The 57,671-nt window shown below is 43.5% G+C and carries 43 protein-coding genes (2 of these 43 running past the window's edge); 16 read left to right on the top strand and 27 right to left on the bottom strand.

Annotated features, from left to right (window positions below; translation table 11 throughout):
- The 3 genes from L2740_RS14080 to L2740_RS14090 all read left to right on the top strand — a co-directional run.
- On the top strand, positions 1 to 1,686 hold the 3' portion of the coding sequence (locus tag L2740_RS14080) for a 6-hydroxymethylpterin diphosphokinase MptE-like protein (RefSeq protein ID WP_248950777.1). Its footprint begins 786 nt before the window's first position; 1,686 of the gene's 2,472 nt are visible here — the last part of the coding sequence; its start codon lies off the left edge, out of view; it ends in the stop codon at positions 1,684 to 1,686.
- Positions 1,687 to 1,810: 124 nt separating this feature from the next.
- Positions 1,811 to 2,290, top strand: coding sequence for a DUF2947 domain-containing protein (locus L2740_RS14085; RefSeq protein WP_248950778.1), 480 nt, complete (start codon positions 1,811 to 1,813; stop codon positions 2,288 to 2,290).
- 29 nt (positions 2,291 to 2,319) lie between these two features.
- The gene (locus L2740_RS14090) at positions 2,320 to 2,880 is read left to right on the top strand and encodes a chalcone isomerase family protein (RefSeq protein ID WP_248950779.1); all 561 of its coding nucleotides are present in this window, start codon (positions 2,320 to 2,322) and stop codon (positions 2,878 to 2,880) included.
- A gap of 19 nt (positions 2,881 to 2,899) precedes the next feature.
- Here the strand turns inward: L2740_RS14090 and L2740_RS14095 are convergent, their stop codons facing one another.
- Both L2740_RS14095 and L2740_RS14100 read right to left on the bottom strand, forming a co-directional pair.
- On the bottom strand, positions 2,900 to 3,793 hold the full coding sequence (locus L2740_RS14095) for a porin family protein (protein ID WP_248950780.1): 894 nt from the start codon (positions 3,791 to 3,793) through the stop codon (positions 2,900 to 2,902).
- 162 nt (positions 3,794 to 3,955) lie between these two features.
- The gene (locus tag L2740_RS14100; protein WP_248950781.1) at positions 3,956 to 4,570 is read right to left on the bottom strand and encodes a TetR/AcrR family transcriptional regulator; all 615 of its coding nucleotides are present in this window, start codon (positions 4,568 to 4,570) and stop codon (positions 3,956 to 3,958) included.
- Positions 4,571 to 4,760: 190 nt separating this feature from the next.
- On the opposite strand from L2740_RS14100, the gene L2740_RS14105 reads away from it, so the two are divergent.
- Both L2740_RS14105 and L2740_RS14110 read left to right on the top strand, forming a co-directional pair.
- On the top strand, positions 4,761 to 5,873 hold the full coding sequence (locus L2740_RS14105) for an efflux RND transporter periplasmic adaptor subunit (RefSeq protein ID WP_248950782.1): 1,113 nt from the start codon (positions 4,761 to 4,763) through the stop codon (positions 5,871 to 5,873).
- A gap of 3 nt (positions 5,874 to 5,876) precedes the next feature.
- A complete protein-coding gene (locus L2740_RS14110) occupies positions 5,877 to 8,969 on the top strand; it encodes an efflux RND transporter permease subunit (RefSeq protein WP_248950783.1) in 3,093 nt (1,030 codons plus the stop codon).
- On the opposite strand, the gene L2740_RS14115 is transcribed toward L2740_RS14110, so the two are convergent.
- On the bottom strand, positions 8,920 to 9,171 hold the full coding sequence (locus L2740_RS14115) for an HP1242/YdcH family protein (protein WP_248950784.1): 252 nt from the start codon (positions 9,169 to 9,171) through the stop codon (positions 8,920 to 8,922). The genes L2740_RS14110 and L2740_RS14115 overlap by 50 nt on opposite strands.
- Before the next feature lie 203 nt (positions 9,172 to 9,374).
- Here L2740_RS14115 and L2740_RS14120 point away from each other — a divergent pair, with 203 nt between their 5' ends.
- Positions 9,375 to 11,378, top strand: coding sequence for a methyl-accepting chemotaxis protein (locus L2740_RS14120; protein WP_248950785.1), 2,004 nt, complete (start codon positions 9,375 to 9,377; stop codon positions 11,376 to 11,378).
- A gap of 165 nt (positions 11,379 to 11,543) precedes the next feature.
- Positions 11,544 to 12,116 carry a hypothetical protein gene (locus tag L2740_RS14125; RefSeq protein ID WP_248950786.1) on the top strand — a complete coding sequence of 191 codons (573 nt, stop codon included), beginning with the start codon at positions 11,544 to 11,546 and terminating at the stop codon, positions 12,114 to 12,116.
- A gap of 74 nt (positions 12,117 to 12,190) precedes the next feature.
- Here the strand turns inward: L2740_RS14125 and L2740_RS14130 are convergent, their stop codons facing one another.
- The 5 genes from L2740_RS14130 to purL form a co-directional block, all read right to left on the bottom strand.
- Positions 12,191 to 13,444, bottom strand: coding sequence for a dicarboxylate/amino acid:cation symporter (locus tag L2740_RS14130; protein WP_248950787.1), 1,254 nt, complete (start codon positions 13,442 to 13,444; stop codon positions 12,191 to 12,193).
- A 272-nt stretch (positions 13,445 to 13,716) separates the two neighbouring features.
- Positions 13,717 to 13,833: a cytochrome bd-I oxidase subunit CydX gene (cydX, locus tag L2740_RS14135; protein WP_220781134.1), complete on the bottom strand. Its 117-nt coding sequence runs from the start codon at positions 13,831 to 13,833 to the stop codon at positions 13,717 to 13,719.
- 15 nt (positions 13,834 to 13,848) lie between these two features.
- Entirely contained in the window at positions 13,849 to 14,988 is a 1,140-nt protein-coding gene (cydB, locus tag L2740_RS14140) for a cytochrome d ubiquinol oxidase subunit II (RefSeq protein WP_248950788.1), read from the bottom strand.
- A 15-nt stretch (positions 14,989 to 15,003) separates the two neighbouring features.
- Positions 15,004 to 16,560 carry a cytochrome ubiquinol oxidase subunit I gene (locus tag L2740_RS14145; protein WP_248468671.1) on the bottom strand — a complete coding sequence of 519 codons (1,557 nt, stop codon included), beginning with the start codon at positions 16,558 to 16,560 and terminating at the stop codon, positions 15,004 to 15,006.
- A gap of 1,225 nt (positions 16,561 to 17,785) precedes the next feature.
- Positions 17,786 to 21,667 carry a phosphoribosylformylglycinamidine synthase gene (purL, locus tag L2740_RS14150; protein ID WP_248950837.1) on the bottom strand — a complete coding sequence of 1,294 codons (3,882 nt, stop codon included), beginning with the start codon at positions 21,665 to 21,667 and terminating at the stop codon, positions 17,786 to 17,788.
- A gap of 302 nt (positions 21,668 to 21,969) precedes the next feature.
- Between purL and mltF the strand changes: the two genes are divergently transcribed.
- Positions 21,970 to 23,424, top strand: a complete 1,455-nt coding sequence (gene mltF / locus L2740_RS14155; protein WP_248950789.1) for a membrane-bound lytic murein transglycosylase MltF — start codon at positions 21,970 to 21,972, stop codon at positions 23,422 to 23,424.
- A 224-nt stretch (positions 23,425 to 23,648) separates the two neighbouring features.
- Positions 23,649 to 23,786, top strand: a complete 138-nt coding sequence (locus L2740_RS14160; protein ID WP_248950790.1) for a hypothetical protein — start codon at positions 23,649 to 23,651, stop codon at positions 23,784 to 23,786.
- On the opposite strand, the gene tadA is transcribed toward L2740_RS14160, so the two are convergent.
- The 3 genes from tadA to guaB all read right to left on the bottom strand — a co-directional run bounded on the left by tadA (position 23,776) and on the right by guaB (position 27,587).
- The gene (gene tadA, locus L2740_RS14165) at positions 23,776 to 24,324 is read right to left on the bottom strand and encodes a tRNA adenosine(34) deaminase TadA (protein WP_275974257.1); all 549 of its coding nucleotides are present in this window, start codon (positions 24,322 to 24,324) and stop codon (positions 23,776 to 23,778) included. The two genes, L2740_RS14160 and tadA, sit on opposite strands and share 11 nt — an antisense overlap.
- A gap of 89 nt (positions 24,325 to 24,413) precedes the next feature.
- Positions 24,414 to 25,991: a glutamine-hydrolyzing GMP synthase gene (gene guaA / locus L2740_RS14170; protein ID WP_248950791.1), complete on the bottom strand. Its 1,578-nt coding sequence runs from the start codon at positions 25,989 to 25,991 to the stop codon at positions 24,414 to 24,416.
- Between the two features lie 123 nt (positions 25,992 to 26,114).
- A complete protein-coding gene (gene guaB, locus L2740_RS14175) occupies positions 26,115 to 27,587 on the bottom strand; it encodes an IMP dehydrogenase (RefSeq protein WP_248950792.1) in 1,473 nt (490 codons plus the stop codon).
- 120 nt (positions 27,588 to 27,707) lie between these two features.
- Here guaB and xseA point away from each other — a divergent pair, with 120 nt between their 5' ends.
- Both xseA and L2740_RS14185 read left to right on the top strand, forming a co-directional pair.
- A complete protein-coding gene (gene xseA / locus L2740_RS14180; protein WP_248950793.1) occupies positions 27,708 to 29,045 on the top strand; it encodes an exodeoxyribonuclease VII large subunit in 1,338 nt (445 codons plus the stop codon).
- A gap of 141 nt (positions 29,046 to 29,186) precedes the next feature.
- Positions 29,187 to 29,900: a hypothetical protein gene (locus tag L2740_RS14185; RefSeq protein WP_248950794.1), complete on the top strand. Its 714-nt coding sequence runs from the start codon at positions 29,187 to 29,189 to the stop codon at positions 29,898 to 29,900.
- A gap of 305 nt (positions 29,901 to 30,205) precedes the next feature.
- Here the strand turns inward: L2740_RS14185 and ushA are convergent, their stop codons facing one another.
- The 13 genes from ushA to rlmN all read right to left on the bottom strand — a co-directional run bounded on the left by ushA (position 30,206) and on the right by rlmN (position 50,284).
- Positions 30,206 to 31,939, bottom strand: coding sequence for a bifunctional UDP-sugar hydrolase/5'-nucleotidase UshA (ushA, locus tag L2740_RS14190; RefSeq protein ID WP_248950795.1), 1,734 nt, complete (start codon positions 31,937 to 31,939; stop codon positions 30,206 to 30,208).
- 167 nt (positions 31,940 to 32,106) lie between these two features.
- The gene (locus L2740_RS14195) at positions 32,107 to 34,746 is read right to left on the bottom strand and encodes an endonuclease (protein WP_248950796.1); all 2,640 of its coding nucleotides are present in this window, start codon (positions 34,744 to 34,746) and stop codon (positions 32,107 to 32,109) included.
- Positions 34,747 to 34,820: 74 nt separating this feature from the next.
- Positions 34,821 to 38,075, bottom strand: coding sequence for an ExeM/NucH family extracellular endonuclease (locus L2740_RS14200; RefSeq protein WP_248950797.1), 3,255 nt, complete (start codon positions 38,073 to 38,075; stop codon positions 34,821 to 34,823).
- Positions 38,076 to 38,106: 31 nt separating this feature from the next.
- Positions 38,107 to 39,159: a porin gene (locus L2740_RS14205; RefSeq protein ID WP_248950798.1), complete on the bottom strand. Its 1,053-nt coding sequence runs from the start codon at positions 39,157 to 39,159 to the stop codon at positions 38,107 to 38,109.
- Positions 39,160 to 40,053: 894 nt separating this feature from the next.
- Positions 40,054 to 41,258, bottom strand: a protein-coding gene (locus L2740_RS14210) for an IS3 family transposase (RefSeq protein ID WP_248950799.1) whose coding sequence is annotated in 2 segments (ribosomal slippage) — positions 40,054 to 40,907 and positions 40,907 to 41,258 — 1,206 coding nt in all. Because the reading frame shifts where the segments join, the coding sequence is not laid out codon by codon here.
- Positions 41,259 to 41,390: 132 nt separating this feature from the next.
- Positions 41,391 to 42,863, bottom strand: a complete 1,473-nt coding sequence (der, locus tag L2740_RS14215; protein ID WP_248468677.1) for a ribosome biogenesis GTPase Der — start codon at positions 42,861 to 42,863, stop codon at positions 41,391 to 41,393.
- 85 nt (positions 42,864 to 42,948) lie between these two features.
- A complete protein-coding gene (bamB, locus tag L2740_RS14220; protein WP_248468678.1) occupies positions 42,949 to 44,136 on the bottom strand; it encodes an outer membrane protein assembly factor BamB in 1,188 nt (395 codons plus the stop codon).
- A gap of 11 nt (positions 44,137 to 44,147) precedes the next feature.
- Positions 44,148 to 44,768, bottom strand: coding sequence for a tetratricopeptide repeat protein (locus L2740_RS14225; RefSeq protein ID WP_248468679.1), 621 nt, complete (start codon positions 44,766 to 44,768; stop codon positions 44,148 to 44,150).
- Positions 44,769 to 44,783: 15 nt separating this feature from the next.
- On the bottom strand, positions 44,784 to 46,058 hold the full coding sequence (gene hisS, locus L2740_RS14230) for a histidine--tRNA ligase (RefSeq protein ID WP_248468680.1): 1,275 nt from the start codon (positions 46,056 to 46,058) through the stop codon (positions 44,784 to 44,786).
- Positions 46,059 to 46,195: 137 nt separating this feature from the next.
- Entirely contained in the window at positions 46,196 to 47,311 is a 1,116-nt protein-coding gene (gene ispG, locus L2740_RS14235; protein WP_248468681.1) for a flavodoxin-dependent (E)-4-hydroxy-3-methylbut-2-enyl-diphosphate synthase, read from the bottom strand.
- 14 nt (positions 47,312 to 47,325) lie between these two features.
- Complete coding sequence (locus L2740_RS14240) at positions 47,326 to 48,342, bottom strand: RodZ domain-containing protein (protein WP_248950800.1); 1,017 nt, start codon at positions 48,340 to 48,342, stop codon at positions 47,326 to 47,328.
- Entirely contained in the window at positions 48,342 to 49,130 is a 789-nt protein-coding gene (pilW, locus tag L2740_RS14245) for a type IV pilus biogenesis/stability protein PilW (RefSeq protein ID WP_248950801.1), read from the bottom strand. Before pilW ends, L2740_RS14240 begins: the two co-directional genes overlap by 1 nt.
- Before the next feature lie 32 nt (positions 49,131 to 49,162).
- Complete coding sequence (gene rlmN, locus L2740_RS14250; RefSeq protein ID WP_248468684.1) at positions 49,163 to 50,284, bottom strand: dual-specificity RNA methyltransferase RlmN; 1,122 nt, start codon at positions 50,282 to 50,284, stop codon at positions 49,163 to 49,165.
- 160 nt (positions 50,285 to 50,444) lie between these two features.
- Between rlmN and L2740_RS14255 the strand changes: the two genes are divergently transcribed.
- Positions 50,445 to 51,515 carry a CNNM domain-containing protein gene (locus L2740_RS14255; RefSeq protein WP_248468685.1) on the top strand — a complete coding sequence of 357 codons (1,071 nt, stop codon included), beginning with the start codon at positions 50,445 to 50,447 and terminating at the stop codon, positions 51,513 to 51,515.
- A 183-nt stretch (positions 51,516 to 51,698) separates the two neighbouring features.
- The gene (locus tag L2740_RS14260; protein WP_248950802.1) at positions 51,699 to 53,465 is read left to right on the top strand and encodes a bifunctional metallophosphatase/5'-nucleotidase; all 1,767 of its coding nucleotides are present in this window, start codon (positions 51,699 to 51,701) and stop codon (positions 53,463 to 53,465) included.
- Positions 53,466 to 53,492: 27 nt separating this feature from the next.
- Here L2740_RS14260 and L2740_RS14265 read toward each other — a convergent pair whose 3' ends face one another.
- From L2740_RS14265 to L2740_RS14275, 3 genes are all read right to left on the bottom strand, one after another.
- Entirely contained in the window at positions 53,493 to 53,993 is a 501-nt protein-coding gene (locus tag L2740_RS14265) for a GNAT family N-acetyltransferase (protein ID WP_248950803.1), read from the bottom strand.
- A 291-nt stretch (positions 53,994 to 54,284) separates the two neighbouring features.
- Positions 54,285 to 54,587 (bottom strand): NrfJ, encoded by a 303-nt coding sequence (locus L2740_RS14270; protein ID WP_248468688.1) that lies wholly within the window; start codon positions 54,585 to 54,587, stop codon positions 54,285 to 54,287.
- 170 nt (positions 54,588 to 54,757) lie between these two features.
- Entirely contained in the window at positions 54,758 to 54,982 is a 225-nt protein-coding gene (locus L2740_RS14275) for a DUF3820 family protein (RefSeq protein ID WP_108944029.1), read from the bottom strand.
- A 560-nt stretch (positions 54,983 to 55,542) separates the two neighbouring features.
- On the opposite strand from L2740_RS14275, the gene L2740_RS14280 reads away from it, so the two are divergent.
- From L2740_RS14280 to L2740_RS14290, 3 genes are all read left to right on the top strand, one after another.
- Positions 55,543 to 56,286 (top strand): AAA family ATPase, encoded by a 744-nt coding sequence (locus tag L2740_RS14280; RefSeq protein ID WP_248950804.1) that lies wholly within the window; start codon positions 55,543 to 55,545, stop codon positions 56,284 to 56,286.
- The gene (locus tag L2740_RS14285; RefSeq protein WP_248950805.1) at positions 56,246 to 56,689 is read left to right on the top strand and encodes a CopG family transcriptional regulator; all 444 of its coding nucleotides are present in this window, start codon (positions 56,246 to 56,248) and stop codon (positions 56,687 to 56,689) included. The genes L2740_RS14280 and L2740_RS14285 overlap by 41 nt, the downstream gene beginning before the upstream one ends.
- A gap of 206 nt (positions 56,690 to 56,895) precedes the next feature.
- On the top strand, positions 56,896 to 57,671 hold the 5' portion of the coding sequence (locus L2740_RS14290) for a M90 family metallopeptidase (RefSeq protein WP_248950806.1). It continues 49 nt past the right edge of the window; 776 of the gene's 825 nt are visible here — the first part of the coding sequence; its start codon is at positions 56,896 to 56,898; the stop codon falls past the right edge of the window.

A 57,671-nucleotide genomic window follows, 5' to 3' on the forward strand; every position in this document is an offset into this window, starting at 1 on the left:
CTTACCCACGAAAGCCTATTTATTAACTCACACCATGTTAATCACAGATTAATCTCGCAGTGGTTAGGTAAATCCCTTTATTTAGGCAGTAAATTACCTTGGGCAGACGAAGACACAAATAATATCCCGACCGTAGGTCCTACCGTTACAAACAGTGCCGTTAGAGTCGCTATAGAATTAGGCTTTAAGGATATTTTACTCACAGGCGCAGACTTTTGTTATTCAAGTGATGGCGTCTCCCACGCTAACGGCGCAGTTGAAGCTAATGCAGGATCAAACAATAGCCGTATCGGTGAATGGGTGGAAACCTATGCAGGCAACATTGCCGAAACCATTGTGCAGCTAATATATGCAGGCCAAGCCCTAACCGAAGATGCATTAAACTATCCGCACGCAAATATAATCAACCTATCTGAAAATGCAGCTAAACTTGACGGCGTACATCATCAAAAAGTCGAGTCAATAAAACTACAATCCGCCGGTATATCCCCTAAACAATTATTAGAGTTAGTGCCCGATGGTGCGACCGAGAAATCAGTGCATCTAAACAAAATGATGACTGAAGTGAATCAAGCTATCCAAGACTTAGAGCAGATAAAAGCGTTAGCAAACAAAGCGATTGAGTTAAATGAACAAGCTCGAGGACTAGAGATTCAATCTAAAAAAAGTCAACTAGTCGTCAGTAAAATCGATAAGATTGAAAGTCAACTTAAAGATAAATACAGTGCACTATCTCAAGTCATTAAGTTCTATGGATATTATGAGTTTTCTAAATTCTTAACCACTCAAGAATCTGAAACTTGGTCAGTAGAACATATGCAAAATATGACTCATCGCTATTATGAAGCCTTTCATACCTTGGCAATTGAATTGCTTGGCTATCTCAATCAAGCTGCTAATAACTTAACTATGAGGCAATGGGAGCTTGCCGAAACTGCACCAATTACACAATTGGTCGACCATTGGCGCGCAAGCGATCAGCCAGGACGAGTGCACAACGTCAGCCAGTTAAGAAGTCAGCTTAACTTGGCTTTTAATACAGACGATGCTTGCCTGCAGCAAATAGCAAATGAATACCAAGTGCAACTAACCTCAATGGAACACCCGTATTTTTCGCTTAAAAAAACCAATATGTCACTGCACAATACCTTTGCAAAAATTATTGATTTATACAAAAGCAAAAATCACACAGGATTGAGTCAGCTAATAAACAGTGTTGAGCCTATGGTTGACGGCGATGGTTTGGCGCAGCGGCTTTACTATTTAGCTCAAAGCTATCTAGCTATTCTGAGTGATGATAATCACGCAGCCTTATCGCACTTACAACAAATCGCGCCAGAAAACCGAACTGAAGTCGAACTAAAACAAATTCTTATCTTAGCGCTTAAAGTGCATAACATTGAGTTGGCAGAGTCAACATTGGAGGCAATCATTCATTACAGCGATGAATACTTGCCGCAATATGCCCATGTACTCACACTGCAAGGTAAGAATCAGCAAGCGCTAAATACTTACTTAGACTACCTAGATAAATACCCAACAGATATTAGTGTACTGTTGAAAATGGGCGTTTTCTTAGCAGAGATGGGACAAATAGAAGGCGCACGTTCTAGCTTTAATCAAGTGCTCACCATTGACCCTGAGAATCTCACCGCAGCAAACTACCTGCTGCAACTGCAAGCCTAAGGCAGTCAAAAATACAGTTAAGCGGCGCGAAGTAAAAAAACTTATTGCGCCGCTGCTATTAAGCTTGCTTGCAGGGTATAATGCCCACGTTTTCCCTTATTAATATCCTTGCAAGAGAGGCGCTGTGGCACATACCTATATTCCATTTGAACAATACAAACGTAAGTGGATCTTTAATCATAAAGACCTTCCTGTGACTGATGAAGATAAAGCGCTGATCTTACCGCTTGATCAAAAATCATCGATGGAAGTTTGGAATAAATGGATTAGCAATAAAAGTAGCCGTACAGAGCAGTTCACTAAAGGTGACTGGGCAGCCAAAGACAGTGCTTGGGTGTTAACTGAACATTGGCAAAGTGCATGGGATAGCGAAGATCCAAAGCTACCAGAAGGTTTTAGCGAACATTTTGACTGGGCTGACGATACCCCGGTGTATTTTTGCTATGAAAAATACCAAGTCATTGAGACTCGTTGGGACGTGTTTGTGCGTAACTGGAAGTGCTTCCTGTTCTTTGACGACGGTCCACTATTGATTTCAGCTAAACAAAAACAAACCGCGCTATTTCACCAAAGCGGTCAGTTCCAATTAGGTACACGCGGCTAAAACTAGCCGCTTATTAAAACGAGATAATAATGAAATACCTTTCTACCCTTCTATTTGCTGGCAGTGTATTACTGTCATCTTCTCTACAAGCTAAAGAAGTGTCTGGCATACAACTTGATGACTCAATCACTGTTGAGGGTCAAACACTGGTCTTAAATGGCGCTGGCGTACGTAGCAAGTTCTTTATCGATTTATATGTTGGTAGTTTATATGTACCAGCTAATCTTAATACCGCTCAAGCAGCGCTTGAGTCACCAAGTGTTGCTGTGCGCTTAAATATCACTTCAGGCATGATCACTGCTGATAAAATGAAAGACGCCATTAATGAAGGCTTCGACGATGCAACTGATGGCAATACCACACAAATTGCTGCAAAAATCGAGCAATTTATGGGATTATTTAGTGCTGAAATCGTTGAAGGTGATCAATTTACACTGCTAGCTGATAAAACAACGGGCGTTACCGCTTATAAAAATGGTCAAGCTCAGGCAACTATTGCAGGCGAAGATTTCCGCCAAGCAGTATTGAAGATTTGGTTAGGCAATGAACCAGCCCAAGATAGCTTAAAAGAAGCTATGTTGGGCCAGTAATTTAATCTTTAGAATTTAGCTAAAATTTAAAGGTGACATCCAGGGCTGCTGCGCCCTGGTTGTCGATATCCTCAGTAGTATCTTGTGGATTAAGCTCCAACTCACCATTAAAGAAATATCCCGCATAAGCATTGACGCTAACCGCTTTAGAAATATCCCAACCTAACCTTACAAAGCTGACCCATTCATCAATCTCTGCGGTTTCTTTTTCATCGGCGATTAAAAACCGATTAGTTCGCTTTGATGTACCAAGGCCAATATTCCAATCAGGATCTAATTGATAACTTAGCTCTAAACCCGCAGGGCCACTAAAGCCTGCAGAAAACGGGTTACCTAGTTTTAAGTTCTCAGTAATTTGCCAGCTCACTGCAATAAAAGGCACAGTCCGAACTTCATCAATATCGTTTAGGTATGCCACACCTAAACCTAATACATTACCGGAATCAAAGCGGTACATACCTGATAACACGGTACCATAACTTTCAGCATTGCTTGCAGAGGCTGTATCGGCATAGGCGTATTGCAGCTTAGGCGCTAGCATAAACATCCAGTTTTTATTGGGCCGATATGACAGGGACAAACTCGCTCGATAACGCTCAATTTTATCCCAGGCTTGAGTGTTACCTTGCAAATTCGGTGAGCGCCAATCGTAATCCAAATTATCGTAACCAACGCCCGCCCCAATAAACCACTTATTACCTAATGGCATACTGGCTTTAAAATCAAACATCCATTGATCACGCTGTAACTCATTATTGCCAACATCGGCAGTGCCGGTAGTCATCCTAGTAGCACTTAAACTAAATGGACTTGGTCGGTATGAAGAGGATTGAGTTTGCTGCTCCGCTAATGCAGCTGGCGACGAAACTAACGTAGATAAGGCTAGCGTACTTATTGCTAGGGACTTTTTCATTTTGCTAACTCCATTAGCTAATTATTATTTCAAAAATGAATGATGTATTTGATATGACTGTACATTACGGCGAGGCGAGGCCAAAGGATCATTTTGTATCTGATTATTGTAGAACACTTTATCGGTTTTATGATTACAGGTTAATAATACCTAAAAATCGAATTAACTAACTTTATAAGCCTTTAAAAACATCTCTACAGTCTCTTTAATGTAGCTTTCGCGCTCAGGTAATAAATCATCAATATTTAAACCTAAATCTAAGCGCATTCTCACCTCACCAAACACCATTAAACACAACCTTACTGCGCAGTGATGTGGATGCTTAAACTGATAAACGCCTAGCTCTGTTACCTTAGCTAAATAATCTGCGAGTAAGCCTAGAATATGCTTTGGCCCTGCATTGTAAAATAGCTCTGAGATCTCAGGGTGAGTATCAGACTGAGATACACATGCCTTAAAAACAGTTACCGCTTCAGGGCTAGTTATCACTTCACCGAAATGTTTAGCAAATAAGCCTAAGCTGACTTCAGGGCTTGTGGGATCAGACAAAAGGTCTTGGTTAACCCCATGCACTAAACATTTAGATTCTATCGATGCGACAAACAAATCATCTTTACAACCAAAGTGCGAATAAACCGTTTGCTTAGACACACCAGCCAATTTTGCCACCTCATCCATACTGGTATTGGAGAACCCATGATCACAAAAAAGCTCTTTTGCAGCCTGTAAGATCTGCGCTCTTTTTTGTTCACTTCGATTCAATAAAGGTGCATTCATATCCAGCAAAACTCCAACCATTAGCCTTAATCACATTCAATTATCTATTTAAGCATAGACTAGACTGCCCAGTCCATTTATTAGTCAAATAGACTAGACAGTCTAGTTCTTAAACACTAGACTAGGCAGTCTAGTTTAACATTTAATCTACCTTATGCACCTCAGTGCATAACAAAATGGGTTGTATGCGATGATAGCGATAAGAGTTCTAACTCATCAAAAGTGGTTAATGGGTTTGGTTGCCGTTTCTTTTCTATCAGCTTGCCAAGACCCGGTGGTAGAGAATAAACCTCAGCCTAGCTACCAGTCGGTAAGCACTGACTCACTAGAATTGACTGATGAATATCAATTTAGTCAAACATTCTCAGGCACTATCCGCTCAGGTAATACCACCGCAATTGGTTTTGAACTGTCCGGAAAAATAAAAGAGCTTGCGGTAGATAGTGGTGACAATGTTAAACAAGGACAACTACTTGCCAAGCTCGACACCCGCTTACTGCTAGCGGAAAAAAATGAATTAAATGCAAGTTTGTCGCAAAATAAAGCCGACTTAGACTTAGCTAAAGCCACATTAGATAGAAGCTTAGGTTTACAGCAGCAAGGCTATGTCTCTGAGCAGCAATTAGATGAACAAAAAGGTCAGCTCAACAGCTTATTGGCCGCCAAAACTCGCCTTAATGCCTCCTTACTCGCTAACCAATTAAAAATCGACAAATCGAGTTTACTCGCACCATTTGATGGCGTGATCAGTAAACGAACTCATAACCTCGGTGAAGTGGTCAACCTCGGTAGCCCGGTTTACACCATCATTGAGCATAATAATATTCAAGCTTACATAGGCGTCCCCGTTACTATCGCTAACAAGTTAACCACGGGCCAAAGCGTAGATATCACCGTTAGAGATCAACAATTTCAAGGTAAAATTGCCGGTATTGGTGCAGAGCTTCACCCCGTCACTCGCACAGTGGATCTGCGCGTAACCTTACCGACCTCGGCCCAGGTCATAAATGGCGAGCTTAGCTATTTAAACTATCAGCAAACGATTGCTAGCCAAGGCTATTGGGTGCCGCTTAGTGCACTTACCGATGGTGTGCGAGGCTTGTGGAATATCTATACCTTAGGCCAAGCCGATGGCGATCTATTTAGCATTGAGCGCCGAGATGTTGAAATCATTTATACCGCGCAAGATAAAGCCTATATCAATGGAGCAATAAGCCCTAACGAGCAATACGTTTCTCAAGGGCTACATAAACTCGTTGCGGGTCAGCTCGTTACCCAACAAGCACAGCTAGCGACGAGGTAAAGTATGGTTAAGTCATTGGTTGAGAATGGCCGCTTAATTAGCTTGGTCATTGCGTTACTGATTGTTGCAGGGTTGGGGGCAATTTCTAGCTTGCCGCGAATGGAAGATCCTGAAATCACCAACCGTTTCGCATCTGTTATTACCCACTATCCCGGTGCCTCAGCTGAGCGAATTGAAGCACTCGTTACTGAAGAGCTTGAGAGCGAATTAAGGCGACTTGAGGAACTCAAGTTAGTGCAATCAACCTCACGTCCCGGGATCTCGGTTATTCAACTTGAGCTCAAAGATGACGTATTAGAAACGGCCCCTGTCTGGTCTAGAGCTCGTGACTTAATAGCCGACGCTAAGGGTAAACTGCCCACATCAGCGCAAAACTCAACTTTAGATGATCAGCTCGGTTACGCCAACACCGCTATTTTAGGCATAGCATGGCGAGGTGGCGGTGAAGTGCGCACAGATATGCTTAACCGTTACGCTAAAGAGCTACAAAGTCGATTACGACTATTAGGTGGCACTGATTTTGTTAACCTTTACGGCCAACCTAATGAAGAGATCTTAGTCCAGCTAGATGGCCACAAAGTCAATCAATTGGGTTTATCTCCAGCCGCTATTGCACAAATTCTACAAGATGCCGACACCAAAGTGTCTGCAGGTGAAATCAATAACCAACACTTTAAAGCTCTAGTTGAAGTCTCTGGTGAACTAGATTCTATCGCTCGCGTCGCCCAAGTGCCGTTAAAAGTCACCAACGATGGTCAAATTATTCGCTTAGCCGATATTGCGAGTATTAGCCGTCAGCCCAAAGAGCCCGCCAGCAGTATTGCGTTAATTGAACAGCAACAAGGGGTAATGGTCGCGGCAAGAATGCTAAGCAATACCCGCGTCGACTTATGGCTTGAACAAGTAAGAGCGGTAGTTAATGACTTACAAAGCAGTATTCCAGCCAATATTGAAATTGAATGGCTATTCGACCAAGAAGGTTACACCACAGAAAGGCTAAGCGATTTAATTGGCAGCCTGCTCCTCGGTTTTATCATTATCCTTGTGGTGTTGATGCTGACTTTAGGCCTGAGAAACGCCGTAATCGTGTCACTATCTTTGCCTCTTACCGCCCTCTTTACCTTAGCTTGCATGAAGTTTATTGGCCTACCGATTCATCAAATGTCGGTAACTGGCCTTGTGGTTGCCCTTGGTATTATGGTCGATAACGCCATTGTGATTGTCGATGCGATCTCTCAGCGCCGCCAACAAGGTATGGATAGACTCAATGCGGTTAAACAGACTTTACAGCACTTATGGTTGCCACTCGCAGGGTCTACAATTACCACCATGCTGGCATTTGCGCCAATTGTGCTGATGCCCGGCGCAGCAGGTGAGTTTGTTGGCGGCATTGCAATCTCAGTGATTTTTGCTCTGCTTGGTTCATTTATTATCTCTCACACTATTATTGCCGGTCTTGCCGGCCGCTTTGGTGTTGATGGCAAAGGCACCCATTGGTATCACCATGGCATAAACCTTCCGTTTATGAGCCTAGCGTTTCGCCAAATGTTAACCTTAGCGCTATCACGGCCGTTACTTGCGGCTATCATCATTGGTGTGCTGCCAGTTATGGGCTTTGTTGCCGCAGGAAAAATGACCGAGCAATTCTTCCCGCCATCAGATAGGGATATGTTTCAAATAGAGGTGTATTTAGCACCGCAAGCAAGCATTAGCCAAACTCGCAGCCAAATAGAAAAGATAGATCTCGACCTAAGACAAACTCAAGGCGTACAACGCATTGATTGGGTTGTGGGCGGTAATGCGCCCTCTTTCTATTACAACTTATTGCAGCGCCAACAAGGTGCAAGTAATTACGCGCAAGCTATGGTCAAGACCCAAGACTTTGCTACTGCTAATCGCTTAATTCCGGCGTTACAAAAGTCATTAGATAAAGCCTACCCACAAGCGCAAATTATTGTGCGTAAGCTTGAGCAAGGCCCACCTTTTAATGCGCCTGTTGAAGTAAGAATTTTTGGGCCGAATCTTGATCAATTGCAAACGCTGGGTGAGCAAGTGCGCAAAGTGTTGTCAGACACTGCAGATGTCATCCACACCCGCGCCACATTAAGCGCCGGCGCGCCAAAAGTGTGGCTACAGATCAATGAAGATGCCAGCTTAATGAGCGGCCTATCGTTAACCGATATTGCCAAACAAGTTGAAATGGCGACAACGGGGATCAATGGCGGCAGCATATTAGAACAAACCGAGTCGTTGCCAGTAAGAGTGCGCTTAACCGACAGTATGCGTGAGCAGCAAACTAAGTTGTCGTCTATTACCTTAGTCTCTGAAAGTGGTAACGGCATTCCTCTATCTGCAATATCAACCAGCAATATTGAAGTCAGTCGCGGAGCGATCCCAAGACGAGATGGTCAGCGGGTGAATACCGTTGAAGCTTATTTAACCTCAGGAGTATTGCCACAAACCGTGGTCGATAATGCCACTGCAGCGCTGGAGAGCATTGCACTGCCGAGTGGTTACCGTATCGAGCTAGGTGGTGAAAGTGCCAAGCGTAATGAAGCGGTAGGCAACTTAATGTCGAATCTAGTGCTAGTCGTCACTTTACTGCTCGCTACCGTAGTCTTGTCTTTTAACTCTTTTAGACTCACTGGCATCATTTTATTCAGCGCCATGCAATCAGCAGGTTTAGGTTTACTGGCGGTTTATACATTCGATTATCCCTTTGGCTTTACGGTAATTATTGGCTTGCTTGGCCTAATGGGACTTGCGATTAATGCAGCGATTGTGATTATTGCCGAACTTGAACAGCAAGCCGATACTCGAGCGGGGAATACCGGGTTAATTGTTGATTTAGTAACAAGTTGTGGGCGGCATATTGGCTCAACAACTATTACCACTATCGGTGGTTTCTTGCCATTAATTATTGCTGGCGGCGGGTTTTGGCCACCTTTTGCCATTGCGATTGCTGGCGGCACACTGTTAACTACCTTACTGTCATTAGTCTGGGTGCCGACTATGTATCACTTGATCATGGGGCCTAGAACAAAGGCTAACTCAGTTTTGAGTGAGCCACTAATAATCGGTAAAGCTGATCTTTAAGATTAGCTCGCTCAGCTTTAAGTTGATTAAAGTAAGCATCACTACTTGGGACTTGATTTTGTTCGAGGCCACGAATTTGATGATCGAGTTTATGATAACGCTTTGCTAGCAAGCAAAATGTCTTATTAGTGGATTTAAGCTCGATAATGGCAGATAGATACTCCGGAAACTCATGGGTCAATAAGTGATTTTCGCCCAACATATGCCTTCTCCTTTTTGCTTTAGGCCATTATCACCATTCTACCTTATCTCGACTAAAATTATGTCATCAATCACAGTTTAAAAGTTAAGCAATATACGGCGGTAAGGATTTCTTTAGAAAGCGAACACTTATAGACCTACATCAATTCTTTTATTCTGTAAATCAATTAGATTGGACTCACCGCAAAAAGAATTGAACTCGATATGAACTATAAAAATTGGCCGATTGCAAAGCAAATTGGCATGCTTGCCCTCCTCCTTACCGTACTCATTTTTGGCTTCCTAGGTTGTGTCTCTTATTTAACAGCATCAGATGTGCTGCGTGATAAAGGCATTAGCGCTATGCAGGCGCAAACTAGCGCTACTGCAGATTTAATTGAGTTACAGTACGAAAGCTTAGTCTCACTTGCAGAGCGCAACGCAGATGTATTTCGCTCTATGTATCCTGGTAATTTCTACAAGCCAGATAAAACAGTCAAAGTCATGGGGAAAACAACTCCAGCCCTAAGACATGAACGTGAACAAATCAACGCCTCTAAAAGTAAAGTAGACAGATATTCAAAACTGACTGGCGGTAACGCAACCGTATTCGTGCGCGATGGCGATGAATTCATCCGCATTTCAACATCATTAAAAAATGCCGATGGTAAACGCGCATTAGGCTCTTATCTAGATAAAGACCACCCCGCTTATAATGTCATGCTGCAAGGCAAAGATTTTGAAGGCTATGCCCAGCTTTTCGGCAAAGATTACATGACGATTTACCGCCCAATCAAAAACAGCAACGGTGAAGTCATTGGTATTTTATACACTGGTTTTGATATTAGTGGCTCCTTGGTGCAACTCAGAAAATCGATCAATAAGCTACAGCTAGAAGAATCAGGTTCTTATCTATTAGTCCGCCAATTAGACTCATCAATTGTTGCCCATCATCAACACGCCGTTGGCAGTAAACTCAGTGCAGACAACCTCGATGGACTAACAATTGAGCAAGCAATGACTCATCAAGGCTCTTGGGAATACACCAACAATCAGGGCGTAAAAGCCTATGCTTACACTATTGAGATCCCAGGTTGGAACTGGTCTTTAATTGGTCAAGTTGATGCTAAAGAGCTAAATGAAGAAAGTATCTCGTTATTGAAAATCAATATGGCAGTGTCGGTAATTGGTATGATTGTAATTACTATATTACTTTCGCAAGTGTTGGTAAGGGCATTAAAACCACTTGGCACACTACAAACACAATTAGAAAAGTTAGGTGCAGGTGATCTTTCGCAGCATTTTGCAGCCACCAGCACAAACAGCAAAAATGAAGTAGACCTAATAACTAACAGCACATCAAAAATGGCTACCAACCTGCGCGATCTTATATTAGCGCTACAGCAATCGGTTACAGCACTGCAAGCTCACTCGAATCAAACACAAGAAACCGCGCGTTTAAATGGTGAAGAAGCACAATCGTTAATGGCACAAACAGATCAAATTGCTACAGCGATAGAAGAGATGTCAGCCTCAGTGCGCGACGTGGCTAACCACGCCAATGAAGGTGCAAGCATGAGCCTGCGTGTAGATAATGCGGCTAAAGGCGGCCAAGCCAACTTAAGTAGCCTAGTTAGCGGCCTGCAAGATTTAAGCACTCAGTTGTCTGAAAGCCACAGCAGCGTTGAAGTGGTCAATCAAAATAGCCAAGCTATTAGTCAAGTTACTGAAGTGATTAATAGCATTGCCGAGCAAACAAATCTGTTAGCGCTTAATGCTGCCATTGAGGCCGCAAGAGCAGGTGAACAAGGTCGCGGTTTTGCTGTTGTAGCTGATGAAGTTCGCACCCTAGCCCAGCGCACTCAAACCTCTATTGCGGAGATCTCAGACACTATTACCCAGCTGCAATCTCAAGTTAAACTTACCGCCGGACAGATGAATCACAGCAATGAACTTGGCGACGCGTCAGCAGCCCAAGGCAATGAGGCTATTTCACAGTTAATGGAGATTAATAACAGCATTGCCGAGCTCGCCACCACGGCAAGTAGTATTGCTAGCGCCACCGAGCAACAAAGCGCTGTGGCTGAAGAGATCACCCGTAACCTGCATCAGATAACTGAACTTGCAAGAGATGGCGAGCAGCGCGCAGGTGAAAGCGTCGACTCAGCTGAGAGCTTAGCAACTATTGCAAAAGAGATTAACACTAAGATCAGTGTGTTTAAGGCATAATATTAAATAACTGCATGTGCAAAGCTGCTGGCTAAAATAAAAGGCTGAAGGCAAGGGCAAAGCAACAGTTCGCTGTTGCTTTTTTATTGTTGATTTTGAGCAGATTTGTCATTACCGTCCTGCCCTATTCCATTATTCGCTTTTTAAGTTCAAAGAGAGAAAAGTATGTTTGCTAAACTATTAATAGTGTCGTTTATGCTATTTATGGCTGGTTGTGCCACCCCACAAAATAACACGGTTGAAGGTAAGAAATTATTAATTATCGCAGGTGAAGGCTTAAACACCACCTATGAAAATAGCCCAGCCGCTAACAGCTTTCTATTTGAGGTTGGTAAAACGTTTGCCACAGATCTGGGCCTACAACTTGAAGAACTTGGCTTTGACTCTTTCCTGTTTGTCAGCAAAGACTCAGCAACCTATAAACAAGAATATCAGCGCGCTGTTAATCGTTTAATGGCTGATGAAACCATTGATGGCGTTGCAGAAATAAAAGTGCTGCACACTAAAAATGAAAGCACTAATGAAATTGCACTTTACGCTAGCTACTTTACAACTGATTTGATGGTTAAAGGCTGCGATCTACGCACCTCTAAGAACTGTTACAAAGTCAAAGAGCTAGATAAAATTGGTGATAAAACTTACCAAATTGTCGACCAAAAAACAGAGCAATTTAATACCACGCCAGTATCTGAAATGGTCATGGATACTGCGCTATTTATCTATCGCGCCGAGCTGTAACAGCAAATAGTTAAAGCTAACCGTTACCAATGAAGTAGCGGTTAGTTTAACTGGTGACTAACGCAGCTATCTAATTAACTACGCTGCCACTTATCGATAACCAATGCAGCAATAATATCTCCCTCAACATTTACTGCAGTGCGGAAGGTATCGAGCGGCCTTTCGATAATCAATAAGATCGCAATAGCCTCAAGCGGAATACCTGCTGCAAGTAGTACTAGCTGCATCCCAGACATTGAGCCAGATGGCATCCCCGGCGCACCGATTGAAGATACCATTGCCATCACGAAAATCATGATTAAGCCGGTTGTCGTTAAGTCCACACCAAATAGCTGCGCCAAGAAAATAGCCGCCACACCTTCAAATAACGCAGTACCGTCCATATTCATCACAGAACCAAGTGGCAATACCACACTACTGGTTGCAGGTGTAACACCTAGCTCTTCTGCGCTTTTCATCGATAACGGCAAGGTTGCAGCACTTGAAGAGGTCGCAAAAGCCATAGCGAGTGGTGCGCTAATCCCCTTAAACAAGGTGCGTATTTTTATACCTGTAAGTATTTTTGCCAAGCTCGGTAGTACTACCAAACCATGCAGCATGGTTAAACCAAACACTAATAGGGCAAACATCGCCAACTGACTAAATAGAGTTTCACTACCGCCAATCGAAAACTCGAGAATAATCGCGAAAATAGCCAACGGCGACAGACGAATAATGCCGCCAACTAAGGTGTTAATGCCTTTATTCATGCCGCGAATAACTTCAAATAACACATGCTCTTGTGGCAAGGCGATAAGCAAAGAAATACCTATCATGAATGAGAACACCACCACTGCTAGCAAGTTACCATTGGCTATTGCGGCCACAGGGTTTACCAGTGCCATCTGTAGCATTTTGGTCGCTATCGCGCCGCCACTTGCGGCTTCTGCTTCAATCAAGTTGGTGCCAGCTGCCAAAGGAACTGCTTGAGTCAGGGGCTGCCATGCAGGCATTAACAAAGACGCACCTAAACCAAGGCTTACCGCAATCGTAGTGGTGAACACATAAAAGCCCAGTGTGCGTCTACCGAGTGTTTTCAATTTGGTAATAGCGCCAATATTACTTATGCCCTCAACCAAAGAGAGCATCACCATAATGCCGACAACCATTTTCAGTAAACCGATATAAACCGTTTTACCTAGCATCAAGAATTGATACCAGCTTTGCTGACTTATGTTATTTACTTCACTCGGAGCACTAAACTCAGTGATCCCAGTTGCCAACAACCAAGCAGCGAACGCAGCCAATACCAACTGCAGCGGCAAAGAACCACGAATTTTATTCCACATAATCATGTCCCAAACAATCAGCAAAGCGGCTAAATAAGCTAGCACTCAGCTATAAATAGGTTAAGCAGTAATAACGGCTAGTAGCAGTTAGTAAAAACTGTGACTCACCAGCTTAAATTGATAAAGCCTCGAATTATAGCCGTAATTTGAGAGATGATAATTAGCGCTTGCTGCAATTAACTATTACCAGTAGGTAATAATTGTGAAAAGTCTATAAACAAAAAGCCCCGCTATTGCGGGGCTTTACTTAACCATTTAACGATTGCGGAAGATTAATCTTCGCTCTCAGCATCACGGTCCATGTTCTCAGTATTTTCAAGCCAAAGCGCGTTGATAATACCAAATGAACAGGCTAACAATACGCCTAAAATCCAAGCAAAATACCACATAATCTAGGCTCCTTATTAGTAAAGTGAGGTCTTGTTCTTTTCGATGAAGTCACGAGTTAAGCGACCAAACATCTTCAAGTAAGTCCAAACGGTATAGCTAAGTACAATCGGTACAAAGATGATTGCAGCCCAAGTCATTACAGTCAATGACATCTCACTTGCAGTCGAATCCCACATAGTCAAACTTACGTTTGGCTCTAGTGAAGATGGCATAACGAATGGGAACATAGCTGCACCACACGTTAAGATCACTGCCGCAATACCTAATGAGCTAAAGAAGAACGCAAAACCAGAACGGTTCATGCGGCTACATAGCAATACTAGGATAGGCATAAGTAAACCAATTACTGGGAATGCCATAGTCAATGGGTACTTATCGTAGTTCACCAACCAAGCACCAGCTTCAACAGAAACGGTTTTCAGCGTTGGGTCAGAAACACCGTATGTGTCGATAGCTGAAGTTACTACATAACCGTCAATACCGTTAACTAACCATACACCGGCTGCGCCAAAGAATACGAACAGCGCTACAGATAGCAACTGTGACATCTTAGCAGCACGAACACGTAGTTCGCCTTCTGTCTTCATTTGTAACCAAGTAGAACCTTGAAGCATAAACATGCTCACGCTCACTAGGCCAGCTAGAATACCAAAGCCATTAAGTAGACCGAAGAAACCGCCGTGGTAAGTAGCACGTAGGTATTCGTCAAAGTTAAACGGAACACCTTGTAGCAAGTTACCAAACGCAACACCGATAATTAGCGGCGGAACAAAACCACCAGCAAACAGTGCCCAGTCCCAAGACTTACGCCATCTTGGATCTTCAATCTTAGAGCGGTAGTCAAAACCGACTGGACGCATAAACAATGCAAACAACGTCAGCATCATTGCCACGTAGAAACCAGAGAAAGACACACCATAGACCATAGGCCAAGCGGCGAACAATGCACCACCAGCGGTGATTAACCAAACTTGGTTACCATCCCAGTGCGGTGCAATAGAGTTAATCATAATACGGCGGTCAGTGTCGTCTTTACCGATAATCGGTAATAAGGCACCAACACCCATATCAAAGCCATCTGTGACAGCGAATCCGATGAAAAGCACACCAATCAGTGCCCACCAGATGAATCTTAACATTTCATAATCAAACATAATCAGATCTCCAGTTTAGGCATCAAGCTTTTCAAAGTGATAGCGACCCGTCTTCAAACAGCTAGGACCGATACGCGCGAACTTAATCATTAGATAAAGCTCAATCACTAACAAGATGGTATAGAACAGCGTGATAGAAATAATACTGAACATCAGGTCGCCAACAGACAAGCTAGAGGCAGACATAAACGTTGGTAATACTTCAGAGATCGTCCATGGTTGACGGCCATATTCAGCCACAAACCAACCACACTCAATCGCAATCCACGGTAATGGTAAGCTATAAAGTGCAGCTTTAAGCACCCAAGGTTTCTCGTCGATTTGGTGACGTGTGCTTTGCCAGAATGCTGCAGCAAACACGAACAACATAATCACACCAAGGCCAACCATCACACGGAAAGACCAGAACATAGGTGCTACGTTTGGTATTGAGTCATCTGCTGCTGCTTTGATTTGCTCATCTGTCGCATCAACCACTTTATCAGTGTAACGCTTCAATAGCAGACCATAACCTAGGTCAACTTTAGCTTCTTCAAATGCTGCGCGGATTTCAGGCGTTTCTTCACCGTTACGTAGCTGCTCAAGTAAACCGTAAGCAACCATACCGTTGCGAATACGCACTTCGTGCTCTGCAATCAGATCTTTGATACCAGTAACTTGTTCATCAAGTGAACGAGTAGCAATGATACCCATCGCATAAGGAATTTTAACCGCGAAGTCTGTTTCTTGAGTTTCTTGATTAGGGAAACCAACAGCAGTAAATGCAGCTGGAGCAGGCTCAGTGTGCCATTCCGCTTCAATAGCTGCTAGCTTAACGCGTTGTACTTCACCGACCTTATAGCCTGATTCGTCACCAAGAACGATTACAGACAAGATAGACGCCATACCGAAACTTGCTGCAATCGCAAATGAACGACGTGCAAATGGTAAGTCACGCTTCTTAAGAATGTAGTAAGCACTAATCGCTAGAACGAACATCGCACCAGCAACGTAACCTGACGCCACAGTGTGAACAAACTTCACCTGTGCTACTGGGTTAAATAACACTTCACCCCAGCTAGTCATTTCCATACGCATGGTTTCGTAGTTGAATGTGCTACCTACAGGGTTTTGCATCCAACCGTTCGCCACAAGGATCCACAGCGCAGACATGTTCGAACCTAGGGCAACTAACCAAGTTACTGCTAAATGTTGACGTTTGCTGAAACGATCCCAACCAAAGAAGAACATACCCACAAGAGTAGATTCTAGGAAGAATGCCATTAGGCCTTCAATAGCAAGTGGTGCACCAAAGATGTCACCAACGTAATGCGAATAGTATGACCAGTTGGTTCCGAACTGGAACTCCATCGCCAAACCGGTTGCAACGCCAAGTGCAAAGTTGATACCGAATAACTTACCCCAGAACTTGGTCATATCTTTATAGATTTGCTTATTGGTCATCACATAAAGTGATTCCATAATGGCTAGCAAGAAAGCTAACCCCAAGGTCAAGGGAACAAATAGGAAGTGATACATGGCCGTCATCGCAAACTGGAAACGCGACAGGTCAACAACCTCTTCTAAAATCATTTGTGACTCCTTAGGTGGTGCGTCAAATCACTTTCGTTAGATCCCCATCAACGAGAGTGATTGCCTATATAGGAATATTAATGCAGTAAAACAGTCAGTTTTTATAACAAAAATCCAACTTCAACCGCGATTCGTTGTTTAATTCATAAATTTTGTATTTCAAAGCCAAAAACACTAGCAAACCCACGCTTGCGATCACATTTTCAATGGCTGTTGTGACTCCCTTCTCGAATACGCAAATAAAGATTAAACAAATTAGTTAATATCAGTCACTTGCAAGACGAAATAAGGTTATCCGCAGTGTTTTTATAACATTCAAAATTGATTCAAATCAATCAAAGCATTCGGTTTCAATGGGTTTTGAGGTGAAGCACACAGTTCCACCCTAGAGCCTGTTGACAACATAAAACACCCATGCTAGGAGTGCCTGAAAAATAAGCAAAACAATTATTTTCACCCAATAAACATTTTATTTAACGCTAAACAGACAAAACACCAATTATTAACAATTCCAGCAACAGTTATCGTATCCCTAAATAAAAATCTATCTAATTCACTTCCACCTAAAAACCTTTAAATACATACATATAAGATATAACAATAAAAAACACCATTACCAACCGACCAATTTCGGATAACAAAAACTAATAGCTAAATGAAGTTTTTCTCGTTTGATCAAATTTTATTCGTCACCTAAAATGAGCACCAAGTTAAGGAGACGGTCTAACCAACCCGGTGAAGTAGCCCGGTAAAGACTAACTCCGCTTAAATCATCAATCTATGTGGAGATACCCATTATGACAAAATTATTCGAGCGTCTAGTTGTTAGCTATCAGCGTGTTTTCGTTGAACTTTATAAAGCTAGAGAGCTGTAAGTAAGACTGTTTAATGCAAGATCAATCTTGAAGTTTTGTTAGCGCAAAGCGGCCCCCCTTAGTATTAAGGGGGGCTTTTTTATATCTGCTGATTACCGCAGCCGAAAAATATTTTATGAATAACGCATATTGAAGATTATGGATAACTTCAGCTTATCCAAAATCTTAGTGATAGCTCGCCAAAAAGCTTTTATTAGCAATCTATTTAGCAGGAAATACTCTGTAATCCATTGTTTAGTGGCACTTCTTTGGTTGAACAAACACCAATTAATTATTTCAAGTAAAAAAAAACCCCTATATTTAGGGGCTTTTTCATCGATAACTTTCAGTCTACATCAGCAATCAATACATTAGCCGACTGATTTTCTCACGTTACGGAACATTCTCATCCAAGGGCTATCTTCACCCCAAGACTCTGGGTGCCATGAGTTAGCAACGGTTCTAAATACACGCTCAGGATGCGGCATCATAATCGTCACTCGACCGTCAGTTGAGCTCAATGCGGTAATCGCATTTGGCGAACCATTCGGGTTTTGTGGGTACTGAGTGGCAATTTGACCATTACCATCAACATAACGCAGTGCTACCGTACCAGAGGCTTCTGCTGCGGCTAGCGCTTCAGGCGTTGCAAACTCAGCGCGACCTTCACCATGTGATACAGCAATCGGCATACGTGAACCTTCCATACCTTGGAAGAATAACGACGGACTCTTTTGCACTTCAACCAAACTAAAGCGCGCTTCAAAGCGCTCTGAACGGTTACGTACGAAGTGTGGCCATAACTCGGTGCCAGGAATAATGTCTTTAAGGTTAGACAACATCTGACAACCGTTACACACACCAAGCGAGAAGCTATCATTACGCTCGAAGAATTGGCTAAACTGCTCACGAGCACGCTCGTTAAACAGAATTGACTTCGCCCAGCCTTCACCAGCGCCCAGTACGTCACCGTAAGAGAAACCACCACATGCCACTAGGCCTTGGAACTCTTCTAGGCTAATACGGCCGCTTAGGATGTCACTCATGTGCACATCGGTAGACTCAAAGCCGGCTCTGTCAAATGCAGCAGCCATTTCGATGTGCGAGTTAACGCCTTGCTCACGTAAGATAGCCATCTTAGGTGCAGCACCTTTTAAGATAAATGGCGCGGCAACGTCTTCACTTGGGTCAAAGCTTAAATCAACGGTTAGACCTAAATCACTAGCGTCTTGCTTAAGCTCAAACTCTTCTTTAGCACACTCAGGGTTATCACGTAGCGCTTGCATGCGGTAGGTGGTTTCAGCCCAAATAGTACGTAGTGAAGTACGTGTTTCTGTTAAGACTTCGCGCGCACCATCAAAGATAGCAATGCAGTCAGTATCAGTCAGCTCGGCAACTTTGTGGCAAGGTACACCTGCTGCGGCAAACTTTTCAGTGATAATCGCTGCGTCTTGACGACGAACTTGAATGACTGCGCCTAGCTCTTCGTTAAACAGACGCTCAACGTCAGTACCACTTAGTGCACTCAAATCAACATTTAGACCTGTGTGACCAGCAAATGCCATTTCAACTAAAGTGGTGTAAAGGCCGCCATCACTTCTATCGTGATACGCAATAATCGACTTATCGGCAATCATAGGTTGAATGGTTTCAAAGAAGCCTTTCAACGTTGCTGAGTTATCAAGATCTGGTGCGATATCACCTAGCTCACTGTATACCTGAGCCAGACAAGAACCACCTAAGCGATTTTGACCAAGACCAAGATCCAGCAATAACAGATCTGTGTCGCCTTTATCAGTGCGTAGTTCTGGTGTAACAGTGTTGCGTACATCTTGCACCACACCAAACGCGGTGATCACCAATGACATTGGCGAGGTCACAGTCTTTTGAACGCCGTTTTCTTCCCAAGCGGTTTTCATTGACATTGAGTCTTTACCCACTGGAATTGTCAAAGACAAATCAGGGCATAACTCTTCGCCAATGGCTTTTACCGCTTCATACAAGCCCGCATCTTCACCTGGGTGGCCTGCTGGTGACATCCAGTTAGCAGAAAGCTTAATGTGTTTGAACGAGCCGATATCAGTACCCGCAATGTTCATAATTGATTCAGCCACCGCCATACGCGCCGATGCGCCAAAGTCCAATAGTGCAAGCGGCGTGCGCTCACCCATAGACATAGCTTCACCCGTGTACGAGTCGTAGCTTGATGCAGTAACCGCACAATCCGCCACTGGTACCTGCCATGGGCCAACCATTTGGTCACGATTAACCAGACCCGTTACCGTTCTATCACCAATAGTGATAAGGAAGGTCTTTTCTGCAATTGTTGGCAAGCGCAGTAGACGGTGCGCTGCTTCTTTAACTTCAATACTTGATTGATCAAGTGCTGCAGAATTCGCTTTAGCGCTTACTACATCGCGGCTCATCTTAGGCGCTTTGCCTAATAGCACTTCTAGTGGTAAATCGATTGGATGGTTTTCAAAGTGCTCGTCACTTAGGACTAACTCTTTCTCTTCCGTCGCTACACCCACAACCGCAAACGGAGCACGCTCACGTTGACAGATTTGGGTAAATAGCTCGATGTTCTCAGGTGCAATTGACATCACATAACGCTCTTGTGACTCGTTACACCAAATTTCTAATGGGCTCATACCTGGCTCATCAGACGGCACTTTACGTAGCTCAAACTTACCGCCACGCTCACCATCATTTACCAGCTCAGGGAAAGCATTTGATAATCCGCCCGCGCCCACATCGTGGATAAACTGAATTGGGTTAGCATCACCCATCTGCCAGCAACGATCGATAACCTCTTGGCAACGACGCTCCATTTCTGGGTTTTCACGTTGCACTGAAGCAAAATCTAAATCTTCGCTCGACTGACCTGATGTCATTGATGACGCCGCGCCGCCGCCCAAACCGATGTTCATCGCAGGGCCGCCAAGTACCACTAGCTTAGCGCCAACGGTAATTTCACCTTTTTGCACATGCTCTTCGCGGATATTACCTAAACCACCCGCCAGCATAATTGGCTTATGGTAACCACGCACTTCAACACCGTTGTGGCTGTTAACTTCTTGTTCGTAAGTACGGAAGTAACCTACCAATGCCGGACGACCAAACTCGTTATTAAATGCCGCGCCGCCTAATGGGCCTTCGGTCATAATATCAAGCGCGGTAACAATGCGATCTGGCTTACCGTAATCTGCTTCCCATGGTTGCACAAAACCTGGGATCTTAAGGTTTGATACGCTAAAGCCTGTTAGGCCCGCCTTTGGCTTAGAGCCACGGCCTGTAGCGCCCTCATCACGAATTTCACCACCGCTACCGGTTGCAGCACCTGGGTATGGGCTAATTGCAGTTGGGTGGTTATGAGTTTCAACCTTCATTAAGATGTGCATTGGCTCTGTGTGGTAACCATATACGCCATCTTGTTTCGGGAAGAAGCGACCGGCTGTAGAGCCTGTCATCACAGCGGCGTTATCTTTATAAGCAGATAGCACGTTGTCCGGCGTCTTCTCGAAAGTATTTTTGATCATTTTGAACAATGATTTTGGCTGAACTTCGCCATCAATTGTCCAATCTGCATTAAAGATCTTGTGACGACAATGCTCTGAGTTCGCTTGAGCAAACATCATCAACTCAATATCGTTCGGGTTACGGCCTAAGCGCGTAAAGTTCTCAACGAGATAATCAATTTCATCATCAGCTAATGCCAAACCAAGCTTTGTATTTGCTTGCTCTAGTGCTGCACGTCCTTGACTTAATACATCAACACTGTTGAATTTTGCTGGTTCTGTGCGTGCAAACAACACGTTTGCATCATCAAAACTTGGCAAAATTACTTCAACCATACGGTCGTGTAGTAATGCATTTAAGGTTTTAGTTTGCTCAGCGCTTAGCGCATCACTAACAACATAATAGGCAATACCGCGCTCAAGGCGCTTTACCTTATTGAGTCCACAGTTGTGGGCGATGTCTGTTGCTTTTGATGACCAAGGAGAGATGGTACCGGGACGGGGTGTAACGAAGTGGAGATGACCTTCTGGCGTATGCGCTTCGATAGCGGGGCCGTATGTAAGGATTTTTTCAAGCTGTAGATTTTCAGTGTCATTTAGGGATTCATTCAAATCGGCTAAATGGATAAACTCGGCATAGATTTGGCGCACTGGCAGTGCTGCCGATTCACAAGCTTGCATCAGCTTCTGTACTCTAAACGCCGAAAGTGCAGGGGCTCCGCGGATGATCTCCATCACGTCTTTTCACCTTATATTTATAATTGCAGGGTCAGATCTGGGCGCTATTATAGGGAAATGTTTGTCACAAATCATCAGTAGTCGCTGTACAAAACAGTGTTTCCTATTTAGCAAAAAGTATCATTATTTTTACAGCTCTCAAAAGCTAACTATTGTTGACAATTTTACGCAAAATTCAATTTAAGGCTCATAATAAAAGTAATATAGATCAAGGTAAAAAGCGTTTTTTTACCAAGACTTATAATGTGATATAATCGCTGGCTGTTTCTTTTAAACTTACGTGCTAATACGACTAAATCATGAAAAAAATCTTGCTAACTCTATGCTGTATCACTTTGCTGGCTGCTTGCCAGAAAGTTGTCGTGGAGCAAGCAAAACCCGTTGAGCCACCAAAGCAGACGGAATTAGTTGTCGGTACCTTATATGGTCCACAGATCTTCTTTACTTCAGGCCAAGGTGATTCAGGTTACGATTATGAGATGGCAGAGCGTTTTGCCAATTATCTCGGCCTCGAATTGAAAATGCAGCCGTTTGCCAATATCAGCGAGCTATACACAGCCATGAAAATTGGCGAAATTGACATCATAGCAGCAGGTCTTGGAGACACTCCTGCCAGACGCGAGCAATTTCGGGTGGGTCCACCGCTTTATCGCGTTAATCAAGTTTTAGTTTATCGCCAAGGTACCCCTGTACCTAAGAGCATAGATAAACTCAAAGGCGAAATAACAGTTATTACCGACTCCTCTTTTGTCGATACTTTAACTGAATTACAAAAATCCAATCCTGATTTAGTCTGGAATCAAGAAAAAGATAAAGATGCAGAAGAACTGCTTACAATGATTGCAGCTGGCGATATTCCTTACACTATTGCCGACTCAACCAGCTTAGATATCAACCGTCGTTTTATGCCCGAGCTACGTGAAGGCTTAGTACTAAAACAGAAGCAACCGGTAGTTTGGCTATTGCCGCCTAATAACAGCGACAAGCTAATGAGCCAGTTATTGGCTTTTTGGCATATCGAAAAACGCAGCGGCACATTGGCACATTTAAATGAGAAATACTTTGCTCACGTAAAGCGCTTTGATTACGTTGATACTCGCGCCTTCATTCGTGCCATTGACAATAAACTACCTAAGTATCAAGCCACCTTTGAAAAGTACGCCGGAGATATTGACTGGCGAAAACTAGCAGCAACGGCATATCAAGAATCACATTGGAACCCCAATGCTCGCTCGCCCACCGGTGTGCGCGGTTTAATGATGTTAACTTTACCTACGGCTAAGCAAGTTGGTATTAAAAATCGTCTCGACCCATACCAAAGCATTCAAGGCGGCGCGAAATATCTTAATAGCATGCTTGAGCGACTACCTGATTCAATCCCTGAAAGTCAGCGGATGTGGTTTGCCCTCGCCTCTTACAATATTGGTTTAGGCCATGTTGAAGATGCGCGTAAGTTGGCCGAAGCTCAAGGCTTAAACCCTAGCGCTTGGCGTGATGTAAAATCAGTATTGCCACTACTGCAAAAGCGTAAATACTACAAGAAAACCCGCTATGGCTATGCTCGTGGTAATGAAGCTGTGCACTATGTTGATAGCATTCGCCGTTACTACGACACCTTAGTGTGGATTGATAATCAGAATATGCTGCTTGAACTTAGAAATAAGCCACTGCAAACTGCGGAGATCCAAGAGCAAGTAGTTGACTTACAGCCACCTCAAGAGCCGTTACTTGATGCTTCCCCAGAAATTAACTAGCCGCCGGTAACTCCGCTAACCACTCGCTTTACCTAAACAGTGCTTGGCGGAGACTTAATGCCAATAATCTAACTGGAATGACTGCTGCATCACACAAGTCATTTATTCCCCAAATTCATCAAAGATTAATAACTCTCGCGTAGACTTTTGCTATTAAAGTTTGCTAAATAGTAATAATGCTAGTTAGTAAAGCAGCTAAAGTAACAATAATAGTGAGGCTAATTATGAGAAAAAAAGCAATCAACAATGTTGCAGCGCGCCGTCGTAGCCAGTTAAAAACACGCCATCAAAAAGTACTCGGGCGTCAAAAGCAATTCTTCGTTTTTATTAAGCCGTCTGAAGATAACTTTTTTAACCCTTAGGTCGGGTTGCAGTTTCATCTGCTACTAATGCTTGTTGTTTTGCCAGGGCTTTAGCCGCCTTAATCTCTTTTCTACGGCGTCTAAAGAACGCACTCAACTGCTCAGCGCACTCTTGCTCTAATACACCCGAATCCACTTCTACTAAATGATTAAAAGCACTGTGGCGCACAATATCGATTACGGTTCCCGCTGCACCTGTTTTTTGATCTTTAGCGCCAAATACTAAGCGGCTTACACGTGAATGCACAATTGCCCCGGCACACATAGCGCATGGTTCTAGAGTAACGTACAAGGTAGTATCTAATAGGCGATAGTTCTGCAAAATTTGCCCAGCTTGGCGCAGGCACTGCATTTCGGCGTGAGCACTTGGATCATGCAGGCCAATACTAAAATTAAACCCAGCGCTTACCACTTCACCGTCTTTAACCAACACAGCTCCAACAGGGACTTCGCCCTTCTCTTCAGCCTTAGTTGCCATCTCCATTGCCATTTTCATGAAATGAAGATCTTGTTGTTCTATTGATTCAAATTGTGGCAAACCAAGCTCCAAAGATAGTATTCATCACGTCAGTACAAATAAAAAAGGTGCCGAAGCACCTTTATTTAAGCGTAATTATAATCCGAAGATTATTCCCACTCAATCGTTGCAGGTGGCTTACCAGAAATATCGTAAACTACGCGCGAAATGCCATCAACTTCGTTGATGATACGGTTAGATACACGACCTAGGAAATCATAAGGTAGGTGTGCCCAATGCGCTGTCATAAAGTCGATAGTTTCTACTGCACGTAATGAAACAACCCAGTCGTACTTACGACCGTCGCCCATTACGCCCACAGAACGAACTGGTAGGAATACAGTAAATGCCTGGCTTACTTTATTGTAAAGGTCGGCTTTACGTAGCTCTTCGATAAAGATCGCATCAGCTAGACGTAGCAAGTCACAGTATTCTTTTTTCACTTCACCAAGTACACGCACACCAAGACCTGGTCCTGGGAACGGGTGACGGTAAAGCATGTCGTATGGAAGACCTAGCTCTAGACCAATCTTACGTACTTCATCTTTAAACAGTTCACGTAATGGCTCAACCAGACCCATTTCCATATCATCTGGCAAACCGCCAACGTTATGGTGTGACTTAATGCAGTGTGCTTTACCTGTTGCGCTACCTGCAGACTCAATAACGTCTGGGTAGATAGTGCCTTGAGCAAGCCATTTAGCATTAACGCATTTCTTAGATTCTTCGTCGAAGATTTCTACGAATACGCGGCCAATGATCTTACGCTTAGCTTCTGGTTCTGCTTCGCCCGCCATTGCGTCTAGGAAACGGTTTTCAGCATCAACATGAACAATGTTTAGACCAAAATGGTCACCAAACATTTCCATCACTTGCTGCGCTTCGTTTAGACGTAGTAAACCGTTGTCAACGAATACACAAGTTAGCTTGTCACCGATTGCGCGGTGTAAAAGCATAGCGACTACTGATGAATCAACACCACCAGATAGACCTAAAATAACTTCGTCTTCACCCACTTGCTCTTTAATACGAGCAACGGCATCTTCAATGATTGATGCTGGTTTCCAGTTTGCTTCACACGCACAAATGTCTAGTGCGAAATGCTCAAGCATACGCTTACCTTGACGAGTGTGAGTCACTTCTGGGTGGAACTGCACGCCGTAGAACTGCTTGTCTTCATTTGCCATAGCAGCAAATGGACAAGTTTCAGTCTTAGCAACAGCAACGAAACCTTCAGGGATTTCAGATACTTTGTCACCGTGGCTCATCCACACATCAAGTAGTGGCTTGCCAGTTTCGCTAACTGCGTCTTCAATTGCTTTAAATAGTGCCGATTCAGCTTGTAGTTCTACTTGCGCATAACCAAACTCGCCTTCACCCACACCTTGAATTACTTTACCACCAAGCTGCTCAGACATAGTTTGCATGCCGTAACAGATACCTAGTACAGGTACGCCAGCGTTAAACACATATTCTGGTGCGCGCGGTGAGTTCTCAGCGGTAACACTTTCAGGGCCACCGGCTAAGATAATGCCGTTTGGAGCAAATTCGCGAATTTGCTCTTCAGAAACATCCCAAGCCCAAAGTTCACAATACACGCCGATTTCACGAATACGACGGGCGATCAGTTGAGTGTATTGCGATCCAAAATCTAAAATGAGGATCTTATGCTCATGAATGTTGCTCATGGGGTACCTTATCTCTATTTTTCTTTATTGTTAACTAACTAAGCAGTGAGTAGTTTGTAAACTTTCTACTTAGCTTAATTTAAGGGCGACATTATATGTCGCCCTTAAGATTTAAGACACTAATTAAGAACGAGTGCTATAGTTAGGTGCTTCTTTACTAATCGTTACGTCGTGAACATGCGACTCGCCCATACCCGCAGCGGTGATTTTCACAAACTCAGCTTTCTCGTTTAGCTCTTTAATCGTTGCACAACCTGTTAGACCCATGCATGAACGTAAACCGCCCATGTGCTGGTGAATGATCTCTTTTAACTTACCTTTGTAAGCTACGCGACCTTCAATACCTTCAGGTACTAGCTTGTCTGCAGCGTTATCACTTTGGAAATAACGATCAGATGAGCCTTGTGTTTGCGTCATAGCGCCAAGAGAACCCATACCACGGTATGACTTGTATGCACGGCCGTTATATAGCTCAGTTTCACCAGGAGCTTCATCAGTACCAGCAAACATGGAACCAGCCATGATGCACGATGCACCCGCAGCTAATGCTTTAGCTAAATCACCAGAGAAGCGGATACCACCATCGGCAATAACTGGAATGTCTAAGTGCTTAACCGCTGCAGCTGCATCAGATACTGCTGTAATTTGCGGTACACCAACACCAGTAACAATACGTGTAGTACAAATTGAGCCAGGACCAATACCCACTTTAACTGCGTTAACGCCCGCTTCAACCAGTGCTAAAGCACCTTCAGCTGTTGCCACGTTACCGCCAACAATTTGTAAATCAGGGTATTTAGCGCGAGTATCACGAATACGCTGTAAAACGCCTTCTGAGTGTCCATGTGAAGAGTCAATTAGCAAAATATCAACGCCAGCTAATACTAGGGCATCAACACGCTCTTCGTTACCAGGACCTGCACCCACTGCAGCACCAACACGTAAACGACCTAACTCGTCTTTACATGCATTTGGCTTACGCTCAGCTTTTTGGAAGTCTTTAACTGTAATTAGACCTTTAAGCTTGAAGTTGTCATCAACAACTAATACTTTCTCAACACGGTGAGAATGCATAAGCTTTTGAACTTCATCTAGTTTAGTACCTTCAGGTACTGTTACTAAGCGCTCTTTTGGCGTCATCACTTTATCAACGGTACGCGACCAATCAGTGATAAAACGTACGTCACGACCAGTAATAATACCTACAAGCTCATTGGCTTCGTTTACAACAGGATAGCCTGCGAAACCATTTCTTTCGGTCAATGCCTTAAGATCTGCTAGCGTAGTTGTAGGAGTTACCGTTACTGGCTGCTGAACGATACCAGCTTCGTAAATTTTAACTTTACGAACTTCTTCAGCTTGCTGTTCAATCGTCATGTTTTTATGGATAAAACCAAGGCCACCTTCTTGCGCGATAGCAATAGCTAAACGAGCTTCAGTAACGGTATCCATAGCAGCAGACACGATTGGAGTATTCAACTCAATCTTATTCGTCAGGCGTGTTTTTAAAACAGCTGTATTTGGGAGGACGGTAGAGTGCGCTGGAACCAGCAACACATCATCAAAGGTTAGCGCTTCTTTTTTCAATCTTAACATGCAACATCTCCCCAAGAGAGTAGGAATTAGAGGTGAAATATTGCGGCGAGATTATACCTTGCATATCTGGGTTGGTAAATGGAAAATACACTCTAATTCGCATTTGTGTGTAAAAAAATTATGAAAACCCCAAAAAACGATGTTTATACCGTCTCTCGCCTTAATGGTGAAGTTAGACAACTTTTAGAGGGTCAGCTGGGCCGAATTTGGCTCAATGCTGAAATTTCAAACTTTGCTGCGCCAGGCTCAGGCCACTGGTATTTAACCCTCAAAGATAATTTTTCACAAATACGCTGCGCCATGTTCAAAGGCCGCAATCAAGCGGTGACCTTTCGCCCCACTAACGGTCAACAAGTGTTAGTTAAAGGCAACATTAGCGTGTATGAACCTCGTGGCGATTACCAACTCATTATTGAATCTATGCTACCAGCCGGTGACGGTTTACTCGCCCAGCAATATGAAGCATTAAAGATGAAACTGGCGGCAGAGGGTTTATTTGCCACTGACACCAAACGTCCACTTCCGGCGAATATTCAAAAAATTGGTGTCGTCACCTCGCCGACCGGCGCAGCTATCCGCGACATTTTACATGTACTCGCACGTCGCGACTCATCGATTGAAGTCATTATTTACCCCACTCCAGTACAAGGCACTGATGCCGCCAAAAGTATTTGCGATGCCATCAATCTTGCTAATACCCGTGCAGAAGTAGACGTTTTATTGGTAACTCGCGGCGGCGGTTCACTTGAGGATTTATGGAGTTTTAACGACGAAGGTCTGGCCCACACTATTTATAATAGTGGTATTCCAGTAGTGTCAGCCGTTGGCCATGAAGTGGATATGACCATCAGTGATTATGTTGCCGATCTTCGCGCGCCAACGCCATCAGCAGGTGCAGAGCTATTATCAAAAGATGCCGACAATAAAGCGCAAAAGCTGTTATCGCAGTTATCGCGCCTCAAACAAGCTTGGCAGCATTATCAGCTCAAGAAACAAAGCCAAGTGCAAACTGTTGAGCATCGCTTGCAAAAACAAGATCCGCAGCGTCGCCTGCAGATGTATGAGCAAACCTTTGATGAAATGCAACTACGTTTACAACAAGCCATGCAAACTAAGCTACATGCACATACTTTAAAACAGCAAAATTTAAGTAACCGCTTGGCTAATCAATCACCGCAGCATCGCCTTACTCTTGAAGCCCAGCGTTTGAATTATTTAAGCGCCAAACTTAATGACGCCATGGATGATAAATTAAAGATGAGTGAACAGCGCCTTGCTCACCGCGCACAACAATTAGAAACCGTCAGCCCGCTTGCTACATTAAGCCGTGGTTACAGCATTACGCTTTCAGCTGATGGCAAAGTGGTGCAGTCTCCGTCTGATACCTGCATTGGCGATACACTTACTACGCGCCTGCGTGATGGCAGTGTGACTTCTACCGTGGTTGAAGTGAGTTAACTCAGAGTTATTTGAAGCAAGCTACCAACTTGAGTGCGTGGGATTAACGCATTTTAGGCAAAATATTCGCATAATTGACGGCAACTCAATATTGTCGTCAGTTTTAATCAATTAAAAATAAACAACAAGCCCAATAATCATATGAAAATCAGCAACACGATAAACTTGTCAGCAGGCCTTATGCTGGCTGCACTAAGCTTGAATACATACGCAACACCAGAGAGTAAAGTCGTCATCTCTGACACATTTAGCGCGGCAGCAATAAAACATGGATTCAAACCAGAATTAGTCGGTCGGTTATGCGAGCCTCTACCTGATATTGTCAGTATTACTTGTCATCATTCAGGTGAAGATGGTCCTTTTGAAAACTTAATTGTGCAGTATCGCTATAATACTCGTACTACCAATAATGATATGTTTAAGCATTTAGAAATCAACGATATCCGGATTGATTTAAAACATAAGCAAATTAACTTCTGGAGTGGTCATCAAATCACTACGCCAGACGGTATTAGCGTCAATCGAATTGAAGGCACCAGTAACTCTTATATTGAAACCGGCGGCATGCGCGGCTTTGTCAGTCGCACCGATAGACGTTTTCAACAACAAAGAGACACGGAATATGAGTTAAGTCATACTTCTGAGTTCACCTACAAAGACCTTGGACGAAAAACAGCAATCGATGCGATAACACATTACCAAAAAATGGTGAGCGACAATGACTATGTTGTGGCATACGAGGAAGATCAGGTTATTGAGCCCGTAGCAATAATGCAGGGAGAAAGCTTTACATTTCCCATGAGCGAGCCATTGAGACAACGACTCATAGATGTTGTCGAGCAAAGTACAAAATAGTCAATAAAAGAATAAATGAAGCGTCAGTATAAACTATAGGTGCTTGCCAATACCGCAAGGAGGACTAGTGCCAGTGCAATGCTGTAGCCCATGATAGAAAGGTCCGAGACAGTTCACCTATATCTATTTGACAACATTATGCATTATCTATAGCAACTACCACTTAAGCCTGAAAATCATGGACACTTATTACATTGGGATCGACAACAAGGCTAGGTGTTACTTAAGGAACGTATCCCTTAAAAATAGATCCCAACCGAAAGGTTAGCCTCTATTTTTAAGGGAGCAATGATTAGCAAATAAGATTAACTGCCACAGCCATCATAGCTTCTGGAGTTGATATAGCGAACATCTTTCGCTCTGTCAAAGTTGACAGGATCGAGCGTGTCATGCTTTTTGATGAATTGATAAAGCATATCTGCATCAATAAAGCCTGTGTCTCTCGCCTTTTCCTTCAATTTAGGATACTTATTACCGCCTGCCGCGTTGTAGCTCGGAAGAGTAAATCGATATGTATCCGTAAGCTTGAAAGGCTTGTCACCAACAGTTTTGATATCGACATCTTTAGCTTTACAGTCAACGGTCATCTTGATGCCGCTGAAGTGAGCAAAGCCTCCCGAGCCTCGAGTCTTAAGCGCAACCTTAGACAAATACTTTTTCAGTTCGGCACCATTCATCTCGGTCACAGTCACACTGTTGGAAAAAGGTTGTACCTTAAGCACATCGCGATATCGGATAGGCCCTTTCTTTATGGTGGCGCGAATACCACCTGAGTTCATGATCCCAAAATCTGCCGGGATAGGAAGCTGAGTTTGAGCGTGTGCAATCATCATCCCCAGAGGCGTAGCTTGGTAACGAACAATCTTACGTTTGCCAATGAAGTCCGCCTTTGCAACTCCAATCTGCTCTCTCAACTGCAGCTGGCCCTTACGTTGATAAGGGCGAAGTAGTTCAAGAGTTTCTTTATCCTTAGGCGTTAGCATATGAGGCGGATAGTAGGAACCAAACTTGGTTTCTGTATTCACTGGTACCAACTCGTAGTTTGCTAAGTGTAGCTTACCGCCATAGTATTCAAAATCGGCGCGACCAACGAACTTGCCCCACTCGTAGGCTTGCATGATCCAAGTGCCATTTTGACGATCAGGTTTACAAGGCTCATCTCGACCATAATCTTCTACATACTCACCTGTGTCACCCTCCATACAAACTGGCAACTGTGAATGTCCGCCAATGATTGCTTGGATCTGGTCAGGCTTTAGGCTTTTAGCAAGGGCAACATCACCGGGCGCGTTACTACCATGTTTACCATTTTCATAGTGACCCATATGGGTGAGACCAAAAACAAGATCCGGTTGATACAGCTCTTCAAGCTCTGCCAAAATATTTTTCGCCTCCGCTTGAGCAGAAGTGAATTTAAGATCTTTAACGAACTCTGGATTACCGATCTCAGCAGTATGCTCGGTAGTCAGGCCGACTACCGCTAGTTTCAAGCCTTGGATCTCGAATAGCTTGTAGGGTTCGAAGTAGCGTTGCCATTCACCATCGACCTGGCGATAGATGTTGGCCGATAACCAAGGAAATTTTGACCAGCCTCTCTGCTTATCCATTACGGGCAATGGGTTATCAAACTCATGGTTACCCACGGCCATGGCGTCATAGCCAAGGTGGTTCATGCCGATAAAATCTGGCTCGGCGTCTTGAAGATCAGACTCAGGTACACCAGTGTTAATATCGCCACCTGAGAGCAGTAACGTTTCCCCACCTTGCTTGGTGACTTCTTTACGAATTTGGTCGAGAATGGTTTTTCTTGCGGCCATACCATACTCACCTCTAGAGCCTTGCCAAAAACGTCCGTGGTGATCATTGGTATGAAGCAAGGTGAAGCGCTTGCAGTCATCACCAGCAGCTTGACAGGCGATAGATGCTGTTACCTTAGGTGCCTCTTCCAGCTTTTTCTTTCCACAACCGCTCAATGCTATCGCTAGAGCGATGGCTGAGCCTGTAAGAAGCAAGCACGAATGACGGAGTGAAGTATTCATAATAATCCTTCAATATTATTCAGATAAGCGTTGTTACTTGGCTTAATGGCTGATTTCTCATGCTGAGAACAAAGGGCATAAGGCGAGGTTTAGACAACGTTTATAAAGTTAAAAAAGCAGCACCCAGAGTGCCCCCCAGTGCTGCTTTTTATAGGCTTAACTGATGATTAGCCTTGGCGGCGACGCCACCACAGTAGAGGTAGAAGTAGCGTGATAAGGCCACCTAAACTCCCCGCACTTTCAGGCTTAGTCCAACCAGGTTCTTCGGTGTTTTTCACCTCAATGCTAACAGACTTACTGACGCTTTCTTCGCCAACAGTTGCCGTGAGCTCGAACACAAGAACTTGATCAATACTTACGCTAGGAGTGGTTACATCAAGTGTCAGGCCTGTACCGGTAAATACAGCTGTGTCTCCAGACACCTGCTTCCAGCTGTAGCTCGTACCTTCTGGAGCATCAGCAACAGTCGCGGTAATGGTAGTGTTATCACCTTCTGTCAGCTGAGTGTTGCCAGTAAACGTCACATCTAAAGTCAGAGGCACATTAGTCACGAGCAGACTGATAGCTTTAGTTGTTTCCAACTTTCCGTCGCTGATGGTCAAGGTAAAGTTCAAAGTCTCGTCGGCTTTGACCATTGGCGCAGTCAGAGACAATATCGCCTTGTCACCAACAAGGAGCTTTTCTTCAGCAACAATCTGTTCCCACTTATACGTTAGAGCAACACCTTCACCAGCTTTGATTTCAGAAGCATCGATGATATATGCAGCCCCTTCAGTTACGCTGTCAGGAGTTACGATATCACCTTCGACTATCAAACCAGGGTTTGGGTCGTCATCACAAGCTGCACCATACACTTGCTGCACTAACTCAGGGCGGTCAATAAAGGGGTTACGGTTACCCTGATATTTATATACCTGGTTGTTACGGTTTTGCTCGTAGCTATCAACAGCGTCTAACTTGTTCCAGGCATACAGAGTACAAAGCGTACCGATTAGCGGTTCGCTATCCTCAGCAGTAGTCGTTAGACGATCGACTGCAACTAGATCAGGCATATTGGTTGTCGCTGTATCGGTACCCTGATAACGAGTATCCATATACATGATCATACGAGCCACGTCGCCTTTCACCTCATCGCGAGGCTCCCAGCAGTCCGTAGTTTTGTCTAGGTAGTTGCCCGTACCTTGACCGTTGAACAGAACCTCTTCGCCAGTGTCGCTACACGCACCAAAGTCATTGTTGCTTCGTGCAGTGTTGATCCCAGGATCTGAAGGGCGAAGGTGGTGGGCATCGGTATAGCCCCATTGAGAGTCGCTAGGGAAGCCATGGCTCTTGGCCCAAACGTGTTCACGATTCCACTTACCGGCACCGCTACCACTCGTCTGGTTGTCGTACTTGGAAATAGAGGCACCCGTGTAGATCTCGATAACATTCTTATCGTTAGCGGGATCTTGATCTGCGAAGGTCAGTGTGCTCCAAACTTGTTTATACGTCAGATACTTGTGATCTTTAGCAATGATTGCAGACAGGGCGTTTTTAAGCTCATCTGCATTGGCAAAATCGCCACTTAATACATCAGAGTAATAGATCTCAGCATTGAATGTAGTAGGGTCGGCAACTGGTGTCAGCGTCTCGCAGTTAGTGCAAGGACCTGTTTCTGGCTCTGGTTCTGGAGGCGTAACTGAGCCATCACAGGCACTCTCACCAGCACAGCCAAGACCGTCAGAGGTATCAACGTCGAATACAGTCCACTGGTTGTTGACTCCGGGGAAATCGGCTTCGGCAACAGTGTCACCAGCAGTGACATTGTCTTTACGACGTAGGGTCTTATTCGCGGTGGAGAAATTTGCATCGTTTGGATCAGTCCAAGCAGACCCCGGATCTTCACCACGCTTACCGAAGCGATCGATAACCACATCGTCTTTTGTCAATATTAGGGCATCGTCACCGTTGAAATAAGTTACGGTAGAAGCGTTGCCTACTTTGAACGCATCAGCTGCACCAGAATTATGGAAAACAAGGCTGTTTCCTGGCTCCAGAGTGCCCGTCAGCGTCTCGGTATTACCTGGCTCAGTCTTACCATTGCCAAATAGCGTCAGCTTGTAAACGTTGGCATCAAGATCGATAGCTGTGCCACCAACGTTTGAAATTTCAATCGCTTTGTTGCTGCTGCTACCTTCGATGTATTCGGTAATCAGCAGTAACCCTGGAGTGGCTTCAGCGCTACAAGCGCTTTCACCTGCGCAGCCTAGGCCGTCAGACGTGTCAGTATCAAACACTAGCCATTGGTCACCAGTAGGGAAGGCAGCTGCTGCATCGGTATCACCTGTGGTAACAGTGGCTTTGCGACGCAGCGTCTTATTAGCACTGGAGAAATCGGTGTTATTTGGATCTGTCCAAGCAGAACCAGGGTCCTCGCCCAATTTACCAAAACGATCGATCACAGCATCATCCTTGGTCAATACCAAGGCATCGTCACCGTTGAAATAAGTTATGGTTGAAGCGTTACCCACTTTGAAGGCATCGGCCGCCCCAGAGTTGTGAAAAACGATGCTCTTTCCAGGTGGCAGAGTACCTGTTAGCGTCTCGGTATTACCTGGATCAGTTTTTCCATTACTAAACAACGTCAGCTTATAAACATTAGCATCTAAATCTAAGGTGCTGGTGCCTACATTGGATATCTCAAGCGCTTTATTGCTGCTACTACCTTCGATGTACTCAGTAATAACTAGATTAGCATTGGCAGCAGTGGAAAGGGTGCCTAAAAACATGACAGTCGCTGTAGCAACTGCACTCTTTTTAATTCTCATAATGTTATCTCTTTTGAATCCTTTAAGGGAAGCGCACAGCCCGAAAGCAGGCGCTTCATTGTCGAGAAAAAGGCTTATTTGCGAAGACGACGGCGCATAGCAGCCAGCCCGAACAGGGATAACAAGCTAATAAAACCTGTGCTGCCAGCTTTACCGTCACCACCAGTTTGGTCGCTTTCTTCCTCTACAATGTCCGCAATCAAGGAGTCGCGGTTAGATACCTTCGCTAGGAAAGATTGCTCAGAGCCTGCTACAATTTTTCCATCTCGCTGTAGCCTTACGGTCACCTTGTAGATAGCAGATGGTGCGCCAAAGACCTCGAAGTTGACCAATGCAGTTGAATCATTAGAAAGCACCACATTAGGCAGCAGCATTTGGCTCAAATCTAAACGCTGTTCATCATCATCAGGACTCATACTGATTGTTGCGACATCGCCAACTTGAGTAGAAATACCCGTTGGGATCTGGTAAGGAACCTTGATTAGCTTTCTTAGCTTTGGCAGGTTCAGAGGCACGTTAGGATCGGCATCACCTGGCTTATAGTTCAGGGTGATTAGTGCAGGATCGTGATCCGATGCGCGATAGATGTCCTCTTTGTAGAACTTATGCGTTCCAGTACCGTCGATGGTACCTTTAAAGCGGTTTTGATAGTCATACAGGCCGGTTTCTGCAGCATTAACATGCCAGTCAGTGGCATCAATCACGCGGTCTTTTAGAGAAGGTGAGATCAAGATGTGATCCAGTGAGCCAATTTCATCACTGAAAGAGTAACTCCAAGGTGTCTTCCCCTTTTCCATGAGCTTTTCAGCGACGATATCGATGTAGCCATAAGTTTTAGTGATGATGACTGGAGAGCCATCTTCGTTGAACTGAGGCTTAGCTCCAAGGAAGGTGTGACTAGCGGTAACGATTGTCTTGTTGCGTGGGTTCTCGGTAAGAACTAATATAGGATCTTCTTTGCCATAAGCATTCAAGTCGCCAAGGATGATCTTATCGCCTGGAACGTCTTCCATCTCTTCACCTAAGTGCACGGCACCTGCTACACGGAACTCAGCACATGAGCCTTGGTAGTCCAGATCTGGCGCCGTACGGTTGTTCCAGGTGGTAGCATTACCAAACTCAACACCTTGCCATTCTTCCCAACAAGTAGAGCCTTTTGATTTAAGGTGATTTACAGCTAGAGTCAAGCGCTTGCCTGTTTGGTTAACGATAAAGGTTACAACCAAGGCATCACGGTGGTAGTTCTGACCGTTCTCTAGAATTTCTTGGTTCTGGTCTTTGATCACTTCACCTAAGTCATTCACTATAGTCGGTGCTTTTTGTTGAGGCATTGGGATAACACGAGTACGTTCAATGCTCATCTTGCTTGGACGATATATGATGCCTGTTGCAATAGCGTCAGAACCAATGGCGTCAAGGTTATCCAACATTTGATTGCCATTGTTGTCAAAACCAACAAACACATAACGGTTCTCAGTAGAGTTAGGACCATTGTAATCCTGAGGTCTCTCATCCACATATTGAATATTAACCTGATTCACAATCTCGGCAATTGCACTAGCATCACCAAAACCGTTGTTTTCAATCTCCATCAGCGCCATGACATCGGCATCCTGAGCACGAATAATTTCTACCAGCTTGGTTCTCTGGTTAATGTATTCATCGTAGCTATCTGCGCCTCGGCTCTGACCAAAGTTGTTGTTGTCGCCACCGAAAGGAGAGTTAAAAAAGTTAAACAGGTTCTGACTAGAAATACGGATAGCAAAATCATCATCTGCCACAGTATCTTTCAGATCTGGTGTCTCAGTACGCGGTAAGTTGTGAACAAAGTTATCACTCGTCAACTGGTTGGTTATAGTCAGGCTATAGTCTTGATCATACTTGTCAGTCCCAGGGATCAACTCAGTTTCATACTGACTGATCACACCTTCCGCGTTGATTAAACTATCGTCGATACGGATGTAGTTGGTGTGTGGGTCACTGTTAAAACCAGCGTAATAAGGCAACTCGGTGCCATTGGATTTAGTGGCACTTTCAATCACTAAACGATAGTCATTGTTTTGCTCATAGGCCGCCTTCGACTCTGGGCTTCCTGCCACATGCAAATGGTTTGGCTGAAGGTTAGGACGTTTATAAGCCGCCACCATGTTGTTGCGGTTATGCCCTTTACTACTTAAAAGGTAGTTGTAACTGAAGCTGCGAGTAATACGCATATCTTGGTCGCCATCAGTCTGAGGGTCCAAATCTGTAGGCAGGTTAACCAACATTCCTTCGTAACGTTCCAACGTCTTATCGAATGAGCCGTTATCAGAGCTAATAACCTCAATATCGGTAGGCTGAGTGAAGATGTCAGTATCAGTAACATTCCAGCTAAATGCAGTATCTGCAGATAGTTGAGTCTGACCTTCAAACTCTACTACTTTACTGCCAATACAAACTGTCTGACCAACCTTCAATTCACCGGCTGCACTAGAACTAACAAAGATACCATCGGAAGTCTCTGGATTGTTATCAGAGGCAATATTGCGAAGATAGAAGCCCTCATTCGGAATAGACACCTTAGCTGAGACGATCCCTTCTACAGCTATCTTTTCTTCTGATTCAGTCTTACCTGCAGCAATTAAAGGCGAGGTAAATCCTGTGCCCTGAACTTCGCTAGGAGCCTTAATTTCACTCCTATCTGTTGGACATGTGAAGATGTCCATTATGTCTTCTGCATCAGCGGCAGGTAGCACTGATTTACCTAAATCATCAAATCTTATTGGTAAGATGTTCTGCCACTTGGTCGCATCGAAAGTGCCTGATTGAGCAGGATTGTTGCCATCAGCAGCTTTTTTACGACGTAAAGTGGTATTTGGAGCCCACTTGCTAGACTCATTTGCTGCTCCAACACGGTCGATAACAGTATCCCCATTTTTCAGGAAGAAACCGTCATCACTTGTCATAAACAGATTGTTGTACTTATTACTGCTGTCATAGGTAGAGATAACAACAGTGCCACCTTGAGCCATGATGGCATTACGAAACTCTTCACTGGCTCTGCTATTGACAATCACCATAGAAGCACCAGAAGCAAGCGTCTGACCAGTCAACAGCGGCTTTGCATCAGCGTTTAGTAACTCATTGTCGTACTTACCGCTAGAGCGTTGGTAAGCAGTAATATCATCGGTGAAGGTGAAGGCATCTGAGCCTGTATTAGTGATCTCAACGGTGCCCACATTAGCATCGGTGCTTTGCGTCATTTCAGTGATCAGCAAGTCTTCAACGCCAGCAAAGGCGCCCACGCTAATGGTGCTAGCAATGGCTAGCGATAGGAAACTTTTTTTCATAGTAAACTCTATAGAATTGATTTAATTCGGATTAAAAGTACATACGCACATATGCGTAGCCAGCTTCAGGGGCTTCGCCAACACGCCCTTCTAGAGACAGCACTATGTCTCTAGCTGGGCGATAGTTAAAACCTAAGCTGGCCCAACGACGTTCTTTTCCGTATTCTGGTGGCAACTCTGAGTAGTCATAATTCGGGCTGATCAAATCCCAACCTTCGTATTCTTCGTGATTTACAGAGCTGATTATTTCCCAATGTTCATTCAGGTCGTACTTGGCGCTTACCGTCAGCCCCTGGTTGCGGAAAGTTTGATAATCGAGGTGGACGTCACCGCTTTTACGTGTAGACAAGTCTTCATCTTCTATAAAGCCATTTACACCAATCGAGAACTCTGGCATCAGCTTGAGGCGTGCACCGAAACCTATCTGTTGCTGCTCACCATATTTACTGACACCATTAGAGCCACCGCGAGTTTCTAGGCCAACCACAACAGACAGAAGATCAGACATCCAGCCAACATAGCCATTAACGATGTCACCCTGCAGTGCACCACTTTTGTGCTCACCGTCATATGAATAGGAAACACCTGTAATAAGATGTTCAAACTTAGCTTGGTACTTAACGGTATTCTCTTGGTCACCTGCTTCACCTGTTTCAATTGACTTATTGAAGGTGAAATCACCGAAGTGGTCGTAATCGTCAAATGCTGTATCTGTCAAGCCAAGCTCGACCCACTGCTGCTCGGTTAAGACATAACCTACGTACAACTTGTCGATGGCCAACTCAAACTCGCCGTCGCCTCCAAGCCAATTACGGCGTTGGTAATCTAGCTCTAGACGATAAGTGAATTGTTGACGTTGACCCGTTACGCCCAGAGTCGCAAAGCTATCATCTACATAGCCCTTGGTATCGTAAAACTCATCGTGGTTGTAATCTGCATGAGTATCAAAATGCCCACCTACTCCCACTTCGCCATATAAGCGAACGTGGTCACCTTGACTTTCACCCTCTAGCATTACAGCGTTCACTGAACCAGCACTAAGCATGGTGATGATAGCGATCGCAACTGTTGATTTATTTAACATTGCCGTTACTTCCGATTAGTAATTTGTCAGCCTATATTTGAAGACCAAACTCAAAATTAAAAATGTTTATTAGTAATATCTGAAACTTCTGAATAGTCAGGTAGGTGGAGAGTTCGATGACGAAACGGTTAATATTTTTGTTACATATCCCATAAATTAACCCCAATTTGCAATAAAGCCGCTAATTTCTATTAACGTGCGACGCGATTGTTGCAGAATTTCACAACAAAAAAAAGAAGGAATTATCACATTTAGAATGCATAAGCATTTGTTAAATAAAGAAAAACAGAACACCATTGATTACACAAGAGAACAGACTGGCGATGTGAAGCGTATAGATGCTAAAAAAAACAGTTACTTATGCCGGAACAGTGGTGGGTGTTTTTTTGTATGAAATGACGTGAGAATCAAAGGGATTTTTTTATAAAAAACTAAATTTTAATCATTAATCAGCGACAATAGGAGGATGCCAGCAAGGCTTTACAAATCCAAGCCTGAAAATCTTATGTTGATAATAAAGTATTGGCTCCTAATGCAACAACGCAACAGGTGCTTCGTACCTATGCAGAGTAAAATCTCATCATCCTTAGGCTTAATCAACGTGAGGTAGGGAGATAAGTGCCTGTCGTTAAACTTTATTTAAGAGATTAAATAAACCTGTGCCAAAGCCATTCACATCAGGTGCACTATCGGCAGCGTTAGCTTATTTCGAAGAAGAGTGAGGCTCCTATCTAATCCAAATTACTTCGTCTAGGCCGCTGAGGGTTTACTCTTGTGGAACCAAGAGCGGGAGCAAGTGCTTTCCCCCATGGCTAATTCTTAACAAAATTAAGGGCCAAAGCCAAAAATCAAACTCAAGTGACTAGTCCTGAAATAGGTTGACACTTTTTCAGTTTAAAACGCTCGATGAACTTCATCGAGCGTTTTGTATTTTAAGGCCATATGTGGCCTTCGTTGATTATAAATTGCTACCGACTCTGCAACCATTCTTTTTGCATCTGTAAGGTCATTTGGTTTGCTAATCAAGTATTCGTTTTTAAGTATTCCATTTATCCGCTCTGCAAGTGCATTTTGATAACAGTCATAGCCATCCGTCATTGAGCATGTGACTCCGTGCCTATGGTGTAATGCTTGATACTCTGCTGAACAATACTGTATGCCTCTATCTGAGTGGTGAACAAGGTGACCACTGCTTTGTCTATTTCTTAATGCCTGCCTAAAAGCCTGCTTGACTGAGCTCGTCTTCATGTTGTCATCAACTTGATAGCCCACTATTTTTCGTGAGTAAGCATCTGTGACTAGACTGACATAAGTTTCCCCTGAGTGTGTCGGTAGATAGGTAATATCTGCCACCCACAACTGCTCAGCCTTTGTCACATTCAGCCCAGACTTGACTAAGTTAGGGTGACAGTGAAAACGATGATGACTATTCGTTGTTTTATGATAAGCACGCCTTGTTGGCACCAATAGTCGATGCCCTCTAAGCAACTTAAATAACCTGTCTCGGCCAATATTTAGCTCGCAGTTTTGCATCAAGTATTTCAACTTTCTCGCACCGATACGCGGCTGAATCATTCTCTCAAACTGAACGAACTCTATCACGCTTTCCTCAAACAATATCTGACGGCTATGGCGCTGACATTGTTGATAATACGCCTGACGTGAAATCCCTAAATATCGACATGCTCGAGCAACTGATAACTTTAGGATGGCTTTTTCTTGAACGATTTTCCTTTGGGCTTTTTTACCATACGAACCCCATAGTCTTTTTCTAAAACGTTAACGACGGCCTCAAAGAATTCTGCTTTGATTTTGGTATCTTCTAATTCTTTTTCTAACGCTTTAATCCGCTGCTCAGGAGTCAGTTCAGTTTTCACTTTAGTCATAGTCCGGCCTTTTGAAAGAAACCTCGGTGTGCCATTAGACCAATCTAACCGACCGTGCTTACGTAACCAAACTAAAACAGTAGAGCATCCTTGAATACCATAATGGTTTTGAGCTTGCGCATAGGTCATTTCTCCCTTTTCTACCTGGTCCACGACAGCCAGTTTAAAAGCAAGGGAGTAATCTTTCTGGGTTCGCTTACTTATTGATTTCATCACACTCTCCAAAAAAGGTTTGAAAAGTGTCAACGTTATTTAGGATGGGTCAAAGACAACAAAAAAGGAACCCTAGGGTTCCTTTTTAACTATCATTTGGCTAGTTCAAGCAAGCTCAAACTAAAACACGAATTAATCTTTATTCTTATCGCGAATATGGCCAACCATACGCTTACGGCGACGCTCTTGGCTCACAGTAAGTTTCTTGCTGTTCATGCCTTCAAACGGGTTACCACCCTCTTGGAAGCGCAATTGGATTGGGGTACCAATCACTTTCAGTGAACGACGGAAGTAGTTCATCATGTAGCGCTTGTAAGAATCTGGAAGCTTCTTAACCTGGTTACCGTGTACAACCACGATTGGTGGGTTGTAACCACCGGCGTGAGCGTACTTAAGCTTAACACGGCGACCGTTAACCAATGGCGGCTGGTGATCGTCTTGAGACATTTGCATGATACGCGTCAGCATAGATGTACTTACACGGCGTGTCGCACTGTCATACGCTTCTTCGATTGACTCAAACAAGTGACCCACACCTGTACCGTGAAGTGCAGAGATAAAGTGAATACGTGCGAAATCGATAAAGCCTAAACGACGGTCAAGCTCGCTCTTCACGCGATCTTTAACACCTTGGTCAATACCGTCCCACTTGTTCACCGCAATCACTAATGCACGGCCAGCGTTAAGCACAAAGCCTAATAGACCAAGATCTTGCTCAGCAATACCTTCGCGAGCATCGATAACCAATAACACGACGTTACTGTCTTCAACCGCTTTAAGGGTTTTAATTACTGAGAACTTCTCAACGGTTTCATGTACCTTACTACGACGACGCACACCCGCAGTGTCGATCAATACGTATTCACGGCCTTGACGTTCCATTGGAATATAAATACTGTCACGAGTCGTGCCTGGCTCGTCGTAAACAACAACGCGCTCTTCACCTAAAATACGGTTAGTTAGCGTTGATTTACCTACGTTTGGCTTACCGATAATTGCCAGCTTAATTGGCAAGTCTTGCAGACGCTTTTGCTCAGCTTCAGCTTCTTCTTCAGTAAACTCGCGCTCTTCCTCGTCATCATCACCGTCTTCTTCTTTTTTAATCCCCATCGCTTCTGCGTATGGCGCTAAAGAATACTCGATCATGTTGGTTACACCACGGCCTTGAGCCGCTGCCATTTGGTAAACTTCACCTAGGCCTAGTGACCAAAACTCAGCACAAGCAGAGTCTGCATCAATACCGTCAACTTTGTTAGCAACAACGAAAGTCGTTTTTTCACGGCTACGTAAATGTTGAGCAATCGCAAGATCGGCAGCAGTTAGACCCGCACGCGCGTCGGTCATAAATAGCACCACGTCTGCTTCTTCAATCGCAGCTAGAGATTGCTCGGCCATGCGAGTTTCAATCCCTTCTTCAGTGCCGTCAATACCGCCAGTATCAACTACGATGAACTCATAACCTGCAAGATGTGCTCGGCCGTATTTACGATCCCGAGTTAGCCCAGGAAAGTCAGCGACAAGCGCATCTCTGGTACGGGTAAGTCGGTTAAAAAGGGTCGACTTACCAACGTTTGGTCGCCCAACTAGGGCCACAACAGGAATCATTTAATTGCCTCTATTACTCATTTTCTAATAACTAAAAAGCCCCCGGACACACATCCAGGGGCCTTATCATCTCAATCGACTTGGCTTACGGAAGTGTTACTCGAATCACTTTTCCACCACGAGTCTGCACATATAAGTTGTCGTTAACAACTAATGGCTGACTGTATAAACCAGAGCTATCCACTTCTACACGTCCAACGATTTTACCGTCTGACTTATTTAAAAAGTGAAGGTAGCCTTCAAAATCACCTACAACTACGTAATCTTTAAAAGAAACAGCTGCAGTTAAACTGCGGTTAGCTAGCTCTGCGTTATTCCATAACTCTAGACCATTTCGTCTATCAACAGAATAAACACGGCTATGGTCATCAACCACAAACAGGCTTGCACCTGAATAGGCTAATTCATGGAAACTTGAGTAGCTTCGTGACCAAACGATTCGGCCAGTACGCATTTCCATTGATACCAAGTTACCGTTATAGCTAACAGCATATAGGTTCTCACCTACTAATAGCGGCTTCATATCTACATCTGCCATGCGTGAGAACTCATTGCCTCCCGCTGGAGTATAGATAGCTTGCTCCCAAGCTGCCTGACCATTATTTTTAATCACTACTGCGATTTTACCATCAGCAGTACCGACAAAGAATCCACCAGCTTCATAAGAAGCAGCACCTGTACCACGCAAGGTTAGGGTTGGTAGTTGGTTTTCGTAAACCCATTGCAAGCTGCCATCATCAACGTCAAACGCTTCAAGTGTGCCTGCACCAGTGTTCACGACTACTACATCTTCACCAACCGTTGGTGCAGATAATAGCTCACCGCCAGCAATGACATGCCAAACAGCTTCACCCGTCGCTTCATCAAATGCCGCTAATAGGCCGCTTTCACCGCCCACAAAAATCTTGTTACGTGCAGCTGTTACACCACCCGCCAAACGTGCGCCTTTGTTTTTAGCCAGTGCATTATCTCTAAACGCAGAGCTAAAGTCATTTTCCCAAACGCGCTCGCCTGTGACTTCGTCAAATGCTTCTACTTTACCGTAACGATCTGCGACAAATAGCTTGTCGTAGCGCGCAGCTGGACGTAAACGTGAATAGTAATCACCTACACCGCTACCAACATTTGCGCTCCAAGTCACTTCAGGGAACACACTTGCTTCAATTTCGCTAAGCGGAGTAATAGGTTCTTCTTCTACATCACTTGAAGAACAAGCAGACAACATGCCTATGCTCATTCCACATGCGAGCAATGTTTTGCACCAAGACTTCATGGGCAGATTCCTTATGCCTTGTTCAGATTATCAAGCTTCATTTGTAATGTTGGACTAGTCATAGTGCCACCATTGTCTACTGCTGTTTGATAGGCAATCTTTGCCTTCTCTGTTTCGCCTTGGCGAACTAAGAAGTCACCTTTTAACTCGTCTCGTTGCGCTGCTGAAGCGGCATCAGTAATTTGCTCAAGCGTAGTAATCGCTATTGCAAATTGACCTTGTTCAGCTTGAACACGTGCAAGACGCATAGTCGCAATCAAGTTAATGCTGGCATCAGCATTCGTTGCAATCACATTCTTTAATGTTGCTTCTGCTTTAGCAAGATCGCCAGTTTCAACCGCAGACTTAGCGACTAATAGCTCAAGTAGTGATTGATAACCTTTTTGACCGTGCTCTTTCGCAAAGTTTTCTGCAGCGCTTAACATAGCTGCATCTGCGCTATTTTGGCTGCTTAACGCTTGGAATGACTCAGACGCTGCTTCAGCTTGAGCCACTTGATGGTCAGAATAATAGTTCCAACCAAATAATCCACCTAAACCGACAACAGCACCAATAACTACTGATGTGCCATAATCTTTCCAGAACTGTTTGATAGCATCTACTTGTTGCTCTTCTGTGCTATAGATTTCCACTTCAGTCTTCCCCTTTTAAATCAGTTCTGCAATATAAGCCGCCAATGCATCACGGGCAACCAATTCTTGTGCTTTATCTTCGCGAAGGTGTTTCACAGCAACTTGGTTATTTGCAACTTCATCTTCACCAATAACAAGTGCTACAGATGCACCACTTTTATCAGCTCGTTTCATTTGCTTCTTAAAGTTACCACCACCGCAGTGGCTCATCACTTTCGCATTTGGCAAACTTGTTCTTAGCTCTTGAGCAATCTTAAATGCCTCAATGCGGCAACTGTCACCCATTGCAGTCACATATACGTCAACCGCTGGACCAATGTCTTTATCTAGCTCAAGGGTTTGCAGAAGTAATACGATGCGCTCTAGACCCATAGCAAAACCAACTGCAGGTGTTGGCTTACCGCCAAGTTGACCCACTAAACCATCATAACGACCGCCAGCAAGTACCGTACCTTGCGAGCCTAGGCTTGATGTGACCCACTCAAAAACCGTGCGATTATAATAATCTAAACCGCGCACTAGGCGAGGATTGATTGTGTATTGGATGCCGACAGCCTCTAAGAGTTCACATAAATGTGAAAAATGTGAACGCGTGTCTTCACCAAAGTAATCCATTAATACAGGAGCATCAGCTAAAAGTGCCTGTACATCGGCATTTTTAGAGTCCAGTACACGCAGCGGATTAGAATACATACGGCGTTGGCTGTCTTCATCTAATACGTCTTTATGCTGCTCTAAGAAAGCAATTAGCGCGTCGCGGTAGGCTGCGCGCTCTTCTGTATCACCCAGCGTATTTAGCTCAAGTGTTACATGCTCAGTAATGCCTAACTTTTCCCATAGCTTGGCAGATAGCATTAATACTTCTGCATCGATATCAGCGCTTGGGATACCGTAAACTTCAACACCAAATTGGTGGAATTGACGGTAACGACCTTTTTGTGGGCGTTCGTGGCGGAACATTGGACCCATATACCAAAGGCGTTGCTCTTGGTTATATAGCAAACCATGTTCGTTACCAGCACGTACTGTAGACGCAGTGCCTTCTGGACGAAGCGTTAAGCTGTCACCGTTTCTATCTTCAAAGGTATACATCTCTTTTTCAACGATATCAGTAACTTCACCGATAGAGCGCTTAAAGAGATCTGTACTTTCAACGATAGGAGTACGAATTTCGCTGTAACCATATGACCCAACAGTGTCACGTAATACGGTTTCAAGTTTTTGCCATAAAGGACTTTGGGTAGGCAGAATGTCGTTCATTCCGCGAATCGCTTGGATCTGTTTTGCCACTATTCGACTCGTAAATTTGCTATATAAAAATTAAAAAACGCCTCGCATTATAGGCGTTTCAGGACTAAACGTACAACAGCTGGATTCAGCCATAAAAAATCACAAGCCGGTTAAACAGACTTGTGATGACATTGTACTTACTTATTTAAATCTTGTGCTGGAATTCGACCGGCAACTATTGCTGCTTTAGCGCGGATCTTAGCTTCAAGAGAGTCAACAATATTATTGTTGTCAAAGCGCTCTTTTTGACGCACACCATCATCGTAATAACCACTCATGCGGTTACCACCGGTTAAACCGATATCCGATACTAATGCTTCACCAGGCCCGTTGACTACACAGCCAATAATCGATACATCCATTGGTGTTACAATGTCTTCTAAGCGCTGCTCAAGCTCGTTAACCGTTGAAATCACATCAAACTCTTGGCGCGAACATGACGGACAGGCAATAAAGTTAATGCCGCGAGAACGAATACGTAACGACTTTAAGATATCAAAGCCAACTTTGATTTCTTCTACTGGATCGGCAGCTAATGAAATACGCAAAGTATCACCAATACCGTCAGCAAGTAACATACCTAAACCCACTGCAGACTTAACTGAACCTGCACGAGCGCCACCCGCTTCGGTAATACCAAGGTGCAATGGCTGCACAATTTGCTTAGCCAGTAAACGGTATGACTCAACCGCTAAAAATACATCAGAAGCTTTAACGCTGACTTTAAATTGGTCAAAGTTCAAACGATCTAAAATATCCACATGGCGCATTGCAGATTCAAGTAAAGCTTCTGGTGTCGGCTCTTTGTATTTGTCCATTAGATCTTTTTCTAACGAACCGCCGTTAACACCGATACGGATAGGAATATTCTTATCGCGGGCGCATTCAACTACATTGCGAATACGCTCTTCATTACCAATGTTACCTGGGTTGATACGTAAACAATCAACGCCGTATTCAGCCACTTTAAGTGCAATACGGTAGTCAAAGTGGATATCTGCAACTAGTGGCACTTTGGTTTGCTGCTTAATCAGCTTAAATGCTTCTGCCGCATCCATTGTCGGCACAGAAACACGCACTATGTCGGCACCAACATTTTCTAACGCGCGAATTTGAGCAACTGTTGCTTCAACATCTGTAGTGCGCGTATTGGTCATCGATTGCACCGCAATTGGTGCACCATCACCAATAGGTACGTTGCCAACATAAATTCGGCTTGATTTGCGTCTAATAATAGGAGATTCGTTATACATGGTGTTGTGCTCTGTTATTGCTCTGCGAGTGGCAAGGTTAACCTTGCAACTTTACCGCGAGGGTACTTCTGCGCATCTAAACTAATGTCTGCGCCATTAAGTTGGATGTTAACGACTTGCGGCGCACCTAGCGTTACCGCAAATGGCTCTGCCCCAACAAGATTAATTTGGCTACCTGAACGCTTAAGATCGCTAACTAAGATTTTACCGTTAGCGTCTGCGACTTTAATCCAGCAATCACCCGTTAACGTCAATGTAAGATTTGAATCAGTTACGGCATCAGCCTGTGTAGCGACAGGATTTAGCACTTGTGATGCGTTTTCGCTTGAAGTTGTTTGCTGGCTTGAATCCTGATTTTGCGCATCGTCAGTTGTGTCTGGCGTTAGATCTTGACTAACAGCAAGTGCAGCATCACCTTCGGTTAACTCACTGGCATAATTTAATTCAGCATCAGCAGTGACATTATCTTCAGTCTCCGTTGCCTGTTGCTCAGCATTATTACTTTCTAAAAGCGCAGCAACTGGACTAGGCATGCCACTTTCTACAGATGCTGCAACTTCTTCCACTGTCGGCTTAGAGTAATCAACTGCGGTTTCCATTGATGACTTTTGAAACCACCACAGCACCATAAGTGCCAACAGTACGAAGACGATGATGTAAGTTAGCGCCATTAAGCGGCCATCACGAGCTTGACGAGTTGTCTTACGTGAAAAACTCTGCATTGATGGCTTTTCATCATCTTCAAGTTGCTTATCTAAGCACTCTTTAACTGCAAACGGATCTGCCTGTACGGCTCTAGCGTAGTTTTTAACGTAACCACGCACATACGTGGCCGCACCGACCTCTGCTAAATTATCTGCCTCGATTTGTTCAATGATTGCTGGGCGTAAATGTAATTGCGACGCCAGAGCCTCAACCGATAAGCCTTTGCTTTCGCGGGCTGTTTTTAGCAAAACGCCCAGTGTGAGCGTAGGCTCATCCACTAGGCTTTCATTGTCTACATTGGGCGCTTGATTCTGTTCATTTTTCATTAATGCATACTAGCCCGATATTCTTTGGCTTGAATGGACTGTGGAAACTTTGCCAGTAGTAAGATACCGAATCGTCTTACTGCGTCTTCGTCACTCAAACCTTGTTCTATTTTAATCCCTAATGCCAGACTGGTGGCTGACTCCAACGCAACTCTATGATAACGAGATAGCTGCTCTTTTGCCTCAGCGTATCTTCCCTCTTCATAATCGATTTCAGTCAACTCTAAGAGTGAGGTGCGTCGTCTAGGATCGTATTTAAGCGCCATTGCAAAGTAATGCTGCGCTTGACTAATTTGACCTGCTTTGCGGCTACAAATTCCCAAATTTTCGTAAGTTGAAGCCGAACGGGTATACAGAGGTTGATCAACCGCTGCTAAAAACATCTTTTCAGACTCAGCATATTTGCCTTGCTGACATAGAAAAGCACCAAAATTATTATATGAATCCCCAGTCACATCACTGGTATCAATTGCTTTTCTATAAGCTTGCTCTGTTTTTTCTAGCTCACCTACCGATTGATAGTAGTAAGCAAAGGCAATATGAACTTCTTCCAAATTGGGTGCAAAAGCTAATGCTCTATCGAGGTTAGCTTTTGCCTGCTCACTATTGCCTTTTTGTAGATAGGTTAACCCGAGTTGCACTCGCTGACGCGCTGCAGCCTCTTTGTTAATTTTACGCTCAGAAACAGGTGTATCAGTACCCGTGTAGGTATCTTGGGTTACGCACCCAGTTGTCACCATTGATGACAAGATCAATACCAGCGGTAATACCACCTTTCTCTGATTCATTGTTAAGCCCATCTATCAGTAGATACAAAGAGTTAGTTCATTGTGACCGAAATTTGACTCTGTTGCATTTGTTTTTTCGCTAAACGTTTTGTTCTATCACGAATGTCACCCGCTAATTGGCCACAAGCAGCGTCAATATCGTCGCCGCGCGTCTTACGCACGATAACGGTAAGACCGTATTCCATCAATACTTTCGAGAATCTGTCGATACGCGAATTTGATGAACGACCATACGGTGAACCAGGGTATGGGTTAAACGGAATTAAGTTAACCTTACAAGGTGTATCTTTCATCAGTTTAGCCAGTTCATGGGCTTGGTCTGTGCTGTCATTAATGTGGTCTAACATTACATATTCTAGTGTAACGCGACCACGGTTAGCGTTTGATTTAGCAATATAACGGCGAATACCCGCTAAGAACTCTTCAAGCGGATACTTTTTGTTGATAGGAACTAGCACATCACGAAGCTCATCGTTTGGCGCATGAATACTTACTGCTAACGCCACATCTAATGCATCGCCCAGTTTGTCTAGCGCAGGTACAACACCCGAAGTTGATACGGTTACGCGGCGCTTAGATAAGCTAAAGCCAAAGTCGTCTAGCATGATATCCATTGCTGGGATCACGTTCTTAAGGTTAAGCAGCGGCTCACCCATGCCCATCATTACCACGTTAGTGATTGGACGTTCACCAGTGTCTTTAACAAAACCAATAAAGTCAGCAACACGCCAAATTTGGCCAACAATTTCTGCAACCGTGAGGTTACGGTTAAAGCCTTGCTGTGCAGTAGAGCAGAAAGTACATTCAAGTGCACAACCGACTTGAGACGATACACAAAGTGTTGCACGGTCGTCTTCGGGAATATAAACGGTTTCGACTTCTTGGCCATCACCTACATTAATAGCAAACTTAATCGTGCCATCTGCAGATTTTTGATAACTCGAAATAGCTGGCGCAACGATTTCGCATTTAGCTGCTAATTTAGCGCGCAATGCTTTGTTAATGTTAGTCATTTCTTCAAAGTCACTAACGCCAAAATGATAAATCCACTTCATTAATTGATCAGCACGGAATGGCTTTTCACCCATCTCGGTAAATAGCGCTCTTAATGCTTTACGATCAAGATCTAATAAATTGATCTTCTTTTCACTCATTTTGTCTAACCTCAAAAAAACCTAAAACCAGCTTGTGGGCGGCGAATTATACAGATCTTAACAAATATTAGCCAGCAAGCTATCACCAAAGATCTAAACCTGTGCTAGAATCCGCGCAGACTAATTTTGGTCTGCCATGTGGAGGTGTAATTTCACCTTTATGATAACTCTTATCATTATAATATTTGTCGCGATTTCCGTCTCTTTTCTTTGTAGTGTATTTGAAGCTGTATTGCTGTCAGTTACACCAAGTTACATTGCGTCATTGTCGGCGACTAACCCAGCTGCTGCTGACAGACTACGTAAACAAAAAGAGAACGTTGAATCTCCTCTCGTTTCGATCCTTACACTTAACACTATCGCCCACACTGTTGGTGCTGCGGTTGCTGGTGCGCAAGCTGCTAAGGTATTTGGCGATGAGATGCTAGGCGTATTTTCAGGTGTTCTTACCTTCTTAATTCTCTTCTTCTCAGAGATCGTTCCTAAAACTTTAGGTGCAAACTACTGGCGCTCTTTAGCACCGGTTGTTTCTATCGCATTAGTTTGGATGGAACGCAGTACCTTGCCACTTATTTGGATGTCCAAGCAAGTGACCCAGCTAATGGGTAAAGGCGACGAAGGTCAATATATCCGTCAAGAAATGAGCGCCATGGCTGAAATTGGTCGTGCATCAGGTGAACTTGATGAGCAAGAGTCGAAAATTTTGACTCAAATGCTATCGGTTAAAGAGATGCCAGTTACCGCGATCATGACACCAAGAACGGTTATGTTCAGGCTGCCAACTGATTTAACTCAGGTTGATTTTACGCGCCAATTTATGGCTAAGCCATTTACTCGAATTCCTGTCTATGACGAAGATCCAGATAACATTATTGGCTACGTTAATAGAAATGATATTTTGCTTGCTGAACGTAGCACTCCAAAAGAGTCTATCGCAGTGCTTAAAAAGAACTTATTAGTGATCCCTGAGACTGCTAAAATTTTGCCTCTTTTTGAGCTGATGATTAAGCGAAATACTAAGATTGCGATGATTGTAGATGAATACGGTTCTAACGAAGGTATTGTTACCTTGGAAGATATCGTTGAATCTTTACTCGGCCTTGAAATTGTCGACTCAAATGACCCAGTAACTGATATGCAGCAATTTGCACGTAAGTTATGGAGTCGTCGTATGAAAGATAAAGGTATTGTTTTATCTGATGATGGCGATTTTGAGCAAGAAAAAAATTAATTTAGCTAAGTAGCCACATTAACTATCTAGTTAAATTAACACTTAAAAAAGGGAGCATGGCTCCCTTTTTTGTGCCTTTAACATACCAGCATAGTTACGATTACACTATAAAACAGCAACAAATCTGCTTGTGATTGGTCACCTTCTGCATGCTATAATCCCTCTTTGGTCCAGAGGAATAAGATGACAACAGCACACCCTACAGTCGCGCAATATAAATTAAAACTTGCCCACATTAACGATACTCACTCTCACTTTGATGCAAATCGAATTCAATTTACGCTATTTCAACAGCAAAAAGAGCTAACTTTATATAGCCATACTGGTGGTTATGCTCGTATCGGATACCAGCTCACTCTGGCAAGGGCAGATGCTGTAAATAATCAGCAAACATTTTTATTTCTGCATGGTGGTGACAGTTTTCAGGGCACGCTTTACTTCAATGAATTTAAAGGTAAAGCCAATTCAGACCTACTTAATATGCTCAAGCCCGACGCAATGGTGCTTGGCAACCATGAGATTGACGCTGGTAATGAGCCAGTCCTAGACTTTCTCAATGATATCAAATTCCCTTTGCTTGCAGGCAATATGGACCTCAGTCAAGAATGCCCAAAAAAACATGCACGACTGAATGGCCATCCAAACCTGTTTGATCTAAACCCACAAACTCAAACTGCAAAAGTATTGCTTAAACCACTTGGTGATAAGCAAGTTGCCATTGTCGGGATTACATTAGATCAAATGGCCGAAATTGCAGGGCCCGATGAAGATATTAACTTTATCAATGCAATTGAAACCACCAAGCGCACAGTCGAGCTTTTGAAAGCTAATGGTATCGACCATATAGTCGTGTTAAGCCACCTCGGCTTAGATCAAGATAAAGTTCTTGCTAAAGAAGTCGATCATATTAGCGTAATTGTTGGTGGCCACTCACATACTTTACAAGGCGATTTTAAAGACTTGGGCTTATCAAATATGCCCTATGGCGAACGTGTTAATGGCACCGCTATTTTACATGCAGGTAAGTACGCTGAAACTCTTGGCTTGGCTGATATAGAATTTGACACTCAAGGGCAAGTAATCTCTCTTAGCGGCGGAAACTACTTTATGTTAGATCAGCAGTTTATTCTACAATCATCTAACGATGTCAGCCCAGAGGATTATTTAGATGTACGCCAAGTATTAGAGTCTCATCCTTTCATTTTATTTGATGATGAAGATCCCTGCATTCAAGCCAGAATTTCACAAAAGTATCGCCCTAGCCTAGATGCAATGAATAACAAAATCTTGGCCTTTGTACCAAGAAACTTAATTCATACTCGTTTACCTAGCAAAGCCCTACCCCATGGTAGTGAAATTGCTCCTTGGGTGAGTCGTAGTATGTATCAAGAAACCCTTGAGTCGGGTATAGAGATAGACTTTGCTCTGCATAATGCCGGCGGCGTTCGTCAGTCACTTGATAAAGGTGAAGTTAGTTTAGCTGAGGTGCTAGGGCGTATTTTACCGTTTGATATTCCTTTGGTTGCGTATGAGATCCAAGGAAAATACTTATTTCAACTGCTTGAGTCTGCAATTAATGGCGCAACCAATAACAGTGTTATCGGAACCGGAGCAGGCAGCTTTCCGTACACCTATGGACTTAAGTATTTTTACGATGGTAAGCAACAACTTGGACAACGTATCATCAAACTAGAAATATTACGTACAAATGCTGGTGTGAATACTTGGTTAGATGTCGACCCAAATAGTTTTTATAAAGGCGTATCCTCATCTTACACCGCATCAGGTAAAGAGGGATACCATGCAATACTCCAAGCAACATGGAGTAAAGATATTGAAGGTTTAAGCTTACCGCAGGCATTTACTCAATTTATCAGTAAGATGCAAACCTTAGATGAAACTATTGAACCGCAGGTTCACTATACTAGCCATCATCTAACGCCGCTTTAACCCTGAAAGCTTAAGCCTCTATAGCAATTAGCTTAGAGGCTTATTCATGTAGTATCCCATAATAATGACACCACGCTTTTCTTGATAACTACGATGCCTGAGCTTAAAGCCTTGTGCTTCAAACAATGGCTTTGACACTTTAGAAGCATCAACAGTCAGCTCGGCAAATTTCTGCTGTCGTGCCCATAGCTCAAGAGCCTGATATAACTGTTTAGCAATACCACGCTTTTGATAATTAGGCGCGACATATAAACTGTCGATATAACCTTGGCTATCAAAGCGGGTTTCCACATTAATCACCCCGCAACATACAGGTTTTCCTGATATAGATTTAGCGCTATCAACAACCAACCAAGCTTGTGATTTTGATAAACGCTTATGCCAATGATAAGGCGACCTAGGCGCAAAAGACCAAGCAAACTTTTCATCAGCACTGTATATCGCTTCACTTATGCTTTGAATCGCTAAATGACAAAGATTAGCAACGTCTTGTGCATATGCTTTTTGATAGGGAATTAAGGTCAACATAAGCTGATGATACTTTCTAATGGTTTATAACGAGTTATGTATCTTATACCAAACAGTATAAGAACTTGCTCTGCTCTAAATGATTTTGACAAACAAATCCAAGACGAATCGCTGCGGTAAGAGTTATCTCAAAGCAATACAACAGATCAATTGACAACCAAAACTATGATTCAAACAAAAGAAAATGGCGTAGAGGTTAGTCTACGCCATTAAAAATTCTAGCGGTTTATAGATCGCTTAATCTCAATATCTGTTGCTTGGTGCTTACCTAAAAGCGGTCAACAACAGCATTTATTTTTTGTCGATACGACCAACAAATAGCAATTTGTCGAAGGTACGGTTTAGCGTTTTACTGCTAAAATCGCTCATCCACATTTGCTCCTGAACAACAACTGTATCGCCTTTTTTCACTTCAACTTGTGGACCCGCTGCCCAGAAAGTCTTGTCAGCTTCTTGAATTTGAACGTAAGTGTAACCACCACCGTTCATAGTATCCATTACAGTACCTTCATGCATAACACCTTGTGCCCATGCGCTTGAAATACCTAGTGCTAGAGTTGCTGCCGCAGCCAATTTAACTAATTTAGCTATCATCGGACATTTCCTTTAAAAGTTATCAATTCGTCATTATTAAAGCACGCAATAGATTATAAATCTCTAATTAGTCGCAACTATTAGATCCAACTCTCAGAACCAAAGATTTGTGTACCTAGCACGGAACTTTATAAAATACAGCTTATTTGCAGCAAATTTATCAAAACTAACTACGAACGCTTCGCTTCATCTAATATCGGCTGCAACATACCTTCAAGACCATTAAGTTTAACTTCATACATTAAGGCTAATTGCTGGCCTAACTTACCCTCAGGAAAGCCTTTGGAGTGAAACCAGACTAAGTAAGGTTCGGGTAATTCAAGCAAACGCCTTCCGGCATATTTACCAAACGGCATTTTTTGGGTGATAGCTTCTAGTAGGAGTTTTTCATCCATTCTGAGCACGCCTCTAAATAAAACAATATTTGAAATAGTAAACCAAGATTGTATCAGCCTCTCGATAAAACTACTGCCTTGTTAGCCTCTATTTCTAGTTAACTACTGCTCGCATCTAACTAAAACGATATATCTATTTCTTATAAGCAGAGCAATTAACATAACAGAAACACAATTAAAGTCATTCTTTTGCATTAGGGAGTTCAACATTTGAACGACATAAAACAATTTTTTTAAAGCAATAATAACGCTAAACAGTTAATTATATTAGCGAATAATGAGCTACATAAACTGCTCATTAAATCGTCAAAAAACCATCAAATCTACATTCAGCGTCAACAAAATAACGCCTGCCAATGACTCAAGAAAGCGCCAAAATTTGTACCGTTGACGAACTAAATTTATCGACCTAGATTAAAGTAACACTAGATTGAAGTTACTGCGACCGAGTTGATTTAGTCGGTTTTAGGCTCAATGCTGCACTAAACAAGTACGCAATCTATCGCCCTTTCATTCATATAATAAAAGCTATAAATAACCGCGTACAAAAGGAAAACAATATGATCATACTCGTTGGTGGCGAAAAAGGTGGTAGCGGTAAAAGTTGCCTAGCCCAAAACATAGCAGTGTTTCTAACCGCAGAATGCCAAGCCTCAGTTATCATGGTCGATTGCGATCCTCAACGCACAACATCTGACTGGATCCATGCGCGTAACAATAATACTGAATTACCTAGCATCAATTGCGTACAGCTTTATGGAAAAATCCGTAATGACCTTCTTAGCTTAGAGCAACATTATGACTATGTACTTGTTGATTGTGGCGGCCAAGACAATTTAGCGCTACGTGCAACCATGTCTGTGGCTTCCCATGTGCTAATGCCACTACGCCCTAAGCGCAGAGATTTAAAAACCGTCAGTCATATGGACGATATAGTAGCAACATGTATGATGATAAACCCTAAGATGCGGGCCACCTTTGTCATTACCCAATGTCCTAGCCTTCCCAATCAAGCCAGCCGTATTTTTGAAGCAAAGGAAGTTTGTAAAACCTACGACATCAATGTACTAGACGCGATTACCTATAGCCGCAATATTTACGATGATAGTGAAGAGTCCGGCTTATCAGTGCTTGAAATTGAACCTAAAGGAAAAGCAGCTAACGAGATAAGAGGCATAGCATGTGAAATGCTGCAGGTAACTAACGCTACCGAGATCCGCAACCGACTTGCCGAAAAACAGATGAAAAAGATGAGAGGTGATTATGGGTCTGGCAGATCTCAAGAAAAGCTCTACGCGGTCTAGAACCTCCAAGAATAAAGGACAACCTCATCAATTAACACTCGATTCGCTAGTTGATGATTTTATTAATGACGCAAACCGATATGCTCTTGGTCAGCAAGTGCTGACCTCAGAGCAAAACACAGTTGCAGATCTTGCATTCATCGCAGCTAAGCCATCAAAAAGCTCTGCGATTAACACAGCAAGTCAACCTGAAACAAACGATATTAAAACCGTTAAAAAAGGGCCTGCACCGGTAAGAAAGGCAACCTTCACCTTAACTGAATCGGCAATTGCTCATTTAGCCGTACTCGCAGATGACTGCGATATAGCTAAATCTAAACTAATCCGCTTTTTAATTGAACACCATTTCAATTTAACGGCAGAACAACGAAAACAAAAGGAGCAAAGTATAATCGTAGAATAACCCTCCCGTCCTGACCTTAGCTGACAGTAGTTGGAACTCTTTTGAAGTATTACTCTGTCAGCATTTTTTTATTCAAAATATCACTTTAATCGCTACAACCAATGCCCAATCTCATGATTATTAAGCGCAATAATTATCCGCAGCGGTTGAATTTCGCGCATCAAGCCACATATCAAAATCTATACAAGGATTTAAAAAGGAAGGCTATGATAGCTATTGCTTTAATTTTAATACTGAGTGGCGCAGCCATTTTCTGGATTGCCAGCACGACATGGCGCGCTAAGCAGCGTCGATTAGCCATTACTAAACAGCCTTTTCCCCATCAGTGGCGAGAAATACTAAAACGCCGCATACCATTTTTTAGAGTGCTACCAGCAGACTTACAATTGCAACTAAAAAAGCATATTCAGGTTTTTATCGCTGAGAAACGCTTTGTCGGTTGTGATGGATTACAGATCAACGATGAGATTAGAGTGACAGTAGCAGCCCAAGCATGCTTATTACTGCTTAACCGCAAAACTGATTTCTACCCCAACTTAAAAGAAATTTTAATTTACCCATCAGCATTTATAGTTGAAAACCAGCAACAACATGGCGCCGGAGTTGTATCAGAGCAACGTAGAGTGCTAGCAGGAGAATCATGGCAGAATGGTCGAGTGATTTTATCGTGGCAAACAACCAAGCACGATGCGGCTATTCCAGATGATGGTAGCAATGTGGTGATCCATGAATTTGCTCATCAATTAGATCAAGAAGGCGGTAATGCTAATGGCGCACCTATCTTAAAAAATACTGCTGATTATCAATCGTGGTCAGCAGTATTAATGCAAGAGTATCAAGTATTAGTCAACGCAGCCCAACATGGTGAACATTCACTGTTCAATTATTACGGCGCCACAAATCCTGCGGAATTCTTTGCTGTAATAAGCGAAGTCTTTTTTGAGCAGCCCCATGAGTTTATTGCTAATCACCCCGCACTATA

It is taken from the genome of Shewanella pneumatophori (genome assembly GCF_023283895.1).
Taxonomy (GTDB): domain Bacteria; phylum Pseudomonadota; class Gammaproteobacteria; order Enterobacterales; family Shewanellaceae; genus Shewanella; species Shewanella pneumatophori.

What these genes read in the sequence shown, in the direction of transcription:
- L2740_RS14200 (WP_248950797.1), bottom strand. Translation starts at nt 38,075, where the DNA reads ATGAAAAAAAGTTTCCTATCGCTAGCCATTGCTAGCACCATTAGCGTG.
- L2740_RS14265 (WP_248950803.1), bottom strand. Translation starts at nt 53,993, where the DNA reads ATGTTGACCTTAATTCCCTATCAAAAAGCATATGCACAAGACGTTGCT.
- xseA (WP_248950793.1), top strand. Translation starts at nt 27,708, where the DNA reads ATGAAAACCCCAAAAAACGATGTTTATACCGTCTCTCGCCTTAATGGT.
- ispG (WP_248468681.1), bottom strand. Translation starts at nt 47,311, where the DNA reads ATGTATAACGAATCTCCTATTATTAGACGCAAATCAAGCCGAATTTAT.
- L2740_RS14240 (WP_248950800.1), bottom strand. Translation starts at nt 48,342, where the DNA reads ATGAAAAATGAACAGAATCAAGCGCCCAATGTAGACAATGAAAGCCTA.
- L2740_RS14100 (WP_248950781.1), bottom strand. Translation starts at nt 4,570, where the DNA reads ATGAATGCACCTTTATTGAATCGAAGTGAACAAAAAAGAGCGCAGATC.
- L2740_RS14195 (WP_248950796.1), bottom strand. Translation starts at nt 34,746, where the DNA reads ATGAGAATTAAAAAGAGTGCAGTTGCTACAGCGACTGTCATGTTTTTA.
- L2740_RS14185 (WP_248950794.1), top strand. Translation starts at nt 29,187, where the DNA reads ATGAAAATCAGCAACACGATAAACTTGTCAGCAGGCCTTATGCTGGCT.
- L2740_RS14120 (WP_248950785.1), top strand. Translation starts at nt 9,375, where the DNA reads ATGAACTATAAAAATTGGCCGATTGCAAAGCAAATTGGCATGCTTGCC.
- L2740_RS14110 (WP_248950783.1), top strand. Translation starts at nt 5,877, where the DNA reads ATGGTTAAGTCATTGGTTGAGAATGGCCGCTTAATTAGCTTGGTCATT.
- L2740_RS14280 (WP_248950804.1), top strand. Translation starts at nt 55,543, where the DNA reads ATGATCATACTCGTTGGTGGCGAAAAAGGTGGTAGCGGTAAAAGTTGC.
- L2740_RS14115 (WP_248950784.1), bottom strand. Translation starts at nt 9,171, where the DNA reads ATGTTGGGCGAAAATCACTTATTGACCCATGAGTTTCCGGAGTATCTA.
- bamB (WP_248468678.1), bottom strand. Translation starts at nt 44,136, where the DNA reads ATGAAGTCTTGGTGCAAAACATTGCTCGCATGTGGAATGAGCATAGGC.
- rlmN (WP_248468684.1), bottom strand. Translation starts at nt 50,284, where the DNA reads ATGAGTGAAAAGAAGATCAATTTATTAGATCTTGATCGTAAAGCATTA.
- L2740_RS14255 (WP_248468685.1), top strand. Translation starts at nt 50,445, where the DNA reads ATGATAACTCTTATCATTATAATATTTGTCGCGATTTCCGTCTCTTTT.
- purL (WP_248950837.1), bottom strand. Translation starts at nt 21,667, where the DNA reads ATGGAGATCATCCGCGGAGCCCCTGCACTTTCGGCGTTTAGAGTACAG.
- cydX (WP_220781134.1), bottom strand. Translation starts at nt 13,833, where the DNA reads ATGTGGTATTTTGCTTGGATTTTAGGCGTATTGTTAGCCTGTTCATTT.
- cydB (WP_248950788.1), bottom strand. Translation starts at nt 14,988, where the DNA reads ATGTTTGATTATGAAATGTTAAGATTCATCTGGTGGGCACTGATTGGT.
- L2740_RS14205 (WP_248950798.1), bottom strand. Translation starts at nt 39,159, where the DNA reads ATGTTAAATAAATCAACAGTTGCGATCGCTATCATCACCATGCTTAGT.
- L2740_RS14275 (WP_108944029.1), bottom strand. Translation starts at nt 54,982, where the DNA reads ATGGATGAAAAACTCCTACTAGAAGCTATCACCCAAAAAATGCCGTTT.
- guaB (WP_248950792.1), bottom strand. Translation starts at nt 27,587, where the DNA reads ATGTTAAGATTGAAAAAAGAAGCGCTAACCTTTGATGATGTGTTGCTG.
- guaA (WP_248950791.1), bottom strand. Translation starts at nt 25,991, where the DNA reads ATGAGCAACATTCATGAGCATAAGATCCTCATTTTAGATTTTGGATCG.
- pilW (WP_248950801.1), bottom strand. Translation starts at nt 49,130, where the DNA reads ATGAATCAGAGAAAGGTGGTATTACCGCTGGTATTGATCTTGTCATCA.
- L2740_RS14095 (WP_248950780.1), bottom strand. Translation starts at nt 3,793, where the DNA reads ATGAAAAAGTCCCTAGCAATAAGTACGCTAGCCTTATCTACGTTAGTT.
- L2740_RS14105 (WP_248950782.1), top strand. Translation starts at nt 4,761, where the DNA reads ATGATAGCGATAAGAGTTCTAACTCATCAAAAGTGGTTAATGGGTTTG.
- L2740_RS14160 (WP_248950790.1), top strand. Translation starts at nt 23,649, where the DNA reads ATGAGAAAAAAAGCAATCAACAATGTTGCAGCGCGCCGTCGTAGCCAG.
- ushA (WP_248950795.1), bottom strand. Translation starts at nt 31,939, where the DNA reads ATGAATACTTCACTCCGTCATTCGTGCTTGCTTCTTACAGGCTCAGCC.
- L2740_RS14125 (WP_248950786.1), top strand. Translation starts at nt 11,544, where the DNA reads ATGTTTGCTAAACTATTAATAGTGTCGTTTATGCTATTTATGGCTGGT.
- L2740_RS14270 (WP_248468688.1), bottom strand. Translation starts at nt 54,587, where the DNA reads ATGATAGCTAAATTAGTTAAATTGGCTGCGGCAGCAACTCTAGCACTA.
- mltF (WP_248950789.1), top strand. Translation starts at nt 21,970, where the DNA reads ATGAAAAAAATCTTGCTAACTCTATGCTGTATCACTTTGCTGGCTGCT.
- L2740_RS14145 (WP_248468671.1), bottom strand. Translation starts at nt 16,560, where the DNA reads ATGATTTTAGAAGAGGTTGTTGACCTGTCGCGTTTCCAGTTTGCGATG.
- L2740_RS14260 (WP_248950802.1), top strand. Translation starts at nt 51,699, where the DNA reads ATGACAACAGCACACCCTACAGTCGCGCAATATAAATTAAAACTTGCC.
- der (WP_248468677.1), bottom strand. Translation starts at nt 42,863, where the DNA reads ATGATTCCTGTTGTGGCCCTAGTTGGGCGACCAAACGTTGGTAAGTCG.
- L2740_RS14285 (WP_248950805.1), top strand. Translation starts at nt 56,246, where the DNA reads ATGGGTCTGGCAGATCTCAAGAAAAGCTCTACGCGGTCTAGAACCTCC.
- L2740_RS14090 (WP_248950779.1), top strand. Translation starts at nt 2,320, where the DNA reads ATGAAATACCTTTCTACCCTTCTATTTGCTGGCAGTGTATTACTGTCA.
- L2740_RS14130 (WP_248950787.1), bottom strand. Translation starts at nt 13,444, where the DNA reads ATGTGGAATAAAATTCGTGGTTCTTTGCCGCTGCAGTTGGTATTGGCT.